Source organism: Tateyamaria sp. syn59, assembly GCF_007995245.1.
Taxonomy (GTDB): domain Bacteria; phylum Pseudomonadota; class Alphaproteobacteria; order Rhodobacterales; family Rhodobacteraceae; genus Tateyamaria.
In genome coordinates this window covers 113,439-169,274 of sequence record NZ_VCBA01000007.1, presented here as the reverse complement: position 1 = coordinate 169,274, position 55,836 = coordinate 113,439, and the positions used below count along the sequence as shown (strand labels likewise).

The following is a 55,836-nucleotide window of genomic DNA, read 5'->3' as shown; positions in this document are numbered from 1 at the left end:
ACGTGACCGAAGACAGCCGGTCATCATCCTGCGCCCGGTTGAACAGCACAATGGGAATGCCCGCCGCCTCGCAGCGCTGGGTCAGGTCGTTCGACATGCCGACGCTGGCGGCGATGATCCCATCCACCTGATAATCCAACAGCTCCCGCATCACCTCATCCGCATCGTCCGCTGAGTTCGACGAGATAAAGACCAGCACGTGATAGCCCTGCTCCTGCAGCTTTCGGCTCAACCGTTCGATGGCCTCGGGGTAAAAGTGGTTCTCCAGATAGGCGACAAGCAGCCCGACAATACGGCTCCGTCCAGTGATAAGCGACCGCGCCAGCACATTGGGTCGATACCCCAGATCATCCGCCGCCTGCCGCACCTTATCGGCGGTGCGCTTCGACACCGACGCACCGGGGGTGAAGACACGACTGACGGCCGAGCGGGACACACCCGCCCGCTCCGCCACATCGAGTGCTGTCACCTTGTCGGGCATCAGTCTGCCGTCCACCCGCCGTCGATCAGCATCGAGGTGCCCGTGACCATAGCTGACGCATCCGAGGCCAGAAACAGCACCGCCCCCATGATGTCCTCGACCTCCGCCACGCGGGGCAGCTTGATCTTGTCCATGATCCAGGCATAGCGCTCCGGATCTTCAAACGACTTCTCGGTAAAGGCCGTGCGCACGAAGGTCGGGCACACCGTGTTGATGCGGATATTCGCCTTACCCCACTCGATGGCCATGGCCTTCACCATGCCCTCAACCCCGTGTTTCGTGGCACAATAGACAGCCCGGTCGATGCCGCCCACATGACCCATCTGCGATGAGATATGGATGATCGAACCACCCTTGCCCGCCTCAGTCAGCGCACGGGCTGCGGCGGTGGACAGGAAGTATGCGCCCTTCAAATTGATGCCGACAACCGCGTCGAAATCCTCCGGCTGTGTCTCCATCGAAGGTCCATGCCGCGCCAGACCAGCCGAGTTCAAAACGATATCGTATGGCTGATCAAAAGCGGCCTCGACTGCGCCCATGTCCGACTGATCAAACTGCAGCGCCTCCGCGCTCCACCCCTGTTCAGTCATAGCCCCAACCACGTCCGCCAAAGCATCAGCCCGCCGCGCCGCACAGACCACATGCGCGCCCGCCTCCGCAAGCGCGACGGCACAACCCAAGCCGATCCCGGACGACGCACCCGTCACCAACGCCCGCTTGCCCGACAGATCAAACGAAGGTGTCTTCGGCAAGCTCATGCCGCTCTCCCCGTCTCCGGGTCAAACCCCGCACTCACCTTGTTGAACTCACGCATCCGCGCCAGCACATCGACGCCCATCTGGTCATACATCTGCAGCATGTCCACCATCACCCAATTCTCCCGTATCAACCCGTTCTCCAACCGCCAGAAATCAAGCGACCGCATCTCGATCCGCTTACCCGTCGGCGGCAGACCCAGCCATCCGCCATGCGTCACCGTTTGGTACATGTTCGGCCAGCCCGTGACCGCAGCATAGGGCCCGTCGCCAAAGAAATGATAGACAATCTCATCCACATACTGTCCCCGGTCCGGCATCCCGTTCAGAAACGGGATCTGGTGCCAGTTGCGAAACCCCGCAATCCCGCGCCCCGACCCGATACCGCTGGGCCCGTACCACATCATCTTCGGATGCCAGAACCGCTCCATCTCCATCACCTCCGGCCCGCCCTCGCCGGGGTGCTTTTTCATATGCGTCAGCATGTCGATGATGTGCTGGCAGGACGCCGCACTCGCCTCCGCGTCATAAGGCCCCGGCACCAGCCCATCGCAAGACGCAGGCCCCGGCACATGCCACTCACGTCCCAAGGACGGTACCATCGGCCACGCCCCCGCCTGCATCATGACTTCGGGGATGTCCCAAAGCGCCTGCATCTCGACGATCTGGCCGTCTTCGAAGCTATAGAACTCATGGAACCGCATATGCACGATGTGACCGGTCGGCGGGATGTCGAGCCACGGCGCAACATACGTACCCGTATAATACCCACCACACCCAACCCAATCCGCGCCCTCGGGCGTAGGTCCGGCCATCACAATATGGTCCCGCCGTTCCAGATCCGGGATCGCCGCCGCCAGCGGCGCAAACGCCGCGTCAACAAACGCATCCACGCCCACGATACTCTCGAACGGAAAGGCGAGCCGAAACACCACATCCGGCGCGCACAACTCATGCAGAACCGCGCGCAGCTCGCCCTCGTCGTAGTCATAAAGCGCCGCCCGCAGCGGCGCGATCAGCGCTTTGTGATGGGTATGCCGGTCCGTCATGCGTGCACCTGCATCCGCGCAAACAGATCCACGCCCATCTGCTGGAACAGATGGACCATATCCACGAACACCCAATTCTCGGTGAACTGCTCACCCGTTCTCAGCCAGAAATCGAGACCCGACACCTCGATCGGCGCACCCGTCGCCGCGTGGCCGAGATAGGTCCCACCATGAGTGCCCACCACGCCCTTCGGGCCAGAGGCGGCCACCATCCGGTCTTCGGCGAACAGGCTCTCCAAATGCATCACCTTGCGGTCGGGAAAGGCCGTCAGCCACGGCTGCTGGTGCCGCGTCTCGAACTCCGCCAGCGACAGGCAGGCGCCAATGCCGCCCGGCCCGTACCACTTGACATTGGGATGAAAGAACCGCGCCATGCCCATGCTGGTCAGGTCATTCTCGTCAAAACTGTTGAGCCCGCCAAATATTAACGCGCGCCCCAAAGTCATTGATTTCATAGAATCAGCTTCCAGTTGCACGGCTGTCAAAACACCGTCATATGCGGTCGGTGCCGGGTACACATGCGCAGCCCCGCGCGGGCGCGGCAGAGCGGGAAATCCAATCTGGTCGAACCAATCGACAAAGTCCCAGATCGTCTGGGCATAGGTGATGTTCCCGGCCTCATCAAACCGCAGAAACTCGCCCCAGCGAATGCGCAAATCATGGCCCGTAGCGGGGATGCCAAACACGCCCCCCGTGGCGCGCCCGGTATAGTATCCGGTGCCCGCCACCCAATGCGCCCCGTCGCCCTCGTCACTCTCATGGGCCGAGGACGCGCCACCCATGAAGATATGCGTCTGTCGCCGCAGATCCGGGATGGCCGCCCGCAAGGGCGCGAAGAGCGCACCGATGATCCCGTCAGCAGTCCCCTGCATCCCCACAGGCGCTGGCCCATGCCACCCCTCAAGCGCGGGCAGCAGCGCCACAGCACTCTCAGGGTCGCGATCCAAGGCTGCCCACAGCGTCAGCGCCGTGGCCTTGTTGCGTTGGTTCTGGTCGGTCACGGCTATTCCGCTGCGTCGCGCGCAGGGGCCCCCTCACCATAAGGCACGTTGATCCCGCCATAGCGGCGGACGCGCAGGTTGCACTGCTCGGCATGGCCCACGAACCCTTCCAGCATACACAGACGCGAGCCATAGGCCCCGATCTCTGCCGCTGCCTCGTCCGTGGTGACCTTCTGGTAACTGTGGGTCTTGAGATACTTGCCGACCCAGAGACCCCCTGTATACCGCCCGGCCTTTTTCGTGGGCAGCGTATGGTTGGTCCCGATCACCTTGTCCCCGTTGGCGACATTGGTGCGCGGCCCAAGGAACAGCGCGCCGTAGCAGGTCATGTGTTCAAGGAACCAGTCGTCGCGGTCGGTCATGACCTGCACGTGCTCACTTGCCACGTCATCAGCCACCTGCAACATCTCGTCATAGGTGTCGCAGAGGATGATCTCGCCATAATCCTCCCAGCTTTTGCGGGCGGTGTCAGCGGTGGGCAGGATGCCCAGAATGCGCTCGATCTCTGCCGCTGTTTCATCCGCCAGCTTGCGCGAGTTCGTCAGCAGAACGGCAGGCGAGTTGTAGCCATGCTCCGCCTGCCCAAGCAGGTCGGTGGCACACATCTCCGCATCCACGGTTTCGTCCGCAATCACCATCGTCTCGGTCGGGCCAGCAAAGAGGTCGATGCCCACGCGGCCAAAAAGCTGGCGCTTGGCCTCGGCCACGAAGGCGTTGCCTGGGCCGACAAGCATGTGGACCGGATCAATCGTCTCGGTCCCGATGGCCATGGCACCGACAGCCTGAATGCCGCCCATGACATAGATCTCATGCGCGCCGCCCAGGTGCATGGCGGCAATCACCGCCGGGTTCGGCTTGCCCTGCCACGGCGGGGTGCAAGCGATGATGCGGGGCACACCTGCGACGCTGGCCGTGGCGACCGACATGTGTGCCGAGGCCACCATGGGGAACTTGCCGCCCGGCACGTAGCAGCCCACGGACTGCACGGGGATATTCTTGTGGCCCAGGATCACGCCGGGCATCGTCTCGACCTCGATGTCCAGCATCGAGTCCCGCTGCGCCTGGGCGAAGTCCCGGACCTGCTGCTGGGCGAACTGGATGTCGGCCAGCTCGCGCGGGGTCAGTTCGGCGATCAGCGCGTCGATCTCGGCTTGGCTCAGGCGGAAGCTATCGGGGCTGTAGCCATCGAACTTCTCCGACAACTCGCGCACAGCGGCATCCCCGCGCTTTTCAATGTCGGCCAAAGTCGCCTCGACAATGGCGCGGGTCTTGGCGTCGTCCTCGGCCCGCTCTGCCTCGGGCTTGCCGCGTTTCAGATATTCGATTGTCATGTCCTCACCTCATGCATCGGGGCGCGGCGGGGTCTTGTCGCCGCGGTCGAAGGCTTCCCAGCCTTCACCATCAAAAACGTCCCGCCCCAGCTGGGCGAGCACGTGGGGAAAATCGACCATCACGTAGTTGTCGGTGATGCGGCCCTCTTCGACTTTCCAGAAATCCATGTAGCGGATCTCGATCCGCTTACCGGTGGGGGCGATGCCCATGAACTCACCGGCATGGGTGGCCTCCTGTCGGCCAAAGGCGGCGGCCCACTCGCCCATGTAAAGCCGCGCCTCGTCGACGCAGACCTTGTCGGCAAAGGCTGCCTGGAACGGGCGCTGCCAATTGTCCTGAAATTCCTGCAGCCCCGTCTTGGTCCCACAACCGGTGTTGCCCATCCAGCGGAAGCTTTCGGCAAAGAACTGGCCGATGTCGTCAATGCGGTGGTCATTCAGACCATCCACCATGCCCTCGATCACGGCGCGCGTTGCGTCGGTCTTGGTCATGTCAGTGTCGCGGGTCAGGACCGCTTGTTCGGGGCGGGATCCCTTCATTGGATCATCCTTTCATTTGTGCTGTGTCACGCGTCGCTTGGGAAACGACGCGTGCACAAATGAAATCCCGTGGCATCCGGTTGAGGGCCGGATGCGCTTGCATCCGGCAGGTGCGCGACGAACTGCTCATCAGCCCTTCACCGCCCCCGCTGTCAGGCCCGACACGATCTGGCGTTGGAACACCATAACCAGAAGGAACAAGGGTGCCGTGATGGACACGGCGGCGGCGACCGCCTCGACCTGGTCGGTCGTGGTGGTTTCGCGATTGAAGTAGCCCGCGATGGCCGGGACCATCGTCTGGTTCTGCGCATCCAGCAGCAGGGCCGTGACGAGAAAGTCGTTGTAGCCCAGCAGGAAGCTGAAGAGGCCCGTGGTGATCACCCCCGGCCACATGACCGGCATGATCACGCGGCGGAAGGCCTGGAAGTGGGAACAACCGTCGACCCGCGCGGCCTCGTCCAGCTCGGCCGGGATGTTCTGGAAGAAGGATCGCAGCATCCAGATGGTGAAGGGCTGGTTGATCGCCACAAGCACCGCGATGATCGCTAGTGGTTGGCCGTAGAGCGTGGGCGCCAGGTCACCCAGGATCGGGCGCAGGATTTCGGCGGAGTTGATGAACCACGGCAGGTAGCCTGCCACGAGCACCGAGTGCGGCAGCGCGCGGAAGACAAGCGCGATGATCAGAAGCCAGAAGGCGAGGTTCGAGCCGGAGCGCGCAAGGCCATAGCCCGCGAGCGTACCGACGGTGAGAGAGACGGTGACGACGCCAGCCGTCACGATCATCGAGTTCATGAAGTTGCGGTAGAACTGGTTTTCGCCCCAGACCGCCACGTAGTGTTCCGTCGTCAGGCCGAGGATCGGCGTGCCCAGCGGCCCCGCGATGCTGTTGAGTGCGCCGAAGATGACCGGCAGGGCGCCGAAGAAGATCAATACGAACAGCAGACCGTAGACGGCTGCGCCCACAAGCCAGCCCAGCACGATGAAGCCGGGGGGCGAGAACTGCTCGACCAACCGGGGCAGCTTTGTGAAGGCCCAGCGGATCGCGAAGTACAGCACGATCAGGCCCAGCAGAATGTCGAGGAAGCTGAGCCCGTTGCCCGCCGCCCGCGTGGCGGGTCCGGTGATCACGTTCCACGCGCTGGCATCGAAGGCATCGCGCGGGGACTTCACGCTCATCACCGCGATCCAGGCAATGGGAAAGGCTGCGATCAGGCACCAGAAGGCGAGGAAGGCGCCGGATGCAAGCTTGAGCGACAGCGGCTGTGCGGTGGCTTTGGACATTAATGTGCCCCCCCTTTGTGGTCGCGCCAGGTGCGGCGCAGCGGCAGGATCAGCAGGATCACAATGCCCACCATGGTCAGCATGGCGCTGGCGGCGGCCCGGCTGATCGCCCGGTTGCCTGCGTCATCCGGTGTGAGGAAATCGAAGGTCAGCCATTGCAGCGAGATGACATGCGCCTGGCTGCGGAAGCCGATGATCTCGTCGAAGACACGGTAGCAGTCCATCAGGTGGATGAGCGCGATGAAGATAATCAGCGGCATGAGGTGTGGCACGATCACGTAGCGCAGCCGTTCGAAGCGGCTGGCGCCGTCGATGATGGCCGACTCCAGCGTATCCATGTTCACCGTTTGCAGTCCTGCATAGAAGATGACGAAGGCGAAGGGGGCCACGTGCCAAACGCGGTAGAAGTACATCAGCAGCTCAATCGTCCACGCCTGCGCGAACATGGCAATGTCCTGGCCTGTCCAGCGTTCGAGGGTGGCGGTCAGAATGCCATCGCCGACGAAGAGCCAATAGATCGACAGCGAGCCGATGACGGGCGTGATGATGAAGGGCAGCAGCGACACGAAGATCACCGGGCCGCGCAGGGACTTGGCGGCGTTGTTCACAGCCAGCGCGATCATGAGACCCACGCCGATGACCAAAGGCAGCGTCACGAGCGTGAACATCAGGGTGAAGCGCAGCGCTTTCCAGAAGTCGATCTGCAGGATCTCGCCCCAGTTGCCAGACCCGATGGCGGACCAGAATTTGTCCATTTGCAGCACGTTCTGGTAGCTTTGGAAGCCGACCCAGGCGGTGGTGGTTTCGGTGCGCCCCGTCTCTTCGTTGATGACGGGGACCGTTTTGGTTTCTGTCACGCAGGTCTGGGTGAGGAAGCCGGGGGTGCAGGTCTCGACCTCGATCTGCTGCATCACGGGCTGGGTGATCTGGAAGGACTGGATGAAGACCGAGATCAGCGGGGCCGCGATGAACAAGAGCATCATGAAGACCGAGGGGGCCACGAACCAGAAGAAGGTTTTGAACTTCATGTGTCAGTCCTCAAGTAGCTATGCGGTAGGACATGGAAGGGGTCCTTTCTGCGGTGGCCGCGACGTGGCCCCCGATCTGCCAGCCGATCATCATGGATGGGGCGTTGGTGTTGGCGGATGTGATGCGCGGCATGACCGAGGCGTCCGCGACCCAGAGGTTGTCCACGCCTTTGACCGCGCCCTGCGCATCGAGCGGGCCACCGAGAGCGACCGTGCCGACGGGGTGGTAGGCGGTGCCTGCGCGCGTTCGGATCACTTCGCGGAGCGCGTCGCCGGTGATATGGGTGCCGGGAAAGCCTTCGGGCGCGCGGCGGTGTTCGAGGGGGGCCGCATCAAGCAGCGCGCGTAGGCGGTCGACGCCACGCACCATCATGTCGAGGTCCCAGTCGTCGCCGAAGAGGTTGAGGTCGATGAGCGGTTGGAAGCGGTCCTTGCCGATCCGCAAGCGCCCACGTGAGCGAGGCTGGCACAGGCAGACATCGGCGAAGTAACCCGATCCCCAGATGATCGCGCGGCCTTGCCAGCCCATTAGGAAGGGCAGGAAATGGGTTTGGATGTCGGGCACGTCGCTGTCCGTGACGCTGTAGAATGCGCCCGCCTCGACGGTGTTGGAACTAAGCCGCCCGGAACGTGTCAGGAGCCATTGGAAGGGCGACAGCGCCCAAGCGGGAAGCTGACCGAGCGTGAGGCCGTAACCCGAGCCCTGCCCTTTAAAATGCAGGCCGAAACCGGGGTGGTCGTGTAGGTTTGCGCCCACGCCCGGCGCGTCGATGCGCACGTCGATGCCTGCGGCTTTTAGGTCAGCCCCCGGACCGATGCCGGAGCGCATGAGGATCATTGGGCTTTCGATGCTGCCTGCCGACAGGACAACGCCCGCGCGCGCCGTCAGGGTGCGACCGTCGCGCAGAACGACGCCCGTAGCGCGGGTGTTATCGAAGGTGACATGGTCCACCTCGGCATCCGTTACGACATCGGCTCCAGAGGGGCGCAAGAATCCATCAGCCGCCGACCAGCGGGCGCCGCCCCTCATGTTTGTGTGGAACACCCCCGCGCTTTGCCGTTCCGGTGTGGGCGGGGCGTGGGGGTCGTTGGCGGGAAAGACGCGGCCAAAGGCTTCGGACAGGGGGTGCGGGTGCGGCAAGCGCTCGGGAGTCATCCGCGCCTCGACCACGTCGAAGGCCCGCCAGACTGTCGCGCTGTCCCATCCGGGCAGGCCCCAGACGTCGAAGTCAGCGCGGGTGCCCCGGAACCAGACCATGGAATTGATCGAGCCCGACCCGCCCAGCATCTTGCCGCGCGGGACGGACACTTGTCGGTTGCCTGCCGATGCCATGGGTACCGTTTGCCGCTTCCAGTTGCGACGGTCGGAGGCCAGAAGGTTCACGAGAGCAAAGGGCACTCGGACCCGGATATCCCGATCCGAAGGCCCCGCCTCGACCACGCACACCTTTGCGCCCGGTCGTTCGGCAAGACGCGCGGCCACCGCGCATCCAGCAGAGCCACCGCCCACAACGATATGATCGTAGTCTCGTGTCATCTGTCCCCCAAGGTGAGTGGCTGGCCGAGGGAACCCCGGCCAGCCGAGTGGTGACTTATTCGAGCACACCGGCCTCTTTGGCCGACGTGGTGTAGGCTTCTTCGATGGCGACCAGCGTCGCCTCTGCCCCGCGCTCACCGGTCAGGAAGGCAGGCAGTTCATTGCCCAGCGCCGTGTGCAGCAGACCCATCTGTGTGGTCGACGGGTACGCGGGCGGCGCCGGGTTGGCGGTTGCGGTCGCGATGGCACCTTCGGCCAGCGGGCCGGGCTCATAGCCCTGCACCAGCCAGATGGCGGCCTCATTTGCGCTTTGCACCATGTCGGCATCCATGCCTTCCATCGCCAGACGGAAAGCGGCGTCTGCTTCCTCATCTGTGATGTTGGCTGCGATCACGATACCGTCCCACCAGAGCGTGGTGGCGGGCGCGCCGCCGTCCATCGCCATGGGGGCAGCAGCCATCGAGACCTTGCCCACAACGGTGCTTTCGTTTTCGTCATTCATGGCACCGGCGCGGCTGGACCACAGGTTCGCCATGGCGATCTTGCCCTGCTGGAACTGCTGCTGGACATAGGTCGAGTCGCTGACCAGAACCTCCGGGTCGGTGAACTCCAGCGTGCGCTTCATGGTGTCGAGCGCCTTCATCCCCGCCTCGGAATTCACGGCGGTGGTGTTGTCGGCGTTGAAGAACGCACCACCAAAGCCGGGATACATGTTCACGAATTCCTGGGCGAGGTTCCAACCGGACTTCATCGTCGCGCCGATGGCGTGGTCAACGACGCCCGCCTCTTCGATCTTCTCGGCGGCGGCGAACACCTCGTCCCATGTGCTGGGCGTTTCGATGCCCAGATCGGCGAGGATGTCGCTGCGGTACATCAGGTGCTGGGTGTTCACCATCATGGCGACGGCCATGATCTGACCGTCCACGCGGATCAACTGGTTGGGCGACAGGTTCTGGCCGTATTTCTCGACCAGATCATCCAGCGGGCGGATTGTGCCCGCGTTCAGCAGAGGTGTGATGGTGCCGTTCGACACGCCGCCAATGTGGTAGAGCGACGGGTTCGCCTCGAACGCGGCGGGCTGCTTGGTGCGGAATTCCTGGTCCAGCTCGGCCTGGAAATTGCCGCACTCGGCCATGGCGTCGGTGACGGCCTTCCAGGCTTCAAAGCCTGCGGTCAGCGACTTCAACGGCACCTCGTTTTGGTAGGAACACGCGGCAAAGGCCGTGCTGCCCAAAAGCGAGACGGCGCCCGCAAGTGCCAGTTTCTTCAGATACATGTGCAAACTCCCTGTTGCGTTTTGCGCCAGTGCATCTTGCAAGTCTGCACTGGCCGGTGTTGGGCCGTACGGGGTGCCCCCCGCACAGCCGGGTTCCTCAGGCCAGACGTTCGCCGGAAGAGGAATCGAATGCGTGGCAGATCTCTGCCGGGACCGAGAAGGACACGGTATCGCCGATCTCGGCCCTGAACTCCTTGTGCGCCTTGATCGACACAAGCTGCCCGCCCGCGCGGACGGTGAGCATGGTGGCGTCGCCCAAAAGCTCGATGGTGTAGATGGGGGCGGTGATCTGGCCGTCTGCTTCGGCCAACGCGGCATCTTCGGCGCGGAAGCCCAGCGTGGCAGGGCCGTCGGGGGCGGTGAGGCCGCTGATCGAGACGTTGTCGCCGGTGAAGGTGCCGCCCGCCATCGTCCCTTCCATCAGGTTCATGGCAGGCGAGCCGATGAAGCTGGCGACGAATGTGTTGGCGGGCCGGTCGTAGATTTCCGTCGGCGTGCCCACCTGCTGCACCTTGCCCTGCTTCATCACCACCACGCGGTCGGCGAGCGTCATCGCCTCGATCTGGTCATGGGTCACGTAGACGGTCGTGACCTTCAACTCGTGGCTGAGGTTCTTGATCTGGGCGCGGGTCGAGACGCGCAGCTTGGCGTCGAGGTTCGACAGCGGCTCGTCCATCAGGAACACGTTGGGTTCGCGCACGATGGCGCGGGCAAGCGCCACGCGCTGGCGCTGGCCGCCGGACAATTCGGCGGGCTTTCGGTGCAGGAAATCGTCGAGCTCCACCATGGCCGAGGCGCGGCGCACGCGGTCGTCATGGGTGGCGGGATCCACCTTACGGACCTTCAGCGGGAAGCGGATGTTTTCGTAGACATTCAGGTGCGGGTAGAGGCCGTAGGACTGGAACACCATCGCCACGTCGCGGTCCTTTGGGTCCAGATCATTGACGCGCTTGCCGTCGATCATGATATCGCCTTCAGTCGCATCCTCAAGCCCCGCGATCATGCGCATCGTCGTGGTCTTGCCACACCCCGAGGGGCCGAGCAGCACCAGGAATTCCTCATCCGCGATCGTCAGGTCGAAATTGTCGACGCCCACGAACGTGCCCCACCGTTTGTTGATGTTGCGCAGTTGGATTTCTGCCATGTGGACCCCCGACCCATAGGTTGATGAATAAGGCTAGACATCCGGGCTTTGACTTGGCAACTGTTTTTTGCACACGTGTGCAAAACCATCTTTGGACAGCCACCATGACCTCCGATATTCCTGCTTTGCGCGCGACATTGCACGCGCTTTGGGCAGATGATGATGCTGCAGCGCGGCAGGCCTTCGAGACCTGTTTTTCGGCCGATTGCGCCTTTTATTTCTCGCATCCCGCGAATGTGCCGGGCGATGCCTGGGCCGAAGTATACGCCCCTTTGCGTGCTGCGCTGCCGCATGCCCGGCGGCGCGATGAAATTTTCATCGCGGGGGCCAACAGGCGCGAGGTCGGCGGTCAGTGGATTGCCGCATTCACGCACTATGCGGGCACGTTTGCTGCGCCTTTGTGGAACATTGCGCCGTCGAATCGCCTCGCCTTTCTGCGGTCGGGCGAGTTTTACCGGGTCGAGAATGGCCAGATCATCGAGGCGCGGATCATCCTCGACCTACCGGACCTGATGCGGCAGGCGGGGCGCGATCCGTTTGGCGGATTGCTCGGCACCGAAATGCTGTTTCCCGGGCCTGCGACCCATGACGGGATCCTGCCTGCGGGCGACGGTACGGCCAGCCTCGACCTGATTGAAGCGATGTTGGGCGATCTGCATATCTACGATCCCGAAACCGGCACCTCCAAGGGTCAGACCGGAGAGGGCGGATACTGGGCCGATGACATGCTGTGGTACGGGCCCGGCGGCATCGGGTCGAACCACCGCTGGGCGGGGTTTGTGAAAGATCACCGTGCGCCCTTCCTCGCCGCGTTTCCCGACCGCAAGGGGGGCAATCACTATGCTAGGATTGGACAAGGCAACTACGCCGCCATCTCGGGCTGGCCGTCGATGACGATGACGCATCAAGGGCCTTACCTGGGTGTGGAACCTACGGGCAAAGACCTCACGCTGCGGGTGATGGATTTCTACCGATGCGCAAACGGGCAGATTGCCGAAAACTGGGTCATGCTCGACTACATGGACCTGTTTCACCAGATGGGCGTGGACCTTATCGCGAAGTCAAACGCCCAAGCCGTTTCTTCTGACTGAAAATACGATCGGGGGTCCGGGGGCAGACAGCCCCCGGTCCTGGCTTCAGAAAAACGCCTGCAGTCCGGTCTGTGCACGACCCAGGATCAGGGCGTGCACGTCATGGGTGCCTTCATAGGTATTCACCGTCTCCAGGTTCACCATATGGCGCATCACCTGGAATTCGCCTGAAATGCCGTTGCCACCGTGCATGTCGCGGGCAGCTCGGGCGATGTCGAGCGCCTTGCCGCAATTGTTGCGCTTTACGATGGAGATCATCTCAGGCGCGGCCTGGGCGGCGTCCATCAAGCGGCCGACCTGAAGGGATGCTTGCAGACCCAGCGTGATTTCCGTCTGCATGTCGGCCAGTTTTTTCTGGAAGAGCTGGGTTTGGGCCAAGGGCTTGCCGAACTGCTTGCGGTCGAGCCCGTATTGGCGGGCGGCGTGCCAGCAGAACTCGGCGGCACCCATGGCGCCCCAGGAGATGCCGTAGCGGGCGCGGTTGAGGCAGCCGAACGGACCCTTCAGACCCTGCACGTCGGGCAGAAGCGCGTCTTCGCCCACCTCGACGCCGTCCATCACGATCTCGCCCGTGATGGAGGCGCGAAGAGAAAGCTTGTTCTCGATCTTCGGGGCGGACAGACCCGCCATCCCCTTCTCCAATACGAAGCCGCGGATTTTGCCACCATGCGCTTCGGACTTGGCCCAGACCACGAAGACGTCCGCGATGGGGGCGTTGGAAATCCACATCTTCGATCCGTTCAGGACGTAGCCGCTGTCGGTTTTCTTCGCCGAGGTCTTCATGCCCGCAGGGTCGGAGCCTGCGTCGGGCTCGGTCAGGCCGAAACAGCCGATCCATTCGCCCGAGGCGAGCTTGGGCAGGTATTTCTGGCGCTGTTCTTCCGAGCCATAGGCGTAGATCGGGTAGATGACGAGCGACGATTGCACGGACATCATCGACCGGTAGCCGCTGTCGATCCGCTCAACCTCGCGCGCGACGAGGCCGTAGGAGACGTAGGAGCCACCCAAGCCGCCGTATTCTTCGGGCAGAGTCACACCGAGCAGGCCCATATCCCCCATCTCGCGGAAGATATCGGGGTCCGTCGCCTCGTCCGCGAAGGCGGAGACCACGCGCGGCGCCAGTTTTTCCTGGGCATAGGCATGGGCGGAAGCCTGGATCATGCGTTCGTCTTCGGACAGCTGGTCAGACAGGCGCAGGGGGTCGGCCCAGTCGAACGACCCGAGGTCGGGGGCATCCTTGGCTTTGAGGATCTTCGTCTCGATGTTCATATGCGTCTCCCTTGGCCGATGCGCCGCACTGGCGCCTGATTTGACCCTTATGTAATGCGCACGGCACCGCAAGACCATGCGTCATCGCCGCTGCGGGTCGGGGGCATCCATGTCGTTCGCCGCCGCCCGGCCCTGCCGCTGCCTCAATTCAGCCGCAATCGGCGTCCATGAACAGCATATACGATTCTGTCTTCCGGGTGGGGCCGAAGCAAAAGGAGTGCTGGCATGCAGCGCATGATGCAAATTGGGGCCGTCCTGGCCACGCTGACCACGGCGACCGCCGTGTCCGCAGCCGAACACGAGATCCTGATCCTGCCGGATGCCTATTTCCCGTCCATCCTTTACATTGATGACGGCGACACCGTGAACTTCGTCAACCTGACCGAAACCGATCACAACATCGTTGCCAAGAATGGCAAATGGGCTGTCGGTCCGATCGGCCCCAATTCCACCTATTCGATGGTTGTCGAAAAGGGCACGCAGACCACCTTTTACGACGCGGACGCGGTGTCGGAAGAGGACGGCTCGTTCCTCGTCGAGGGTAAGATGAGCTTTGGCGAGGCGCCGCTCGACTAATCGTCAATCGGTTCGATCAGGTCCGGGCCGGATGCCCGGTTTGAGTTGACCGCCACAGGCACGCGATGCCACTGCAAGGCATCCTCAGGGGCGGCCCGCATCAGCGTGGCGGCCCCTTTGCCTTTTTCTCCCAGCCAGAGCCCGATGTCGTCCGGTTCGAGGATGACCGGCATGCGGTGGTGGATGGCGGACATGGGCTTGTTGGCTGCCGTTGTGACGATGGCCGCAGTGCGTTGCCGCGTCTCTGGCGCAGCGGGGATATGCCAGTCCTGCCAGACAGCTGCAAAGGCCAGCGGGGCGCCATCGCTGCGGGTGATGTACCAGGGCAGTCGCGTATCGCCGTCTCGCGTCCATTCATAGAAACCCGTTGCCACGATCACTGCCCGCCGTTCGCGACAGGCCATGCGAAAGGCGGGTTTGTCGGCAATCGTCTCGGCCCGCGCGTTGATCAGCAGCGGACCGTCGTTCGGCTTTTTGTACCAGTGCGGGATAAACCCCCAGCGCATGGGCGCAAGCCACCGTTGGCCGTCCTGATGCGTGACCGTGTGGACCGCATTGGTCGGGCAGACGTTGTAGTTTGGTACGTCGGGCAAGTCATTTGCTGGTACGGCATTGAAGAGTTGCGCCATGGCATCGGGCGGCAGGGTTACGGCAAATCGTCCACACATCTCCATACGGTAGCGCAGTGTGTGCCGAACCGTAAGTCGGAAGACACTTCCGCCTTGCCGGAGTGACAAAGAAAAAGGCGGGGACCGGCCCCCGCCTTTTCCTGAAATCGTAAGGCGCAGGTATCCTGCGCCGACCGGCCCTTACTTCGCGGTGATCCGACCGTCGGTATAGGGTGTGAACGGCCCCTGCTCGGCCAGATACTCCGCCGTCACATCGGCCAAGTCGGGACCGAAGTCGTAGGCGTTTTCCGCATCCACGAACATCGAATACCCATCGCCGCCGTTGCGCACATAGTTGTTGCTGACAACGCCATAGAGCTTGTCCATCTCGATGGGCGCGCCGCCCACCATGACGTCGCTGACACGCTCACCTGCGGGTTTTGCGGCATCGAAGGCATAGGACATGCCCGCCACTTGCGGGAAGCGGCCTGCGCCATCCTCGATCTGGCCCACACCATTCTCAAGCGCAGCCACGATGGCCGAGCCCGGTACCTGGAAGGTGGACAGCGTGTTCTGGAACGGCAGCACGGTCAGCACTTCGCCCATGGTGATCTCGCCCGCGTCGATGGAGGCACGGATGCCGCCGCCGTTCTGGATGGCGATCTCGATCCCCTGGTCGGCCACGCGCGCGAGCATCGCGTCAGCGATGAGCGAGCCCATGGGGCATTCTTGCGCCCGGCAGACCGACCGGTCGCCTTCGATGGCTTCCGCCGCTTCAGCGACGACGCGGTTTTTCATCTCTTCGATGGGCGCGCCCATTTCCGCGATGCGGGCGATGAAGTCGGCATCGGGTTCGACCGACGCATCCAGCAGCATCGGATCGCCCGAGGCCGCTGTCACGTTGCCCGCGTCATCGAAGGTCACCGTCAGGTGGCCGAGATACTTGGTGTAGGCATAGGCCTGCGCCACCGCCGCGTCGCCCACCATGGTCGGATAGGCTGGCGTTTCGGCGTCGTCGTTGGACATCAGCGTGTGGCTGTGCCCGCCGATCACCACGTCGATGCCATCGACCGCTTCGGCAATGGCGAGGTCCTTGTTCAGACCCACGTGGTTAAGCGCAATGATGATATCGACCCCTTCGCCCTGCAGCGTGGCGACGTCAGCCTGCAGCGCCTCAATCTCGTCCTGGAAGACGACGTTGGGACCGGGCGAAGAAGTTTCGACCGTGTCAACAGCGAGCGCAGAGACGATACCGATCTTCTTGCCGCCCACTTCCAGCACAACGTGGTTTTCGACCTTGCCGTTCAGCGTCTCTTCGGCAGACAGATCGAGGTTGCCTGAGATGACGGGGAAGCTCACTGCGTCAATGAACTCGGCCAGCTTGGGCGGGCCATCGTCGAACTCGTGGTTGCCGACGGCCATGGCGTCATAGCCGATCTTTTCCATGAACTCGGCCTCGGCCGCACCCTTGTAGGTGGTGTAGAACAGCGAGCCCTGGAACGGGTCACCCGCGTCCAGCACGATCACGTTCTGGTTGTCGAGTGCAGCCTTCTTGGCGTCGATGGCGGATTTGACCCGCGCCACGCCGCCAAAGCATTCGCCTTCGGCCTCGCCCTCGGCGTTGCAGGTCGAATCGAAGCGGTTGATCGATTCAATGCGGCTGTGCATGTCGTTGGTGTGCAGGATGTGCAGCGTGTAGTCGGCGGATGCCATGCCGGCGCTGAGCGCCAGGGCGGCCGTGCCCATCAATAGTCGGGTCATGCGGTGTCTCCCTTGTTGAATATGACGGTTACGTGACAGCAATCCGAGCCACGAGTCAAAGCGGTTCCTTAGGGAAGCCGTGCTACAATTCGGTGACAGCGCGCATTTGACCAGCACTTGACCAAAGCCGGGGCAATCGGCATCACGCGCCCATGCTGATTTACAAGATTTTCCGTGCCCCGGAATGGGCGGCCTTGCGCGAAAACGGCACGACGCCGGGCGCGCCGATTGATGTGCAGGACGGGTTTGTCCACTTTTCGACCGCCAGCCAGGCGGCGGAGACGGCAGGCAAGCATTTTGCGGGTGAGGAAGACCTGTTCCTAATCGCGGTCGAAGCGGCCGCTTTGGGCGATGATCTGAAGTGGGAGGTGTCGCGCGGCGGGGCCGAGTTTCCGCATCTTTACCGCGAAATACGGCTGGCGGATGTCCACTGGGCGCAACCCTTGCCGCTGGAGGCTGGCGTGCATCAATTCCCCGCAGGCGCCGGGTTCGACGCATGAGCCACGTCGATCCGACCCGCGACCAGTTCGAGGCGTTCAAGAACCTGCCGCGGGATACGCCCATCGAGATGCTCAACCTCGTGGCCTTTCGCGATCTGGCGAATTACCCCGGCGATCACGAATTGGCGCGAGATGGGCTGACGGGCGCGCAGGCCTATGCGCTTTACGGCAAGCAGTCCGGCCCGGTTCTGGCGAAGGTGGGCGGCAGCATCGCGTGGCGCGGCGGGTTTGAAACGACGCTGATCGGCCCGGCGGAGGAGGCTTGGGATGCCATGTTCATCGCGCGCTACCCGAATGCGGGCGCGTTTCTCGCCATGGTGACCGACCCGGACTACAAGCGCGCGGTGGTGCACCGGCAGGCAGCAGTGAAAACGTCGCGCCTGATCCGCTGCGCCCCGGCAGACGGGGGCGCGACCTTCGGATGAAACAGGCCATCGAACGCATCGGAACGCGGGCGCTGCGCAAGCTTGACCCCGAAACCGCACACGGGCTGGCGCTGAAGGCGTTGCACACGCCGCTTGCCGCCCTGCCCGGCCCCGTAACCAGCCCGCGCTTGCGCACGACGCTTGCGGGCATGGACCTGCCCAACCCGCTTGGCCTTGCCGCTGGGTTCGACAAGAATGCGACGGCCATCGCACCGCTCAGCCGCGCGGGCTTTGGCTGGATTGAGGTGGGCGCGGCCACCCCCCTGCCCCAGCCCGGCAACCCTAAACCGCGGCTCTTTCGGCTGACCGAAGATGCTGCTGCCATCAACCGCTTTGGCTTCAACAATGACGGGATGGAGGCGATTGCGGCGCGGTTGTCGAAGCGCCCTAAGGGTGTGCCGGTGGGCCTGAACCTTGGCGCCAACAAGGACAGTGCAAACCGGGCCGAGGACTTTGCAAAGGTGCTGCAGCACTGCGCGCCGCATATCGACTTTGCTACGGTGAATGTCTCCAGCCCCAACACCGAAAAGCTGCGCGATTTGCAGGGGCCTATGGCGCTTGCGGCGTTGCTGGACGGGGTGATGCAGGTGCGCGGTGACATCCCGGTTTTCCTGAAGATCGCGCCGGACCTCACCGATCAGGACCTCGCCGATATCGCCAAAGTGGCAGAGGATGCGCGCGTCGCGGCGATCATCGCCACGAACACCACGCTCGACCGCGACGGTCTGCGCAGTGCACATGCAAATGAAAAAGGGGGGCTCTCCGGTGCACCGCTCTTTGAAAAATCCACGCGCGTGCTGGCGAAGCTGCACACACTGACCAAGACCCCCCTCATCGGCGTCGGCGGCATCTCGAACGCGCGCGATGCCTATGCCAAAATTCGGGCGGGGGCTTCTGCCGTGCAGCTTTACACAGGCCTCGTCTATGGCGGCCTCAGCCTTGCCAAACGCATTGCCGAGGGCCTCGACGTTCAGCTGCAACAGGACGGCTTCCAGTCGGTCTCCGAAGCGATCGGCACAGAAACAAAAGACTGGCTCTAGTCTTCTTCTGACCAGAAATACGACGGGGTCTGGGGCAGCGCCCCAGTCCCTCAGGCCGCCGCGCGTTCCAACGCCGGATACCGCGCACCCAGTGTCACCCCGCGCGCGACGAATGAAATGAGGATCGCGACCCAGAGCCCGTGATTGCCCAGCACCGGCAACAGTGTCAGCACCGCGAGCCAATACAGCACAAACGAAATCGCCATCATGTTGCGCATGTCCCGACCGCGACCTGCGCCAATGAAAATGCCGTCGAGCATCCATGCCGCACAGCCCAAGAGCGGGGCGGCGACCATGTAGAGCAGGTAGTCCCGCGCCTCCGCCTGCACCTGCCCGTCCTTGGCCATCACGTCGATCAGCCACGGACCAGCGAGCAGGAACGCGCCCGCCGTGACACAACACACGGCCATACCCCACATGCTGGTCATCACCGCCGAGCGGCGCACGCGGGCCGGGTCGCGGCGGCCATAGGCGCGGGCGATCAGCGTCTCAGCCGCAAAGGCAAAGCCGTCCATGGCGTAGGCGGTGATGTACATGAACTGGATCAACACCTCGTTCGCGGCCAGCGTCACGTCGCCAAAGCGCGCGCCGAGGAAGACGAAGCTGGAAAAGATGATCATCAGCATGAGCGAGCGCAGCAGGATGTCGGTGTTCAAAAGCGCCATGCGGATCAGTTGCGCGCGGCGCAGAACGCGGGGCCAGTCGCGCCATGCCGGGCGCACAAAGGCCGCGCGGCAGAACCACAGGCCGAGGGCCGCGCCGATCACCTCGGCGATCACGGTGGCGATGGCGACGCCTGCGACGCCCCAGCCGAAGCCGAGCACGAACACGAAGTTCAGGATGATGTTGATCCCGTTCATCACGAGTTGCACCCAGAAGACCCCGCCCGTGCGCTCCATGGCCACCAGCCAGCCGGTAAGGGCATAGACAGCAATGGCGGCGGGCGCGGTCCAGATGCGGATGAAGAGATAGTCGCGGGTCAGGCTTTCGACCTCGTCACTCGCCGGAGAGAGTTCGAACGCCGCCCAGAAGATCGGGATTTGCAGCAGGATCAGGCCCGCGCCGCCCACTGCGGCGACCAGAAGCGCGCGGGTGAGCCAGGCGGAGACTTCATCGTCATCCCCTGCCCCCGCCGCTTGGCCCACAAGGCTGACCGTGCCCATGCGCAGGAAGCCGAAGATCCAGTAGATCGTGGTCAGGATGATGGCGCCCATGGCGACGGCGCCGATGGGCGCGGCCTCACCCATTTGGCCCACGACGCCCACATCCACGGCCCCTAGGATCGGCACGGTGGCGTTGGACAGAACGATGGGCAGCGCGATCTTGAGCACCCGCTTGTGGGTCAGCGGCGTGGGTGCGGCCTTGGGGTCGTCGGCGTCCAAGCTAGCGCCGTTGCGGCATGACGAAATGCCCAGTGGCTTGGGCGAACAGCCGGTCGCGATTGTCTTGCCAGCCTTCGACATGGACAGACGCATAGCGCCGCCCGGAACGGTTGATGCGCGCCCGCGAATAGGCGTCGCGCGGCAGGCCCGAACGCAGGTAGTCGACCGAGAAATCCACCGTCTTGGGCAGGCGGGGCATCCGCGTGCCGCCGCTGGGGTCGAAGTCGAGGCTGCCGCTTTCGATGTCTTCCCAAAGGTACGACCATGACAGGGTGATGACCGCCGTCATCTCCATGAACGCCGCTGTCACACCGCCATGGAGCGCAGGCAAGAGCGGGTTGCCGATCAGCTTCTCATCAAAGGGCAGCACACCTGTCAGCTCATCCCCGCGCCGGTCGAAGGTGACACCGAGATACTGGATGTAGGGCACACCATCGACCAGCGCGCGCAGGGCGGCGTCCCGGCGTTGCTTGACGACCTGCACCGGTTCGGGCCGTTTCATGCGCTGCCCTCCACCGTGAAGGCGCCAGTGGCGGTCGCAACAGGGTTCTCAGCATCTTCGTCATACGCCGTGGCGCGGACAAAAGCGACCGAGCGGGTGACGTGGTAACACGTGGCGCGTGTAGTGATCTGTTGGCCGGGCTTGGCGGCCCGCATGTAGTCGATGCGCAAGTCCAATGTCGCCGTGCCTGCGAGGTTCTTGGGGTGGCTCATCACCGCCGCCCCGCAGCACGTGTCCATCAGGGCCGAGACCGCCCCGCCGCTGATCACGCCCGTCTCCGGATCACCAATCAGCTTTTCGTCGTAGGGCATGGTGATCACGGCGACGCCGTCGTTCATTTCCGTCAGCTGCATGCCGAGGTCGCGGGAATGTGGAATGGCCTCAATGAATTGGCGGGCCAACTTCAGCTTATCGGGGTCTGTCATCGGATCTTGGTCCACGGTCTTTGAGGCCAGTTATGGGTGCTGCAGCGCGCGCGGGCAAGGCGCCTGTTGCGCGGCCCGCCCCTGCGGCTTAGGTTGAAGTCAAGGGATGGAGACAAGGCAAGCCATGGCAGACGACCGCTTGAGCTTTAAGCAGATGTGCGCGGAGTTCGACGTGACCCCACGCACGTTGCGCTACTACGAGTATATCGAGCTTCTGCAACCGGACCGGGAAGGGCGATCCCGGTTCTATGGCCCCCGCGAATGCGCCCGCATGAAACTGATCCTGCGCGGGCGCAAGTTCGGTTTCCAGTTGGAAGACATCCGACAGTGGCTGCTGATCTACGAGAACGAGGGCACCGAGGCGCAGATGCGCGCCTGGGTCGAGTTGGCGGACGGGCAGCTCAAGGAGCTGGACGATCAGCGCAGGCAGTTGGACGAAGCGCGCGATGAGTTGCAGGGGCTGCGCGACAGTGTGGCCAATGGGCTGAAGGGCTAGGCCTTAGTCCCGGTTCGGGCCGGGGCCCGCCAGAAACTGCCCCATCGGTTTCAGCGCGTCGATATGCTTGCACAGCACCGACATCGTGACCAGCAGCGGCACCGCCATGATCATGCCCATGATCGACCAGAGCCAGGCCCAGAACGCGACGGCGATCAGGATGACAACCGTGTTCAGGCGCAGCTTGCGGCCCACCATCCAGGGCGTGATCACCTGCCCTTCGATCGACGTGAGCATGAAATAGACCCCCGCCACGACGAAGGCGTCAAAGAGGCTTGGCAGGTTCACCAGCGCGACGGCAAAAGACAGGACCAGCCCCACCAGCGCCCCGACGAAGGGCACGAAATTCATCACGAAGGCCAAAAGGCCGAAGGCCATCGGGTTCGGCATACCCAGCGCGCCCAGTGCCATGCCCACCGCGATGCCCAGACCCGCGTTGATCAGCGTGATGTGCAGCAAGTAGCGCGAGACCTCACGCTCCACATCATAGGCGATGTTGATGGCGCGGCGCTTGTCGGAAAAGCTTGGCATCACTGCGACCAGCCGTTCGTGGAAGAGGCTGCCCGATGCAAGGATGAAGAAGGTTAGGATCAGCACGAACACGGTCTGTGCGACAATCAGCGGTGCGCCCAGCGCCACCTCGGTTAGCGGACCGCGCTCTTCGACCACGACCTCTAGTGGACCGCCACCAGCGTCGGCGTCGGCTGCGGCCGCTGTCGCGGCCGCTTCGGTGATCTGCTCTTCGGCTTCGACCACTGCGGCAGCCATGCCGGAGAGGTTGCGCAGCTTCCATTCGACCTCTTGCGCCATGCGGGGCGCGTCCTCGATCCAGCCTGCCACGGGGATGGCAAGGGCGGCGGCGAAGAAGGCGACACCCGACAGGAGCGACAGAACGATGGCAGCGGCGCTGACGGGCTGGGGAATGCCGCGCCGCTTGAGCCACCGGCAGGGCCCGCTGAACACGAGCGCCAGGAGGATCGACAGGATCACCGGCACCACAAAGACGCTGGCGACGGACAACGCTGTCAAAACGGCGAGGACGGCCAGAACGATGACCGCGGCCCGGACGGGCTTGTCGAGCGCTATGTTCCGCGGTGCTGGCTCTTCGATGTCGGGATGCAATGGGACGGGCGCGTGCTGCCCGCCGATGTCAGAGGACAAAGTTCACAATCGCCAGGACGATGACAACCAATCCGACCAGATAGATAATGCGGTTCATCGCGGCTTCTCCTTTTCCACAGATAAGACGTGCAGGGTAAACCGCGCCCGGGCCGGTTATGTTCCGACGCGGGCCAAATCAGTGCGTATGTTGCTGACGCGTGGCCTGTCAGATCACCGACAGGGTGGCGCATTTGGCGAGGTGGTTGACCTGCTGGCTGGTGCTGCCCTGCACGAGCGAGCCGATGCTGCCGAGGCCCCGCCGTCCGGTGACAATCAGGTCAGCGCCCACCTTCTGCGCAAAGCCGGTGATTTCGGTGCCGGGATCGCCCTGTTCGATTTGCGTGCTGACAACGGCGTTGCCGCATGTCTTGGCCACCTCGGTGGCGCCATCGACGATCTTCTGCGCCGCTTTGACCACCTCGTCATGGCTGGGCATGGTCGTGACCGCGTGGTAGCCCGCCACCGCCCCCAGCGCGAAGGCCACGGTTTGCGGTTGCGGCGTGTGCACGATGTGGATTTCGCTGCCGTATTTTCCGGCGAGGTCGCAGGCGATCCGCACCGCATTGTCAGATGTCTCGGACCCGTCGACGCCAACCACGATTTTACTGAACATGCTTCATCCTCCGTTCGCTTGTCTGTTCAGGCTATGGGATCGCGGTGCGGCCATCCTTGACCTGAATCAACGGATGATGCGGGGCAGAACTATGCGGCAAGACAGGCGAAAGACTGCACGTTCGGGGGCCGGGAGGAGGGAAATAATGCTTGACGCACCTCGCGATCACGTCAACCTGAGAAATGACGCAACGTAGAACTTACGTCAACGTAAGCAATCTGTTGCATCGCACCCGGACCTGTCCCATGTCGTTTCCGTAACACGAGATACGAGTGATCTGATGACAGAGAAAACGATGACCATCCGCGAGATGTGCGACGCCTTCGACGTCACGCCGCGGACACTGCGCTTTTACGAAGCCAAGGAATTGCTGTTTCCGCAGCGTGTCGGTCAAAAGCGCCTGTTCAACAAGCGTGACCGCGCGCGGCTCAAGCTGATCCTGCGCGGCAAGCGCTTTGGCTTCAGCCTCGAGGAAATCCGCCAGCTTCTGGACCTCTATGACATGGGCGACCAGCAGCAGACGCAGCTGGCCCGCACCTATGACATCGCCCGCGAGCGTCTGGCCGACATGGAGCGTCAGCGCGATGAGCTGACCGAAGCCATCGACGAGCTGAAGGACCAGTTGAAATGGGGTGAGAAAATGCTCGCCTCGATGAATACCGCAAAAAAGGCCGCTGAATAAGCGTCGACGACTAGGGAGAGACTTATGCCAAGCTACACGCCCCCCACCAAAGACATGCAATTCATCCTGCACGACGTGCTGAACGTCACAGGGTCCGACATTCCCGGCTATGACGAGCTGGAAGCAGACTTTACCTCCGCCATCCTTGATGAGGCGGGCAAGCTGACATCGGAAGTGCTGGCGCCGCTGAACGTGGTTGGCGACAAGGAAGGCTGCCGGTTGGAAAATGGCGTCGTTTACACCCCCACCGGCTTCAAGGACGCCTTCGAGCAGGTTAAAGAGGGTGGCTGGCCCGGTCTGGACATGCCCGAGGAGTTTGGCGGCCAGAACATGCCTTACGTCATGGGCACCGCCGTGGGCGAGATGTTCTCCTCCGCCAACATGGCCTTCACCATGTACCAGGGCCTGACTCACGGTGCGGCCTCGGCCATTCTGGCGCACGGCTCGCAACAGCAGAAAGAGACCTACCTGCCCAAGATGGTGTCCTGCGAATGGACCGGCACCATGAACCTGACCGAGCCGCATTGCGGCACCGATCTGGGCCTGATGCGCACAAAGGCAGAACCGCAGGACGACGGCACCTACAAGATCTCCGGTCAGAAGATTTTCATCTCTGCCGGTGAACACGACATGGCCGACAACATCATCCACCTCGTGCTGGCGAAAATCGTTGGCGGGCCTGAGGGGATCAAGGGCGTGTCGCTTTTCATCGTGCCCAAGTTCCTGGTGAACGAAGATGGTTCGCTGGGTGCCCGCAATGGCGTCGCCGTCGGCAACATCGAAGAGAAGATGGGCATCCACGGCAACTCCACCTGCGTGATGAACTATGACGGGGCCGTGGGCTACCTGATTGGCGAAGAGCACAAAGGCATGCGCGCCATGTTCACCATGATGAACGAAGCGCGTCTGGGCGTGGGCATGCAGGGCCTGTCCCAAGCCGAGGTCGCCTATCAGAACGCCCTCGAATACGCCAAGGACCGCCTTCAAGGCCGCGACGTGACCGGCGCGAAAGCCCCGGAAAAGCCCGCTGACCCACTGATCGTGCACCCCGACATCCGCCGCTCGCTGATGGACCAGAAGTCGTTCGCCGAAGGCGCGCGCGCCTTCATCCTCTGGGGTGCGACCATGATCGACGCTGCCCACCGCAAGGGTGACAAGGACGCAGACGGCCTCGTTTCGCTGCTAACCCCGATCATTAAGGGTTTCCTGACGGATGTGGGGTACGACAACACCATCAAGGCCCAGCAGGTCTATGGCGGTCACGGCTACATCGAGGAATGGGGCATGTCGCAATACACCCGCGACGCCCGGATCGCGATGATTTACGAAGGGGCCAACGGCGTGCAAGCGCTGGACCTCGTGGGCCGCAAGCTGGCGCAGGACGGTGGCAAGCACGTGATGGCGTTCTTTGAGCTGGTGAAGTCCTTCATCAAGGACAATGCCGGTCAGGACGAGGCGTTCGACAAGGAATTCCTGGAGCCGCTGAAAGCTGCGTCCAAGGACCTGCAAGCGGCTGGCATGTACTTCATGCAGAACGGCATGACCAACCCGAACAACGCGCTGAGCGGAAGCTATGACTTCATGCACATGTTCGGCCATGTTTGCCTGGGCCTGATGTGGGCCAAGATGGGCAAAGCGTCGCGCGAAGCCTTGGCGAATGGGACGTCCGACACGGACTTCCACGAGACCAAGCTGGCAACGGGCCGCTACTACATGGCGCGCCAATTGCCTGCCACGGCGCTGCACCTGACGCGCATCCAGTCCGGCGCCGATCCTGTGATGGCACTGGAAGCGGCAAACTTCTAAAGTGTGTGAGGCGGGGGACACCCCCGCCTTACTTTTTTGAAGGACCGCTATGCCCAAACGCTTTCGCCTGACCCGCCGCTTTCCCGTCGCCATGACCGAGGACGGCTATCGCCGCCTCAAGCGGTTTGCCGCCGATGCGGGTCTGGACGAGGGCGAGGCCCTGTCGTTCCTGTTCGAGAATTTCGATAGCGTGATGAACGAGGAAAACCTGACAGCCCGGTTGCGGTTGTTCAATTCCGAGTTGGAAGCGCGCAAACGTTAAAGCATGTCGCAGAAAAGTGGTTTGTACTTTTCTCTTTGCGGCATGCGCTATCAAAAAGACTGATTGTCCTGGGGAGGAGAAATCATGAAAGACATGGCTGCACCGGCATCCGGTTGGATGACCGAAGAACATCAGATGATCGCCGACATGACGGCGCAATTCATCACCAACGAATGGGCACCGCATTTCGAACGCTGGCGCAAACAGGGCGAAATGGACCGCGAAACCTGGGCCCAAGCGGGCGAACTGGGCCTGCTCTGCCCGTCGATCCCCGAAGAATACGGCGGCGCAGGTGGCGATTTCGGCCATGAGGCCGCGATCCTGATCGAAGCGGCGCGCGCCAACCTCGCGGCGTGGGGCCACGGTATACACTCCGGTATTGTGGCGCATTACGTACTTGCCTACGGCACCGACGACCAGAAACAGCGCTGGTTGCCCAAACTGGTCACCGGCGAGTTGGTGGGCGCGCTCGCAATGACCGAACCATCGACCGGCTCGGATGTGCAAGCGATCAAGACCCGCGCCATCAGGGACGGCAATGCCTACCGATTGACGGGCTCAAAGACCTTCATCACCAACGGTCAGCACGCGAACTTGATCATCGTCGCGGCCAAGACCGATCCCACGCAAGGGTCCAAAGGCGTGTCGCTGGTTGTTGTTGAAACCGACGGCGCGGCGGGCTTCGCCCGTGGCCGCAACCTCGACAAGATCGGGATGCACGCCTCGGACACATCGGAGCTGTTCTTCGACAATGTCGAGATCGCCCCCGAGAACATCCTCGGCGGCACCGAGGGCCTGGGGTTTTACCAACTCATGCAGCAACTGCCGCAGGAGCGGCTGGTCATTGCCTGTTCCGCCGTGGGCGCCATGGAAGGCGCGGTGGAGCGTACCCTGGCCTACTGCAAAGAGCGCGAAGCCTTTGGCGGCAACCTCCTGCAATTCCAGAACACCCGGTTCAAACTGGCGGAAGCCAAGACCAAGACCATGGTCAGCCGGTCGTTCTTTGATGAATGCATGGCCGAACATATCCGTGGCGAGCTGTCGGTTGATAAGGCCGCCATGTGCAAATACTGGGCGACGGACACGCAAGCCTGGGTACTGGACGAGTGCCTGCAACTGCACGGCGGTTACGGGTTCACCAACGACTACGACATCGGTGGCATGTGGACCGACGCGCGCGTGCAACGCATCTACGGCGGCACGAACGAGATCATGAAAGAGCTGATTGCGAGGGCGTTTTAGTGCGCCGGGCCACGCAGCTTGTGGCGGATCGGCCCTCCGGGGGCGGTTTATTTGGCGAAATGAAGACTGGATCCACCCTGCTTTCCCCGGGCGGTGTCCACCGAGGCCGGGAAAGCAGGGCTTCACTTCGCACATGGCTCAGCTCCGCAGCCTGCCATGCCCTCTTACCATCAGGGCATTAACCTTAATGTGGCGTAAACGGGATCATCTTCATTTCGCCAGATAAACCGCACGGGGGGGTCCGGGGGGTGTGAAACCCACCGGTCCTGCCATTTCAAAACTCAAGACCGGAAAGGCCTGCGCTCATGACCCTCAAACTGCACTGCTTTGGTGAAAGCGGGAACTCCTACAAGGCGGCGTTGGCCTTGCAATTGTCAGGGCTCGACTGGGAACCAGTCTTTGTTGATTTCTTCGGCGGGGCCGCCAGGACAGATGAGTATCGCGCCCTCAACACGATGGGTGAGGCACCCTTGCTGCAAGACGGGGATCGCTGCATCAGCCAGTCGGGTGTGATCCAGCAGTACATCACCGACACGACCGGCAAGTTTGGCGGCGAAGGGGATGATCGGTATGAAGTACTGCGCTGGGTGTTATGGGACAATCATAAACTCAGCTCGATGTGCGGCGTGACGCGCTTCCTGATGAACTTTCTGCCCGAAGATAAACGGCCTCAAGAGGTCATTGCCTTCAACCAGGGGCGTCTCAAGGCCGCCTATGCCGTGCTAAACAGCCATCTTGAGGGGCGCGACTGGATCGTTGGAGAAGGGATCACCAACGCGGACATCTCTTGCTGCGGATACCTCTACTACCCCGAGCCCTTCGGCTTTGACCGCGCAGACTGGCCCAATATCGACCGCTGGCTCACCAACATCTCGGACACCCCCGGCTGGAAGGCGCCCTATGACCTCATGCCCGGCTCTCCCGCCGACCGTGCGTAGTTTACCTAAACCGCCGCAACGTCACCCTTGATTAGACCATCTGGTCTACCCCATCTGACACCAAAGACACGCCACTTGGCAGGAGGACCAACCCGATGACCGAAGCCTATATCTACGACGCGATCCGCACGCCGCGCGGCAAGGGCCGCAAGGACGGTGCGCTGCACGAGGTGACCTCGCTGCGCCTGTCGACCCTGACCCTGAACGCGCTGAAAGAGCGCAACAACATTGAAGGCCACGTGGTCGAGGATGTGATCTGGGGCAACGTCACGCAGGTGATGGAACAGGGCGGCAACCTCGCGCGGACTGCTGTTCTGGCGTCGGACCTGGATGAAGCCATCCCCGGTATTGCCATCAACCGCTTTTGCGCCTCCGGTCTGGAAGCCGTCAACATCGCCGCCAACCAGGTGCGCGGCGGGGCCGGTGACGGCTACATCGCGGGCGGCGTCGAGATGATGGGCCGGGTTCCCATGGGTTCCGACGGCGCTGCGATTGCTGCCGATCCTTCGATTGCGATGGAGAGCTACTTTGCGCCCCAAGGCATCGGCGCTGACCTGATCGCAACGGAATATGGGTTCTCCCGCGATGACGTCGACCAGTATTCGGTCGAAAGCCAGCGACGCGCAAAAGAGGCGTGGGACGACAAGCGGTTTGAAAAGTCGGTCATCACCGTCAAGGACCAGAACGGCCTGCCGATCCTCGATCACGACGAGTACATGCGCCCGCAGACGGACATGCAGTCGCTGGGCAGCCTGAACCCCGCATTCGAAGCGATGGGCAAGGTCATGCCCGGTTTCGACAAGGTGGCGCTGATGAAATACCCACACCTTGAGCGGATCAACCACGTGCACCATGCGGGCAACTCGTCCGGTATCGTGGACGGCGCCGCCGCCCTGCTGATCGGCAACAAGGAACTGGGTGAGAAGCTGGGCCTCAAGCCCCGCGCCCGCATCAAGTCCACCGCCAAGATCGGCACCGATCCCACCATCAACCTGACAGGTCCCGTGCCCGTCACCGAAAAGATCCTGCGCGACAACGGCATGAACATCGGTGACATAGACCTGTTCGAAGTCAACGAAGCCTTTGCCGCAGTCGTCCTTCGCTTCCTGCAGGCCTTTGACGTCGACCACGGCAAGGTGAACGTGAACGGCGGTGCCATCGCCATGGGTCACCCGCTGGGTGCCACGGGGGCCATGATCCTCGGCACGCTGCTGGACGAGATGGAGCGGACGGACAAGGAAACCGGTCTCGCCACCCTCTGCGTCGCCTCCGGCATGGGTGCCGCCACAATCATCGAACGCGTGTAAGGGGAGAACACGACTATGGCTGACTTTACACTCACCAAAGACGCCGAAGGCATCGCCACCATCACGTGGGACGTGCCCGGCAAGACCATGAACGTCATGTCCTTCGAAGGGCTGGAACTGCTGAACGACATGATCGACGACGTGCTGGCTGACGAGGCCGTCAAGGGCGTGGTCATCACCTCCGGCAAGGACACCTTCGCCGGTGGCATGGACCTGAACCTGCTCGCCAAGATGAAGGAAGAGGCAGGCGACAACCCAGCCAAGGGCCTCTTCGAAGGCACCATGAAAATGCACGGCCTTCTGCGCAAGATCGAACGCGCGGGCATGGACCCCAAGACCAACAAGGGCGGCAAACCGATTGCCGCCGCCCTGCCCGGCACCGCCGCTGGCATCGGTCTGGAACTGCCGTTGGCGACCCACCGCACCTTCATCGCGGACAACCCCAAGGCCAAGGTTGGCCTGCCCGAAATCCTCGTCGGCATCTTCCCCGGCGCGGGTGGCACAACCCGCCTGGCGCGCAAGCTGGGCGCGATGGAGGCCTCGCCTTTCCTGCTGGAAGGCAAGATGGTCCCGCCCGCCAAGGCAAAGGGTAAGCTGGTCGATGAGGTTGTAGCAGACCCCGTTGCAGCCGCCCGCGAATGGGTGCTGAACGCGACGGACGCGGACCTTGTGAAACCGTGGGACCAGAAGGGCTACAAGATGCCCGGCGGTGCCCCTTATCACCCTGCAGGCTTCATGACCTTCGTCGGTGCGGCCGCCATGGTCAACGGCAAGACCCAAGGCGTCTATCCTGCTGCCAAGGCACTGCTGAGCGCTGTCTATGAAGGAGCGCTTGTGCCCTTCGACACCGCCCTCAAAATCGAAGCGCGCTGGTTCACCAACGTGCTGCTGAACCCTTCGTCGGGTGCCATGATCCGCTCGCTCTTTCTCAACAAGGAAGCACTGGAAAAAGGCGCTGTGCGTCCGCAGGGCATCGAAGACCAGCGAGTCAAGAAACTTGGCGTCCTGGGTGCGGGTCTTATGGGCGCTGGCATCGCGCTGGTGTCGGCCCAAGCCGGTATCGAGGTGGTGCTAATCGACCGCGATCAGGAAAGCGCGGATCGGGGCAAGAACTACTCCGAGAAATATGTCGAGGGCGGCATCAAGCGCGGCAAGACCACTCAGGAAAAGGGCGAAGTGCTCCTGTCCCGCATCACCGCCACGCCTGATCTTGAGCAACTCAAGGGCTGCGACCTCATCATCGAAGCCGTGTTCGAAGACCCCAAGGTCAAGGCCGAGATCACGCAAAAGGTCGAGGCAATTATCCCCGACGACTGCATCTTTGCCTCCAACACCTCGACCCTGCCGATCTCCGAACTGGCGAAGGCCTCGAAGAACCAGGAACAGTTCATCGGCATCCACTTCTTCTCGCCGGTCGAAAAGATGCTGCTGGTCGAGATCATCAAGGGTGCGGAGACCGGCGACCGGGCCGTGGCCAAGGCGCTTGACTACGTGCGCCAGATCCGCAAGACGCCCATCGTGGTCAACGACGCGCGCTTCTTCTACGCCAACCGCTGCATCATCCCCTACATCAACGAAGGGACGCGGATGGTCACCGAAGGGGTCGAACCCGCGCTGATCGAAAACGCCGCCAAGATGGTCGGTATGCCGCTGGGCCCGCTGCAATTGACGGATGAGACAGCCATCGACCTCGGTGCCAAAATCGCCCGCGCGACGAAGGCCGCCATGGGCGACGCCTATCCCGACAGCCCGTCCGACGACCTGATCTTCTGGATGGAAGAGCTGGGTCGCATGGGCCGCAAGGCCAACGCGGGCTTCTACGACTATGACGACAAGGGCAAACGCCAGGGCATCTGGCGCGGCGTGCACGACAAGTACCCGCTGATGGACGACCAGCCAGAGCTGGGCGAAGTCCAGCACCGCCTGCTGTTCTCCCAAGTGCTGGAAGCCGTCCGTGCGCTGGAAGAAGGTGTGTTGATGGACATCCGCGAAGGCGACGTGGGTGCGATCCTCGGCTGGGGCTTTGCCCCATGGTCCGGTGGTCCGCTGTCCTGGCTCGACATCATCGGTGCGCCTTACGCTGCCGAACGCTGCGACCAACTGGAAGCGAAGTATGGCGAGCGGTTCAAGTGCCCTGCCCTGCTGCGCGAGATGGCCGAGAAGAACCAGACGTTCTACGGTCGCTTCGGCCCGGACGCCGCCAAGGCCGCTTAAACGTAGGGTGCGCAGGGACTGCGCACCGCACCGGAAAGACCAACAAGGGGCCGTGCATCGCGCGGCCCCTCTTTGCTTTCAAGCCAGCCCGGTCAGTTGACCCAGCGCAGATACAAAAGCTCACATTCCGGCACGCCCCCCTCACGGATCGCATCCGGGCGCACCCCGTATTTCTGAAACCCCTGACGCTTGTAAAACGCAATGGCCCGCGCATTGTCAGGTGCCACTGTCAGCTCAATCTGCGCAACGCCACCCGCGCGCGCCTCCTCCAGAATGCCCTTCATCATGACCTGCGCGGCGCCGGATCCCTGCTGTGAGGGTGTCACGTAAAACGGCCCCAATTCCGCACGGTGCCGGATGCGCTGCAACTGCTGGGGGCGGTAACCGCAGAACCCCACGAGCGTCTCGTCCTCGAACACGCCGCGCATGCCGCCGAACTCAAGCGCCTTCTGCGCGCCCGCCTCGTCCATCTTACGTACTTCGTCCAGCGTCACCAGAAAGCCCTTTGGGGCAACGCGCGCGCCTTCCTTCCGCAGTGCAAGCCAAGCGGATGCGTCTGTGGCGATGAGTGTGCGATATGAAAACATGGCGGTCAGCCCCGACGTCGTGCGATCCGCCCTGTTTAGCGACCAGCAAGACGCGTTTGAACATCCGTTCCCGGCAGCAGCAAAGACCAGCCGACGACCCTTAGGGGGCGCAGTCCCTGCGCACCGTCACCGCGACTTGCGCGTAAACACCATCTTCTGCTGAGCCAGCTTCTCCGGCGCGCCCTCCCACGCATAGAACAGCAGCGCAGGCACATGGTCGGCGACGGTGATCCGGTGCAACTGCTCCGGCGGGTTGAAGATCAGCGAGCCGGGGCCGTAGACGCCCTGATCGTTCTCGGACACGGCACCGGACAGGCAGATATAGCTTTCCGTGATCCCGTCATGGGCATGGGCCGGATAGGTGCAGGCGGGCGCAAACAGCACAAGGCCCAGGATCACCTCATTGGTGATCACAGGCCCGCTCGGCCCCACCAGTTCGGCATAGGCAAACTTGCGCTCCAACCCGCGCGGCACCTTTTCATAGCCGTATTGCCAGGTCAGCCGGTGGCGGATCGCGTCCAGCGACCGGATGAACGGCGCGTGCCGCTCCATCCGCCCGTTGTCGAGTGCCCGGCGCAGATGCTTGGTGACGGGCTTGTCCGCAGGTTCGGGAAAGCGCACCTCGGCATTGGCCTTGATCACGCGGTTGATGCGCTCGCGCACACTGCGCTGGTGGGTCCGGATCTTGGCGCTGCCGCCAGCCGACTGGCGGCGGTAAAAATCGTAGCTGTCGCGCAGCACGTAGGTCCAGTCCGGGTGGTCCTTGAGGGTAGAGCGGTCAGACATGGGCGTGCCGTCACCTGTTTGAGTTGTTGCCGACGGCACTGATGGCGGCAAATAAGAGGCTGCGCAATGCACAGACTGCAGGGCTGTTGGGGAAAGCGGCCTTGCGGGTGTACCGGCACAAAAGATGACCTGACAACGACGCTGATTTAGGCGCGCGAGAAACCGGCAAGCCCTGGCTTGTTTATGGTGGGGGCCACCCGGCTACGGGCCGCCCCCCAATCTACACCTAGGCGGCAAAGCCAAGTTTCGACACGTGAATTTCGAATGTCGGGTGCATTTCGGCTCCGACGATTTCGGGCTTGTGGTGGCGATAGATCGACCGCCAATAGGGCTGAACCACCACGCCTTCGTCCTGCATGATCTGTTGCAGCTTGGCCATCACCTCGCGCCGCTGGTCTGCATCCGCGATGGCCAGCGCGTCGGACAGCAGGCTGTCGAACTCTTCATTGGCAAAGGCGCTTTCGTTCCACGGCTCGCCCGACCGGTAGGCCAGGGCCAGCACCTGAACACCCAGCGGGCGCTGTGCCCAGTCGGTGGCCGACAGCGGGTACTTCGCCCAATCGTTCCAGAAGGTCGAACCCGGCAGGATCGTGCGGCGCACCGGAATACCGGCATCGCGCAACTGGCCTGCCGCCGCGTCCGAAGTGTTCTTGCGCCAAGTGTCGTCGATCGAGATCAGCTCGTGCTCAAAATCCGCCATCCCCGCCTCGGCCATCAAGGCCGCAGCGCCTTCGGGATCATGCACAGGGGCAGGCAGTTCGGCGTATTCCGGGTGGATGGGCGACACGTGATGGTTTTCGCCCACGCGTCCATTGTTGTTGAACCCCAGTTCCAGCAGCACGTTGTTGTCGATTGCCATCGCGAGCGCACGGCGGACGCGCACGTCGGCATAGGGCGTCTGCCCTTCGACCTCTGCCGCCTGGTTGGCGCGAATGACGACCGTATTTGCGGTCACGGCCTCGGACTTGGTCCATTCCAGCGTATCGAACAGCTCGATGAACTCGCCCAGGCTTTCGTAGATCATGTCAACCTCGTCGGCATCGACAGCGGCAAAGATCGCCGCCTGATCGGTGCCGAAGTCGATATATTCGATCCGGTCCAGATAGGCGCCCTCGCCCCACCAGGTGTGATCGGGGTTCTTTTCCAGCACAGCGCGAATGCCGACCTCAAACTCGCCCGGCATATACGGCCCGGTACCGATTGGGTTCTCCAACGGGTCGCCCGTAAAGCTCTGATGTACCACCGCCGCCGGATAATCGGAAAAGCCCGCGATCAGCGTGATGTCGGGCTGGCCAAGGGTCAAGCGTACGGTGCGGTCATCCACCACCTCAATGGCGCCCTCGCGCGCCACGCCCGTGTCGGCATCGACCAGCGACGCCATGCGGGATGCCATCGAGTTGCCCTCGACCTCCCGTTCGCACCAGCGCGCGATGTTAAAGGCGACGTCAGCGGCGGTGAACGGGTCGCCATTGGACCAGGTCACGCCCTCGCGTACGGTCAACAGGTATTCGGTGGCGTCCGCATTGACCTCCCACCCCGACAGCAGCATCGGTTCAAAGCTGCCGTCGATATGGTATTCGACAAGGTATTCAAGATATCCGCGTGTGTAGTTCGACATCTGCGGCCAGTCATAGGTCCGTGGGTCTTTCAGGGCCTTCACCGTGGATTCGATGCGCAGTGTGCCGCCCGCCTGCGCGTGGCCTGCTGCCTGTGCGGGCCGGGCCATGCCAAGCAGACCATAAGCGGCTGTGGCAGTGACACCCAGTGACGTGGAACGGGTCAGGAATTCGCGCCGCGACAGGGTCCCCGCCGTAACCTCTTGGGCATAGGCGTGCGCTGCAGGATGAACATATGATGGATGATCCATGAAACTCTCGTCTGTTGGAAAAGAGATGGGGCAGCGGCATCTGTGAGGGCTGCCAGGCGCGCGCTCATCGCGGCCGTTACAGCTAGGAAATAGGTCAAATACGACGCAATCAATCCAAAACCGCACATTCGCCGCAGATCAGCACGGCCTTGCCTTGCAATTTTGCAAGCCCCCCTGCAGCGCGGGCGGATCGCACTTGCGCACCGGTGCGGTAGGTTGGCCGCCGCAGCACCGCGCAGGGGGGGAAAACATGACCGAGATGAGCAACACAACGATGCACAGAAACGTCCTGGGCCATGGCGGCCTGATTGTGTCGCGCATGGGGCTGGGCACCATGACATTCGGAGTGGAGACGGAGGCGGCAGAGGCGCACCGCCAGTTGGATCTGTTCGTGGACCGCGGCGGGACCATGATCGACACCGCCGACGGTTACGGTGCGGGCGCGTCCGAGAAGATCATCGGCGACTGGGCCCGCGCACGGGGCGGGATGGACGACCTGATCCTCGCCACCAAGGGCCGCTTTGCCCCGCCGCCAGGCAGTCATGGTGCGGCGCGCCGCAGCCTTGTGCGGTCCATCGACGCCAGCCTCAAGCGGCTGGGGGTCGAGGCCATCGACCTCTACTATGTCCACGGCTGGGACATTCACACCGACATTGCCGAGACGCTGGGCACGCTGGGCGACCTGCGTGCGGCGGGCAAGCTGCACCATGTCGGCTGGTCGAACCTGAGCGCGTGGCAGTTGCAGAAGCTGCTGGCGGTGGCGGAGCGGCACAACCTGCCCAAGCCCATCGCCGTGCAACCGCAATACAATCTTCTGGAACGCGGGATCGAGCTGGAACTGATGCCGTGTTGTCTTGAGGCGGGCATCTCCCTTGTCCCGTGGTCCCCGTTGGGTGGCGGTTGGCTGACTGGCAAATACAGCGCCGATGCCCGGCCCGAGGGCGCATCCCGACTGGGCGAAAACCCCGCGCGCGGGGTCGAGGCCTATGACCTGCGCAACACGGCCAAGACCCATGCCGTCCTGAAGGCGGTGTCGGAGGTCGCCACCCAAATCGGGCGACCCGCAGCGCATGTGGCCTTGGCCTGGCTTGCAGCGCGGCCCGGTGTGGCGTCGATCCTGCTGGGCGCGCGGACCCTCGCGCAGCTGACGGACAACCTGGCCGCAGAGGGTCTGACGCTTGCCGATGAACATATGCACATGCTGACGGCAGCATCGGCCCTGCCTGCCCTGCCCTATCCCTACAATATGCTCAGCGACTTCTGCGGCATGGATGTCTGGAACGGGCTCGGGACAGCGCGACCTTAGGCGGCGCGCACGTAAAGCTCATCCTCGACCTTCATGCACTCCACGAGGAAGGCCGCATCGCGGGCAGGCAGTACGTCATAATCGGCATGTGCCGCGCCCACTGCGTCGATGGGGCGAAGCGCGGGCGGGCAATGCACCAGCGCGCCTCCTTCGGCATAGACAACCTGCTCATCGGCGAACACGAGGGTCACAACCTCGATCTGCGGGCGGGGAGCCATGCGGCGGATGCCGCGAAACCCGTCGAGCGACTTGGCCGACAGCACGGCAAAGGGATCGCCAAACGCATCGCAGGCCGCATCGCTTTCGACCAGCACGCCCTGATCGGGCAGCAACTCCAGATCGGCGGAATTGCCCAACGCCCCCGCGGGGACAAAGACGCAATGATAGGCCGGTGGCACCGGCGCGTCGGCCGTCCAGAAGATGTCGCGACGGACCTCGACCACGGGCTGCAGGCCCGCATCGAAGGTCAGCACCAGATCACCAACCGCCAGCGCGTCCACCGCGCGCCAGCCCATCGCGGTCGCCACGCGTGTCCCACCCAGCAGCCCCCGCGTTGTCATGACACCACCGTCCCAGGCGGCCGACATATCAGCCATGCGATGCGCCGTGCCTGTGTTGTTCCATCCAAACATCTTATCCATCCCCATGGTGCGGCGCTGGCAGCGCGCCGGTTTGCGTTCGATAGGGACAATTGAAGTGATTCCCGCGGCCAAGACGGGCCACGAACAGGGCGGAAGTTTGGCATTGTGGACCGTCTCTGCTCCAATCGCCCTGAGCACGTGACATTGGCCCGTGATTGCGAACAATTTTCGTCAAATGCGAGAGAATGCGGCGCCTCAGTCGAAGCAGTAGCCGAATCTTTCAATGTCTTCAGCGCAGGCTTCTGCGACAGCGGCGCGCGCGGCATCCGTGTAATAGCCCGTGTAGTCCGGATCGCGCCTGGACCGGTTGACGTGCGGCAGCGTCAGCGCGAAGCCGAGGTGGTCCCAGAGCGGTGCCGCGTCCTCTTCGAAATGCTCGAGCCGGATGTAGAGGTCACAACGCTCGCGCCCCTGCGCGTCTGTCATGTAGTAGCGCGCCGGGCTGGCGCGCATCGACGACCGCGTGTGCTGCGCGCAGGCGAACGCGACAAACTCCATCTGCTGCGCCAACGCCACGGCCGGGTGATCAAAGTCCTGTTCCCGCAGCCAGTGGTAGTAGCTGACTATCCGGTCCCACGGGTTGCGCACAAGCGTGAAGGCGAAGAGCCCGTCAAGGCTGGGCACCAGCCCGTCGATGTCGGCCAGTGTTGAGTGCTTCCACAGCCGCCCGCGCGTTTGGACACCCTTCACGCGGCGGCGGCGTTTCATGGCCTTGGGCGTATCGCCGAGCATGATATCGTCCTTCATGGCCCGGTCTTCCAACGCCAGTGCCATGGCCGTGCCACCGGTTTTTGGGGCGTGGATGAAGATGTATTTGCGTCCGGTGCTGAGGATCATGCGTCCAGATTATCCGCACCTGCGGCCGCGTCCACCGGTGCATGCATATTTGGGGAACAATGAAGCATCAGGCTTGCGCGCTGCGAATAGCGATGATGATCCCGGCGCTGGCAATCAGCGCGATGCCAAGCCCCTGCATCCACGTGACCGGCTGGCCCAGCAGCCACCAGCCAAAGAAGGGGCCGAAGATCATCACTGAATACTCGAACACCGCCACGTGGCTGGCCTCACCCAATTGGTAGGCGCGGTTCAGAAGGCTCACGCCCAGCACGGAACCAAAGACTTGAAGGAGGAGGTAGGGCCACGCCTCGTCCATCGGCCAGACCCAGCCGCGGGTGAGGAAGGCCATGCCGCCCGCGCCGACCTCGGGTTGCAGGGCTGTGATGGTGACGAGGGCCACCGTGCCCAGCGCGCCCTGGGCCACGAAGATGCCAAGGAGCAGGGTCAGCGTGCTTTCGCCTTCACAGAGCGCCCGTGTCGCCACGACACCCGAGGCATAGAGCATCCCGCCCAGCACCGGCAGGACGATCACCCAGCCCAGGCTGCCGCCTGAGGGACCGAGGACCACGAGGATACCCAGGAATCCGACGGCCACCGCAATGATCCGCCACGCCCCGATCCGTTGACGCAGGACAAAGGCGGTGAGCAGCAGCACGAAGATGGGCGAGGTGAAGAGCCCCGCCAGCGCCATGGCGATGGGCATGAAGGCAAGCGCGCCGAAATAGCAGAACATGCCTGTCGCGATCAGGGTGGAGCGAAAGGCCACCGCGCCGATCCTGCGGGGACGCACCGTGCCGAAGCCCATGGCCGACAGCGCCAGTACGAGGGGAGCCGCCAGCACAAGCCGCATGATCAGGAACTGCCAGAGCGAGATTGTCTGCGCGATAACGGCCACGTAGATGTCGATGGCCCCGATCACCGCCATGGCGCCCACCATGTTCAGCGCAGCCGCTGTGGGGCGGTGGGATGCGGTGGGCGTCATCGGGTCTTTCCATTGGTTGCGCCACTCGCCATAACGGCGCAACATCACTGCGCGCTGCGTCATGGGGAGGACAGATATGGGTTGGATGGCAGATGAAACGGGCCTGGGCAAGACGCCTGCGAACTATGTTCCTCTGACGCCTCTGTCACACCTGCAACGGGCGGCCTCGGTCTTTGCCGAGCGGACGGCGGTGATCTACGGCGCGCATCGCGTCACCTATGCCGAGTATCACGCGCGCTGTTCGCGTCTGGCCTCTGGTCTGGTGGGCTTGGGCGTTGCGCCCGGCGATGTTGTGGCGACCCTGCTGCCCAACCTGCCCGCGCAGGCCGAGGCACATTTCGGCGTGCCTGCCTGCGGGGCGGTGCTGAATACGATCAACACGCGGCTGGATGTGGATACGGTCACCTACATCTTCGACCACGGCGGGGCGAAGGTGGTGCTGGTCGATCCGCAGTTTCTGGAGTTGGCGGAAGCCGCCGCCGAGGCGATGGAAGGCGTTGCGCCGAAATTGATCGAGTGCCCGGACCCCCATGCGGGTTTCCCCGCGTCGGGGCGGCATCAAACCTATGATGATCTGTTGGCGTCGGGCGATCCATCCTTTGACTGGATCATGCCCGAGGACGAGTGGGAGAGCCTGTCGCTCAACTATACATCCGGCACGACGGGGCGGCCAAAGGGCGTCGTCTATCACCACCGTGGGGCCTATCTGATGACGATGGGCACGGTGGTGTCGTGGCGCATGGTGCTGCACCCGGTGTTCATGGCAATTGTGCCGCTGTTTCACTGCAATGGCTGGAACCACACGTGGATGATGCCCCTGGTTGGCGGCACGCTGGTGTGCTGCCGGGACGTGACGGCGACAGCCATCTACAATGCCATCCACTACGATGGCGTCACCCATTTCGGCGGCGCGCCTATCGTGCTGAACATGATCGTGAACGCGCTGGACGAGGACCGGCGCACCTTTGACCACCGGGTCGAAGTGTTCACCGCTGGCGCCCCCCCTGCCCCTGCGACGCTGGCGAAGATCGAGGCGCTCGGCTTCAACGTTACGCAGGTCTACGGGCTGACCGAGACCTATGGCCACGTGACCGAGTGTTTGTGGAAGAGCGCGTGGGACGGGGCCGAAGATACGGCGGCGATCAAGGCGCGGCAGGGCGTGGCGTTTCCCATGATGGAGCATATCACCGTCATGGACGCCGACATGGCGCAGGTGCCGATGGACAGTGCGACGCAGGGCGAGATCATGATCCGCGGGAACTCGGTTATGAAAGGGTATCTGAAGAACCCGGATGCGACGGAAGAGGCGTTTGCGGGCGGGTACTTTCATTCCGGCGACATCGCGATCCAGCATCCGGACGGGTACATCCAGATCGCGGACCGGGCCAAGGACATCATCATTTCGGGGGGCGAGAATATTTCCTCCGTCGAGGTGGAGGGCGTGCTGATGGGGCACCCGGACGTGAACCTGGCGGCTGTCGTGGCGAAACCGGATGAGAAATGGGGCGAGGTGCCTTGCGCCTTTGTCGAGCTTAAGCCGGGGGCAAGCCCGAGTGAGGCAGATCTGATTGCGTTTTCCCGCGAGACACTGGCCGGGTTCAAGGCGCCGAAGAAGGTCGTCTTTCAGGAACTACCCAAAACCTCGACCGGGAAGATCCAGAAATTCGAGTTACGAAAGACGGCCGCTGATCTGTGATTTCAGGGAACGGGAATGGCCTTTTGGCGTTGGGTCAGTGAACCGCACACGCACAGGAGACCGACCATGAACTGGGACACGATCAAAGGAAACTGGAAGCAGATGACAGGCTCCATGAAGGAGAAATGGGGCGAGCTGACCGACGACGATCTGCAAGAGGCCGAGGGCAACCGCGAACAGCTGGCGGGCAAGATCCAGGAACGGTACGGCGTCGCAAAAGACGAGGCGGAGAGCCAGATCGACGCCTTTATTGCCGAGAGTAAATCCAAATTTTGAGGCGTGAGCGCTGTCTCCGCGGGATTTGTCCCCGCGGGGACAAGCCCTTCGGGGCATTTTCCAGATCTTTACCCTTCTGTGATTTGCACTCCCTTTCAATGACTTGCGCCAATGCGCGGTGCGTTTACCGAAACTCCATGAAAAATTAACATGCTGACGGCCAAGGGCCTGCGGTTGTCCGGTATGCGTCTGGCGCCCTTGGTGGTTCCGCGTCTTGCGTCCATATTGAAGGGCATAGAAAGGGATCGCTGATGAGCCTTGATGACGCCCCTGCCCAGCCGGGCTACCGCATTGACGTGGTGCCGCTGCCGCATCCGGTGCGCATCTTCCACAATGACATACTGCTTGCCGAAACGACGCGCGCCCGCGCCATGTACGAAACCCGGCTGCCGGTCGCGATCTATGTTCCACGCGAGGATATTCGCGTGCCGCTGGGGCCGAAGACGGATCTTCAAACCTTTTGCCCGTTCAAGGGGACGGCCAGCTATCACGACGTGATGCTGGACAGCGGAACCATCGAAAACGGGGTGTGGAGCTATGTCTCGGCCCTGCCTGAGAGCAAGGACATTCAGGGATTCGTCGGCTTCATGCCGCAGGCTGCAACCCGCGTCGATCTGGGGCGGAACGCGGTGGAGACGGGGCGCGATGGCAGCATCACGGGGCCGCTGGTCGATTGGCTGATGCGCGAGGCGGGCGCGGTACCGGACCCCGAGACGTTCACCCGCGCGCTGGCCGCCAAGATGCGGGAGAACGGGATCGCGGTGTCGCGCCTGTCGATCCTGATCTGGTCGCTGCATCCGATGATTGCGGGCAAGAATTACATCTGGCGGGCTAAGGGTGACGAGCTGCGGACCTTTAGCCCATCCTACGACATTCACCAGTTTCCGGGCTTTGTGAACAGCCCGCTCCAGCATGTGTCGAACGGCTTGGGCGGGGTGCGGCAGCGGTTGGCGGACACGGATGAGGCGTCCCGCTTTCCAATCATGGACGATCTGCGGGCCGAAGGGGCGACGGATTATGTGGCCATGCCCCTGCCCTTTTCCGATGGGCGGACGAATGTGCTGACGCTGACCTCCGACCACCCGGACGGGTTTACAACCGAGAATCTCGGGCTGGTCTTTGAATGTGCGACCGTGATCAGCCGCTACTACGAAGTGTTTATGCAGCGCGAGAATGCGCAGGCGCTCCTGGAGACCTATGTGGGCAAGCGGTCGGGCGCGCGCGTGCTGGGCGGCGAGATACGGCGCGGCGATGGGGACGAGATTGATGCCGCGATCATGTTCTGTGATCTGCGCGGCTCCACCCGGTTGGAGCAGGAATTGCCGCGGGATGAATATATCGCGCTGTTGAATGCGTTTCTGGAGATCACGTCGAACATCGTCGATCAGCGCGGCGGCGAGGTGTTGAAGTTTATCGGGGATGCGGTGCTGGCCGTGTTTCCCGCTGGTGAAGATGCGGCGGCAGCCTGTGCGGCAGCCCTGGATGCGGCACGGGCGGTTGTCGACCAGGTGTCGGCGGACGATGCCACGGCGCGGACATCCTGTGCCATCGGCATCGCCTTCGGTCGGGTGACCTATGGCAATATCGGGTCGAGCACGCGGCTGGATTTCACCGTCATCGGGCTGGCTGCGAATGTAGCGGCGCGGTTGTGCGAGGCAGGCAAGGGCCATGACCGCGCGATCATGGTCACGGATGAGGTGGCAGAGGGCCAGAACGGATTGACCGATCTGGGCCCAGTAGAGTTGCGCGGGCTGAGTGCGCCCGTGCATGTGTTTGGGGATGCCTCGTAAGGCGGATCCTGATCCGCCTAGCCCTTGGCGTAGCCGATGGTTTGCAGCGCGTCCTTGATCTCGTCCAGGATGGCCGGGTCATCTATGGTGGCTGGCATCTTGAATGTCTCGCTGTCTGCAATTTTCACGACGGTGCCGCGCAGGATCTTGCCGGAGCGTGTCTTGGGCAGGCGGTCCACCACAACCGCCTGTTTGAAGGCGGCAACCGGCCCGATCTGATCGCGGACGCGTTTGACGCATTCTGCGACGATCTCGTCATGGGCGCGGTTCACGCCGGTGGTCAGGCAGAGAAGGCCCACGGGGCTTTGCCCCTTGAGCTGGTCGGTGACGCCGACGACCGCGCATTCGGCAACATCCGGGTGACCTGCGAGAACTTCCTCCATCGCGCCGGTGGACAGCCGGTGGCCTGCCACGTTGATGACGTCATCGGTGCGCGCCATGATGTAGAGGTAGCCGTCCTCGTCCATCATGCCCGCATCGCCCGTCTCGTAATAGCCGGGGAAGGTGTGGAGGTAGGATTTGATGAAGCGATCTTCGGCATTCCACAGCGTCGGCAGCGTGCCCGGCGGCAGCGGCAGTTTGACCGCGATGGCGCCCAACTCGCCGGGGGCAACGGGGTGGCCCGCATCATCGAGGATTTGGACGTCATAGCCGGGCATCGCAACGGTGGGGGAGCCGACTTTTACCGGCAGCGCTTCGAGCCCTGCGGGGTTGCCCGCGATGGTGTAGCCCGTTTCGGTCTGCCACCAGTGGTCATAGACCGGCACGCCGAGCATGTCCTGCGCCCATTCGATGGTGTCGGGGTCGGCGCGTTCGCCCGCGAGGTAGAGCGCGCGCAGGCCCGACAGGTCGTATTTGGCGCGGTATTCGCCTTTGGGGTCTTCGCGCTTTACGGCACGGATCGCGGTGGGCGCGGTGAAGAAGGATTTGACGTCGTGCTCTTCGATCACGCGCCAGAAGGTGCCCGCGTCGGGGGTGCCGACCGGTTTGCCTTCGAACACGATGGTTGTGTTGCCGTGAATGAGCGGCGCGTAGCAAATGTAGGAGTGGCCGACGACCCAGCCGACGTCGGAGGCGGCCCAGAACACCTCGCCCGGGTTCATCTGGTAGATGTTTTTCATCGTCCAGTTCAGCGCCACAAGGTGGCCTGCGGTGGCCCGCACGACGCCCTTTGGCGCGCCGGTGGTGCCGGAGGTGTAGAGGATGTAGGCTGGGTGGTTGCCCGGAACGGGGACGCAGTCGGCAGGGGTGACGCCCTCTTGAGCGGCGTTCCAGTCCACGTCGCGGGGGCCGAGGTCGCAGGGGCATTGGTCGCGCTGAAGGATCACGCAAACATCGGGTGTGTGGGAGGCCAGGTCGATGGCGCCGTCGAGGAGCGGCTTGTATTCGACCGTGCGCCCCGGTTCGAGACCGCAGGACGCGGCGATGATCGCCTTGGGCGTGCAATCGTCGATGCGCACAGCCAGTTCATTTGCCGCAAAGCCACCAAACACGACCGAATGGATCGCCCCGATGCGGGCGCAGGCGAGCATGGCGACGAGCGCTTCGGGCACCATGGGCATATAGATGATGACCCGGTCACCCATAGTGACGCCCTGGGCGACGAGCGCCCCCGCGAGGGACGCGACCTGGGTCTGCAGCTCCGCATAGGAGGTTTTGGATTTTGCGCCGGTGATCGGGCTGTCGTAGATGATGGCGGTCTGGTCGCCCCGGCCCGCCTTGACATGACGGTCGACGGCGTTCCAGCACGTGTTCACCTCGGCATCGGCAAACCATTCATAGAGGTTCTCGCCCCGCTGGCTGAGCGCCTCGGACGGTGCCTTGGACCAGTCGATGGCCTGCGCTGCCTGCATCCACCATCCTTCGGGGTCCGCTTTCCAGCTGTCATATTCCGCGCGATAGCCCATGGCCCATACTCCCTTTGCGTCTTGGGACAAAGGGTTACGCGGGGATCGGGGCAAGGGGCAAGTCCCTTGCGACCCGATAGCGCCATCAGACCCCGCTGTCGGTCCGGTTGCGGCGTTCGCGGATGGCCTGAACGCAATCGCGGTCATCGGTGGCGGAGCATGTGACGCGTGTCGCCCCCACGACGATCGTGCGCCGCGAGAAGGTGTTGTCGCCGGTTTGCAGGACACGGGTGGTCGCGGGGAACGTCCGGTTGTCGAAGTTGAACGTGCCGCGTTCTTCGGACACGACCTGCGCGCATGCGGAAAGTGCCATGAGTGCGGCCGACGACAGAAGGAGGATTTTCATGTGAGCGCTTCCTTTGAGTTGGAGGGGTGTGCGTGAACCGCAGGCCAAAAATAGGACTGCGCCGCCGCTCCTCCAACTCACAGGTCGATCACATTATCCGTAGTGCGCCACCGGCGTGCCCGCCACAGCCGACATGTTCAGAAGGCCGCGCGCCGTGATGGAGGGGGATACGATATGGGCGCGGTTGCCCATGCCCATGAGGATCGGGCCCACTTCCAGCCCACCGCCCTTCATCTTGAGAATGTTGCGTACGCCCGAGGCTGCGTCGGCATGGGCGAAGACCAGAACGTTCGCTGCCCCCTCCATCCGGTTGCCTGGAAAGAGGCGGTTGCGCAGCTCGGGATCAAGTGCGGTGTCGATGTTCATCTCGCCCTCGTAGCAGAAGTCGTGGCCTTGCGCGTCGAGCATGCGGATCGCTTCGCGCAGGCGCCAGCCGGAGCCGTCGCCCTGGTTGCCGAACTGGCTTTGCGAGCAGAATGCGATCTGCGGTTCGATCCCGAAACGGCGCACGTGGCGGGCAGCACCCACTGCGATCTCGGCGATCTGGTCGGGCTCCGGGTGCAGGTGCACCTGGGTGTCAGCCACAAAGAGCGGTCCGTCTTCGAGGATCATCATGCTGAGCGCGCCGACCGGATTATAGCTATCGCGACCAAGGACTTGAGTGACGTAGTTCAGGTGCCACCTGAACTCTCCAAACGTGCCGCAAATCAGGCTGTCCGCTTCCTCGCGGTGGACCATTACGGCACCGATGGCGGTGGAATTGGTGCGCATGATCGCGCGCGCGATGTCGGGCGAAACACCGCGACGGCACATCAATTCGTGATAGGTGCCCCAGTAGTCGCGATAGCGCGGGTCGTTTTCCGGGTTCACCAGATCGACCGTATCGCCGATCCGGATGGTCAACCCGGCGCGGGCGATACGCGCCTCGATCACCTCGGGCCGTCCGATCAGGATGGGGCGTTCGGTGGTTTCCTCGACCATGGCCTGGGCGGCGCGCAGCACGCGTTCGTCCTCGCCCTCGGCAAAGACGATGCGCCGGGCTTTGGCGCGTGCAGCTTCGAAGACGGGGCGCATCAGGAGCGCGGACTTGAAGACCGAGCCATCGAGCGAGGTTTTGTAGGCGTCGAGGTCAGCGATGGGGCGCTGTGCGACGCCCGTCTCCATCGCAGCCTTGGCCACCGCAGAACTGACCACACCCACAAGGCGCGGATCGAAGGGTTTGGGGATCAGGTATTCGGGACCGAAATTCAGCTGCTCGCCTTGGTAGGCGGCGGCCGCTTCGGCGCTCGTCGTGGCACGGGCAAGTGCTGCGATCCCGTCGATACAGGCCAGTTGCATCGCGTCGTTGATGGTCGTGGCGCCCACGTCGAGCGCGCCGCGGAAGATGAAGGGGAAGCACAGGACGTTGTTGACCTGGTTGGGAAAGTCGCTGCGACCCGTGGCGATGATCGCGTCCGGGGCCACGCTGCGTGCATCGTCGGGCAGGATTTCGGGCGTGGGGTTGGCGAGGGCAAAGATTATGGGCTGTTCGGACATCTTGGCCACGTGATCGGGTGTCAGGACGCCGGGTCCGGAGAGGCCGAGGAACAGATCCGCGCCGTCAATCACATCGTCGAGCGTGCGTTTGTCCGTGGTTTGGGCGAAGGCGGCCTTGGCCGGGTTCATGTCTTCGGCCCGACCCTCGTAGACGAGGCCGTGGATGTCGCAAAGCCAGATGTTTTCGCGTTTGACCCCCAGTTTCAGCAGCATATTCAGGCAGGCGATGCCCGCCGCGCCGCCGCCTGTGCTGACGATCTTGATATCTTCGAAGCTCTTGCCCGCCACGTGCAGCGCGTTCTTGGCCGCCGCCCCTACGACGATGGCAGTGCCGTGCTGGTCGTCGTGGAAAACGGGGATGTTCATACGCTCGCGGCACAATTTTTCGACGACAAAGCAATCGGGGGCCTTGATGTCTTCGAGGTTGATGGCGCCGAAGGTGGGTTCGAGCGCGCAGACGATGTCGGCCAGTCGTTCGGGATCGCTTTCGTTCACTTCGATGTCGAAACAGTCGATGGAGGCGAATTTCTTGAAGAGCACCGCCTTGCCTTCCATCACCGGCTTTGACGCCAGCGCACCGATGTTGCCGAGGCCAAGGACGGCTGAGCCGTTGGAGACCACCGCCACAAGGTTGCCGCGCGCGGTGTAACGAGCAGCGTTGGCGGGGTCGTCCTTGATCTCGAGGCAGGCTTCGGCCACGCCGGGGGAGTAGGCGCGCGCGAGGTCGCGGCCGTTGGCCATGGGTTTCGTTGCGCGGATTTCGAGTTTTCCAGGCTTGGGGAATTCGTGGTAAGCGAGTGCTGCGTCCCGCAGGTTCGGTGTGTCGGACATGGTTCCCCCCAAAGGTGTTCGGAATTTGGTTTAGCGTTAAACTATTTCTGCGCGTCCGCCAATTGACGTTTGGTCACATGGACAACCTTGATCCAAAGGCGCGCGCGGCGCACGACATTTATCAGGGGGCTCTGCCCCCGTTGCATTCGCAACGCCCCTGGAGTTTATTTGGCAAAGTGAAGGGGATCGGCATGGCTGACATTCAGGCTGAAATACGGTTGCCAACGCAGGATCTGCGCGACGACATTCCGTTTTTCACCAATGTGTTGGGGATGCGAATGGATATGATCTATCCGGCGGATGATCCGTCTGTTGCGGTTTTCTCAGGCCATGGAGTACGGGTGCGGATCGAGGCCGGCGCCAGTGAGCCGCCGGGGACGTTGCGCATATTGACGGACGATCCGGATGAGTTTGCGGACGGGGCGCGGGAGTTGGTTGCGCCCAATGGGACGCGGGTTGAGATTGACATGCTCAATCCGCCGATGGTCATGCCGGAAACGGTACACAGCTTTGTAATGCGGCGCTTGGCCGATCAGGCGCCCTGGATCATTGGCCGGGCGGGAATGCACTACCGTGACCTGATCCCTGACCGCCTGGGCGGGTCCATTATTGCCAGCCACATTCGTATTCCCGATGGCGGGCCCGTGCCCGACATGGTGCATTATCATACGGTCGGGTTTCAGCTGATCTTCTGTTATCGGGGCTGGGTCGATCTGGTCTACGAGGATCAGGGGGAGCCCTTTCGGCTGGAGGCCGGGTGCTGCGTGATCCAGCCGCCCGAGATCCGGCACCGGGTTCTTTATGCCAGCGACAATATCGAGGTGATCGAGATTGGGGTGCCTGCAGAGCATGTAACCACCATTGATCATGAGATGGAGCTGCCCAATGGCCCTGCGCGTCCCGAGCGGCGGTTTCAGGGGCAGCGCTTTGTCCATCACAAGGTGGATGAGGCCGTTTGGGGGCCGTTTCGTGTGCCGGGGTTTGCGGCGCGGGACACCGGAGTTTCTGAAGGAACGCAGGGTGTTGCTGGCGTGACCGTCGCGCGTCGGGCCGCAGGTGAGCCGGTCTGGTCCGTGCATGACAGTGACATTCTGTTCACTTTTGTCATGGAGGGGTCGATGACCCTTGAGGGTGAGGGCCGCGCGCCCTTTGCTCTGGTCGCGGGCGATGCGTTCGTGGTGCCGCCGGGGATGGCGACGCGCTATGCCGATCTGTCGGATGACATTGAGCTGCTGGAGGTGTCCTTGCCCGGTGTTTTTGCCACCGAGATGCGGTAGCCAGGCTGTTTATGCAGTGGTCAAGCTGTACCCCTTTGGCTAGGGTCGAGGTCCGGAATCGAGGGTGGTTATGGACGAGCTCAAAGCAGCGGCGCTGAAGGTGCGGGACAACGCGCACGCGCCCTATTCGAATTTCAAGGTGGGGGCTGCGCTGCGCGCGGGCGACGGCACTGTGTTTGTCGGTTGCAACGTCGAAAACGTGGCCTACCCAGAAGGCACCTGTGCGGAAGCCGGGGCGATTGCGGCCATGGTGGCGGCGGGACAGGACCGAATTCTTGAGGCCTATGTGGTGGCGGGCAGTCCGATGCCCGTGACGCCCTGCGGTGGCTGCCGTCAGAAGCTGGCCGAATTCGGCGCGGGCGATGTGCGTGTCACCATGGCGACAACCGGGGGCGTGGAGCAGGTGATGACCCTGGCCGAACTGCTGCCCGGTGCGTTTGGTGCGGCCCATATGGACGGCGATACATGAACGACGCACGGTCGATTATCGCCAAGCTGCGCCAGCGGCAGACGCCGCCGCGTGATGCCTTGGCGTGGTTTGCCCAAGGCCTGGCGGATGGGTCTGTGACGGACGCACAGGCCGGTGCCTTTGCCATGGCAGTGTGCCTGAACGGATTGGGCGACGTGGGCCGGGTGGCCCTGACCATTGCCATGCGCGACAGTGGTCAGGTGCTGGAATGGGATGTTGATGGGCCTGTTCTGGACAAGCATTCGACGGGCGGTGTGGGGGATTGCGTGAGCCTGATCCTGGCCCCTGCCCTCGCGGCCTGCGGTGCCTATGTGCCGATGATTTCAGGGCGCGGGCTGGGCCATACGGGCGGCACGCTGGACAAGCTGGACGCTATTCCGGGCGTGTCCACGCAATTGAGCGAGCGGCGGCTGAGGGACGTGATGGCACGGGCGGGCTGCGCCATTGTCGGTGCCACGGCGACCGTGGCCCCGGCCGACAAGCGGCTCTACGCGATCCGCGATGTCACGGCGACGGTCGAGAGCATGGACCTGATCACGGCGTCCATCCTGTCCAAGAAGCTCGCCGCCGGGCTCGACGGGCTGGTGCTGGATGTGAAGGTGGGCTCGGGCGCGTTTATGAAGGACGCGGGCGATGCGCGCGCGCTGGCCGATGCGCTGGTCAAGACCGCCAACGCCGCAGGGTGCAAGACCACGGCCCTGATCACCGACATGTCGCAACCGCTGGCCCCTGCCTTGGGCAACGCGTTGGAGGTGGCGGAGGTGATGCAGGTGCTGACCGGCGCGGTGAAAGGGCCGCTGGTCGACATCTCTGCCGCTTTGGGCGGTGTGCTTTTGGCGAACGGCGGGCTGGCCAAGGATGTGCAGAGCGGCGCCGACGCGATCGTTGCGGCCATCGCCGACGGACGTGCGGCAGAGCGGTTTGCAACAATGATCACGGCCATGGGCGGGCCAATGCAGTTTACCCAGAACTGGTCACGCTTTTTGCCCGAAGCCACTGTCATTCGCGAGATCACGGCGCGGGAGCCGGGCTATGTCAGCGCGATTGATGGTGAGGCGCTGGGTCTGGCCGTCGTGGACCTTGGCGGCGGTCGGAAGGTCGAAAGTGATGTGATCAATCCCTCTGTCGGCCTGTCAGATGTTCAGCGACTGGGGACCAAATTGTCGAAAGGAGAACCGCTCTGCGTTGTGCATGCCGCGCGACCCGTCGATGCAGACCGGGCGGAAGCGGCTGTGCGCGCTGCCATCACCATTGACGCAAAGCCGCCCGCGGTGCCGGACCTGATTGCGGAACGGATCGGCTGATGGCGCGCGCGTTCTTTGTCGTCATGGATTCCGTCGGAATCGGCGGCGCGCCGGATGCGGGGGAGTACTTCAATGGCGATGTGCCGGATACCGGCGCCAATACGCTGGGTCACATCGCGGAGGCCTGTGCCGCTGGTCAGGCGGAGGATGGGCGCAGCGGGCCGCTGGCCGTGCCGCATCTTGAGGCGCTGGGGCTGTTCGATGCGATGGCTCTTGCCAACAGTGAGCATGTGACGCCGGGTCCTTGGGGTGCAGCAACAGAAGTGTCTCGGGGCAAGGATACGCCGTCCGGGCACTGGGAATTGGCCGGTGTGCCGGTGCCGTGGGACTGGCACTATTTCCCGGATGAGACACCCGCATTCCCCGACCACGTGGTCGAGGCGGTGTGCGCGGCGGCGGGCAGCGATGGAATCCTCGGCAATTGCCATGCTTCAGGCACGACGATCATCAGCGCGTTGGGGGCCGAACATGTCCGGAGCGGGCAGCCCATCTGCTATACATCCGCCGACAGTGTGTTTCAGATCGCGGCACATGAGGTGCATTTCGGGCTGCAGCGGCTTTTGGACCTGTGCCAAGCCGTGGCGCCAATACTGCACGAGATGCGCGTGGGTCGGGTGATCGCGCGGCCTTTTGTCGGCGAAGACTGCGCGTTCGAGCGGACCGGGAACCGCCGTGACTTTGCCATCACGCCCCCCGCACCCATCCTGACGAATTGGGTGCAGGATGGGGGACACCGCGTCTACGGCGTGGGCAAGGTGGGCGACATCTTTTCCATGCAAGGCTTTGACGAGGTGCGCAAAGGGCCGGATGCCGACCTGATGGCGCATCTGTCGGATCTGGTGGATGAGGCGGAGGATGGCAGCCTGACCTTTGCGAATTTCGTGGAATTCGACAGTCTGTACGGCCATCGTCGGGATGTGTCGGGCTATGCCCGCCATCTGGAATGGTTCGATGCTCAGATCGGTCGTTTGATACCGCGGCTGCGGGAGGGCGACCTGCTGGTTTTGACCGCAGATCATGGCAATGACCCGATCTGGGTCGGCACCGACCACACCCGCGAAAGGGTGCCGGTGCTCGTCCATGGCGGAGATGGCGCGCCGCTGGGGTTGATCGGGTTTCAGGATGTGGCCCATCTGGTGGCGCGGCATTTGGGCGTGTCACCAGAATGAGCGCCTGACGGCGCACGCGACTTTTTTGCGCTACCGCGCGTTTGGGCGCTGCCCCAAACCCCGAAGTGTTTTCAGCCAGAAGAAACGGGGATTGTTCCCAGGCGCGCCGCATTGCAGAAGTGGGGGGCGTTTGAAGGAGCCTCTGCCATGTCCGATCATCTGACCGTCGTTGACCACCCGCTTGTCCAGCACAAGCTGACCATCATGCGTGACAAGGATACGCCGACTGCGGTGTTCCGGCAGCTCTTGCGCGAAATTTCGCAACTGCTGGCCTATGAGGTGACGCGCGGTTTGCCTATGACGACCAAGCGGATTGACACCCCCATGCAGGCGATGGATGCGCCGACGCTGGATGGCAAGAAGCTGGCGCTGATTTCAATCCTGCGGGCAGGCAACGGGCTGCTGGACGGGGTCCTGGAGCTGATCCCCTCGGCACGGGTCGGGTTTGTCGGGCTGTACCGGGATGAAAAGACGCTCCAGCCGGTCGAGTATTACTTCAAGGTGCCTGAAGCGCTTGAGGATCGGTTGGTGATCGCCGTTGATCCGATGCTGGCCACTGGCAACTCCTCCGCCGCGGCCATCGACAAGTTGAAGCAGGCGGGGGCCACCAATATTCGGTTCCTGTGCCTTTTGGCGGCGCCCGAGGGAATCGCGCGGATGAAGGAGGCGCATCCGGACGTGCCCATCGTCACAGCTGCGGTGGACGACAAGCTGAACGATATCGGCTACATCGTTCCGGGCCTCGGGGATGCCGGGGATCGGATGTTTGGCACCAAATAGCGGGGATCGCCGCTTTACTCAGGGTCGGGGTTGAGGCATCGTGCCTCCCATATCTTGTGGGGGATATGATGAGTTTTACCAGAATTGCAGCTGTGGCTGCGTGTGTTGCGTCCCTTTCCGTTGGCATGGGTGAGGCACAATCCTTGCGGAATGCGCAGGCCCCGGCGGAGTTTCCGCCCGCCTCGTTCAACGGAACCCAATATGTCGACAGCCGGGGCTGTGTATTCATCCGAGCAGGCATTGACGGCAATGTCACCTGGGTGCCGCGCGTTAACCGGCAGCGCCAGTTGATTTGCGGCCAGACGCCAAGCCTGTCTGCCAACGCCGCCGCTGCGGCCCGCGCGACCCCGACCCAGACGACGCAAGGCACGCCAGAGCTGATCACGGTCACGCCGCCGGCCAACGCGACACAAACGGCTGATGCCGCACCTGACCCGCAACCCACCGTTCGGACGACCCGACCGGCGGCAACCGCAGCGCCGGCGCCGCAGCCCGCACCGCGCGTGGTTGTGCGCCGTCCCGCGACTGCGGCACCTGCGCCAGTTGTGCGCCGCGTCACGACGCCGCCTGCGCCCGCGCGGCCAGCGGCTTCGCAAAGCGCACCTCGTACGGTGATCGCGCAGCGTGCGGCACCCTCCTGCGAGGGGGCGTCGCCCGTCAGCTCGCGCTATATCAATTCCGGTCAGCACGGGCCTGTGCGCTGCGGTCCTCAGCAGGTTGCGCGGCAAGGATCTGCGGCGATTGGGCCAGAAACACGGGTTGTGCCACGACATGTTTACGAACAGCGCACTTTGCAGCGTGCGGCGCGCGTGCCCGAAGGATATGTGCCCGTGTGGAAGGATGACCGCCTGAACCCGCGCCGGGCCGAACAGTCGCTGAACGGGATTGCGCAGACGCGCCTGGTCTGGACCCAAACGGTTCCTCGCCGTCTGATCGAGCGGAGCACAGGGCGCGATGTGACGGCCACGGTGCCGTTGGTCTACCCCTATACCGATGTCGCGACGCAAGAGCGCAATCTGGGCACCGTCACCTTGGTTCGCCGCAACGGGCAGGTGATGAAGCGCGTGCAGCGCAAGCCATCAGCAGCGGCCCGGACACCCGTCGTTTCGACCCGGTCGGCACCGGCCCCAGTGGTCCAAGCACCGACACGGGCAGCGCCACAGACCGCGGTCCAAGCACCAAGCACCGCGGCGCAAGGCAGCTATGTTCAGGTCGGGACATTTGGCGTGCGCGCGAACGCCCAAGCGGCGGCGCAACGGATTGCCAATGCCGGTCTGCCGGCCCGGATCGGGCGGGTGACGCGCGGTGGCAAGTCCTATCAGGTTGTGCTGGCGGGGCCGTTCGCCTCGTCCGCGGATCTGTCGCGCGGGCTGCAGCGCAGCCGTGCTATGGGCTTTTCGGACGCGTTTGTGCGCAAATAGCAGCTAGCTTTCGCAGACGGCCTGAAGCTGTAGCCAATCCCGGTCTGGCATGATCGGGGCTGGCGTTTGACCGGCCATCGGATCGGCTTCGATCAGGGCCAGCGTTGCCTCGCCAGAAATATCGCGCGCGCGCGCGTAAGGCGTGCTGCGAATGCCTGCCGCCTCGAAGAGAGGAAGAAGCGTATCGACGGGCACCTCGGTCGCGAGACGCGAAAGCTGGTCCTCGGCATAGTCCTCAAGCGCGTGGGTGGGCAATGATCCCGTGGTGAGCAGCGTGCCCGTGGCGCGCGGACCTGCATGTTCGAGCACTTTTCGCAGGGGCCTCGTGTCCATGCTGCGCGCTTGCTCGACAAGGATGTATCCGGCAGCGACATCCGGCTCTTCGTAATCCTCGACCAGCGCGCGGTTCAGCAACACGGTGCCGCCCGGCAGCGACAGCGCCTCGCGCACGCCTCCGGGCAGGATGACGACGCGGGCCGCCCCGGTCCGCCCGGCCAGCGCGACAAGGCCCGGCCGCGCTTCGATGCTGCTGCAGGGTTGGCCCGACACCCGTTCGATATGGGCAAGAAGCGCTGTCCCGATCTCGGCCTCCTTGACCGCGGGCACAACGCGGATGGCGTGATCCACCAACGCCCCCGGCAGCCAGAAGATGGCCAGGGCCGCGACGGCGGAGATAGAAATAGCGGCCCCCAGCCATCGCAGGCGGCCGGGTTTCGGGCGGGACCGCGCAACAGCCCGCCGCAGCGTGTCGATGGCGTCGATCATCGCCGCCTCGTCCGGGCCAAACTCCAGGACCTCATCGGGATCACCATCAGGATGATACGCCGCGCCGCCCTTGTCCGGAGCCTCGCCCTTTTCGACGGCTGCCAGCGACCAATGAGTGATCGCGCGATCGTTCAGGTCGGAAATCACGAGGGTTGCATCACCGACAGACACGATCACCTCACGTCGCTGCGCATCGCTTGATGCGCGCCAGAGGCCCGTCGCTTCGAGCCGGTCATATTTGCTGAGTGCGGTCATACCTGTGGGTCTGCGGGCTTTGGTTGTGCCTCTTTCGTGGGCAGAACGGTATCAGACCCGCACGCCCGCGCCAAGCGATCACAAAAGTGCTTACGGGAAAAGCGTGATTTGACCCAAGCGCATGCTGCGTGTCAGCGTCAGGTGAAAGGCGTTTTGGAAAGGCTGCATGATGCGATCATTCATTTTTGGCGCGCTGGCTGCGCTCGCCCTGCCCGTGGCAGGTCAGGCGGCAGAGGGCACGCGCATTCAGGTAACCGGCGAAATCATTGACACGTGGTGCTATTTCTCAGGCGTCATGGGCAGCCCGGATGCCGTTGTGGGATCAGCGCATCACACCTGCGCGCTGTGGTGCAGCGCAGGGGGTATTCCCGTGGGCCTGCTGGCCGAGGACGGCACGGTCTACATGGTGCTGAAGGTTGGCGAGGACGATCAGACCGCAGGCGGCGACGGCATTCTGAAGCTGGCGGCCCATACGGTTGAAGCCGACGGCACGCTTTATGAACGTGACGGGTTGAACTACATCGTTGTGAACGCGGTCGTTTCTGATCTGGATATCACCAATCAGAACCACGACGACTATGGCAATGTACCCCCATTCTCGATCCCCGCTTCCGCGAAGCCGCAAGGAGACTGAGCATGCTGAAGCATTTGACAGCGATCTGCGCATTGGTTGCCACACCTTTGATGGCGCAGGACTTTTCAGAAGGGTCGGAGGCGCGCAGCTGGAACCTTTATGCCGAGGTGCCCGCCACATTCGAAGCGACGGTCGTCGACCTGATCTGTGAGTTCACAGGCGATTGCCCCGACGATTGCGGTGCTGGCAAACGGCAGCTTGGTCTGATCCGCACCGCTGATGACGTATTGATCTTGCCGATGAAAAACAGCCAGCCCGCCTTTACCGGTGCCGCAGTCGAGTTGCAGCCGTTTTGCAACCAGACGATCACCGTTGACGGACTGATGCTGGAGGATCCGGAACTGGGCGCCAACAACGTCTATCTGGTGCAGACCATCGTGCCGCCGGGCGGTGGCGAAAAGATCAAGGCAAACCAGTGGACCAAGACCTGGGCCAAAGAACATCCGGAGGCCGAGGGAAAAGGCCCGTGGTTCCGCCGCGACCCGAGTGTCACCGCGATCATCGAAGAGGAAGGCTATCTGGGATTGGGCCAGGAGCTGGACAAAGCCTGGATTGCGGAGAATTTCTGAGATGTGGCGCGCTCTTGTGACCGCGTTCTCGGTGGTGGTTGGGATGCCTGCCGCAGGCCAAAGCCCGTTCCCTGTAGATATC

Annotated in this window: 55 protein-coding genes (2 of these 55 running past the window's edge); 26 read left to right on the top strand and 29 right to left on the bottom strand. The window is 63.1% G+C overall.

Annotation, left to right across the window (positions count from 1 at the left end; genetic code table 11):
• From FD715_RS14980 to FD715_RS14930, 11 genes are all read right to left on the bottom strand, one after another.
• On the bottom strand, positions 1-481 hold the start of the coding sequence (locus tag FD715_RS14980; RefSeq protein ID WP_147111351.1) for a LacI family DNA-binding transcriptional regulator. 539 nt of this gene lie to the left of the window's left edge; only the first 481 of its 1,020 coding nucleotides appear in the window; it begins with the start codon at positions 479-481; the stop codon falls past the left edge of the window.
• The gene (locus FD715_RS14975) at positions 481-1,239 is read right to left on the bottom strand and encodes an SDR family NAD(P)-dependent oxidoreductase (RefSeq protein ID WP_147111348.1); all 759 of its coding nucleotides are present in this window, start codon (positions 1,237-1,239) and stop codon (positions 481-483) included. Before FD715_RS14975 ends, FD715_RS14980 begins: the two co-directional genes overlap by 1 nt.
• Complete coding sequence (locus FD715_RS14970; protein WP_147111345.1) at positions 1,236-2,285, bottom strand: ester cyclase; 1,050 nt, start codon at positions 2,283-2,285, stop codon at positions 1,236-1,238. Before FD715_RS14970 ends, FD715_RS14975 begins: the two co-directional genes overlap by 4 nt.
• On the bottom strand, positions 2,282-3,286 hold the full coding sequence (locus FD715_RS14965) for an ester cyclase (RefSeq protein WP_147111342.1): 1,005 nt from the start codon (positions 3,284-3,286) through the stop codon (positions 2,282-2,284). Before FD715_RS14965 ends, FD715_RS14970 begins: the two co-directional genes overlap by 4 nt.
• Before the next feature lie 2 nt (positions 3,287-3,288).
• Positions 3,289-4,617, bottom strand: coding sequence for a histidinol dehydrogenase (gene hisD / locus FD715_RS14960; RefSeq protein ID WP_147111339.1), 1,329 nt, complete (start codon positions 4,615-4,617; stop codon positions 3,289-3,291).
• A 9-nt stretch (positions 4,618-4,626) separates the two neighbouring features.
• Entirely contained in the window at positions 4,627-5,157 is a 531-nt protein-coding gene (locus FD715_RS14955) for an ester cyclase (protein ID WP_147111336.1), read from the bottom strand.
• Between the two features lie 129 nt (positions 5,158-5,286).
• On the bottom strand, positions 5,287-6,438 hold the full coding sequence (locus FD715_RS14950) for a carbohydrate ABC transporter permease (RefSeq protein WP_147111333.1): 1,152 nt from the start codon (positions 6,436-6,438) through the stop codon (positions 5,287-5,289).
• Entirely contained in the window at positions 6,438-7,466 is a 1,029-nt protein-coding gene (locus FD715_RS14945) for a carbohydrate ABC transporter permease (protein WP_147111330.1), read from the bottom strand. The genes FD715_RS14950 and FD715_RS14945 overlap by 1 nt, the downstream gene beginning before the upstream one ends.
• Positions 7,467-7,476: 10 nt before the next feature.
• Positions 7,477-9,003 carry a GMC family oxidoreductase gene (locus tag FD715_RS14940; protein WP_147111326.1) on the bottom strand — a complete coding sequence of 509 codons (1,527 nt, stop codon included), beginning with the start codon at positions 9,001-9,003 and terminating at the stop codon, positions 7,477-7,479.
• Between the two features lie 55 nt (positions 9,004-9,058).
• Entirely contained in the window at positions 9,059-10,279 is a 1,221-nt protein-coding gene (locus tag FD715_RS14935) for an ABC transporter substrate-binding protein (RefSeq protein WP_147111323.1), read from the bottom strand.
• A gap of 97 nt (positions 10,280-10,376) precedes the next feature.
• Positions 10,377-11,423, bottom strand: coding sequence for an ABC transporter ATP-binding protein (locus FD715_RS14930; RefSeq protein ID WP_147111318.1), 1,047 nt, complete (start codon positions 11,421-11,423; stop codon positions 10,377-10,379).
• Between the two features lie 104 nt (positions 11,424-11,527).
• Here FD715_RS14930 and FD715_RS14925 point away from each other — a divergent pair, with 104 nt between their 5' ends.
• On the top strand, positions 11,528-12,514 hold the full coding sequence (locus tag FD715_RS14925) for an ester cyclase (protein WP_147111315.1): 987 nt from the start codon (positions 11,528-11,530) through the stop codon (positions 12,512-12,514).
• A gap of 45 nt (positions 12,515-12,559) precedes the next feature.
• On the opposite strand, the gene FD715_RS14920 is transcribed toward FD715_RS14925, so the two are convergent.
• Complete coding sequence (locus tag FD715_RS14920) at positions 12,560-13,783, bottom strand: acyl-CoA dehydrogenase (protein ID WP_147111312.1); 1,224 nt, start codon at positions 13,781-13,783, stop codon at positions 12,560-12,562.
• A 225-nt stretch (positions 13,784-14,008) separates the two neighbouring features.
• On the opposite strand from FD715_RS14920, the gene FD715_RS14915 reads away from it, so the two are divergent.
• Complete coding sequence (locus FD715_RS14915; RefSeq protein ID WP_147111308.1) at positions 14,009-14,359, top strand: hypothetical protein; 351 nt, start codon at positions 14,009-14,011, stop codon at positions 14,357-14,359.
• Here FD715_RS14915 and FD715_RS14910 read toward each other — a convergent pair.
• A complete protein-coding gene (locus FD715_RS14910; protein ID WP_147111305.1) occupies positions 14,356-15,027 on the bottom strand; it encodes an SOS response-associated peptidase in 672 nt (223 codons plus the stop codon). The genes FD715_RS14915 and FD715_RS14910 overlap by 4 nt on opposite strands.
• Before the next feature lie 141 nt (positions 15,028-15,168).
• Positions 15,169-16,728: a bifunctional UDP-sugar hydrolase/5'-nucleotidase gene (locus FD715_RS14905; protein ID WP_147111302.1), complete on the bottom strand. Its 1,560-nt coding sequence runs from the start codon at positions 16,726-16,728 to the stop codon at positions 15,169-15,171.
• A gap of 152 nt (positions 16,729-16,880) precedes the next feature.
• Here FD715_RS14905 and FD715_RS14900 point away from each other — a divergent pair, with 152 nt between their 5' ends.
• Genes FD715_RS14900 through FD715_RS14890 form a run of 3 tightly spaced genes read left to right on the top strand, consistent with a single transcriptional unit; the run spans position 16,881 to position 18,693 of the window.
• On the top strand, positions 16,881-17,228 hold the full coding sequence (locus FD715_RS14900) for a DUF952 domain-containing protein (RefSeq protein WP_147111299.1): 348 nt from the start codon (positions 16,881-16,883) through the stop codon (positions 17,226-17,228).
• Entirely contained in the window at positions 17,225-17,653 is a 429-nt protein-coding gene (locus FD715_RS14895; protein WP_147111296.1) for a DUF1330 domain-containing protein, read from the top strand. The genes FD715_RS14900 and FD715_RS14895 overlap by 4 nt, the downstream gene beginning before the upstream one ends.
• Positions 17,650-18,693, top strand: a complete 1,044-nt coding sequence (locus FD715_RS14890) for a quinone-dependent dihydroorotate dehydrogenase (RefSeq protein WP_147111293.1) — start codon at positions 17,650-17,652, stop codon at positions 18,691-18,693. Before FD715_RS14895 ends, FD715_RS14890 begins: the two co-directional genes overlap by 4 nt.
• Positions 18,694-18,743: 50 nt before the next feature.
• Here FD715_RS14890 and FD715_RS14885 read toward each other — a convergent pair whose 3' ends face one another.
• The 3 genes from FD715_RS14885 to FD715_RS14875 are packed head-to-tail and all read right to left on the bottom strand — an operon-like array spanning position 18,744 to position 21,002.
• Positions 18,744-20,075 (bottom strand): MATE family efflux transporter, encoded by a 1,332-nt coding sequence (locus tag FD715_RS14885; RefSeq protein WP_223274902.1) that lies wholly within the window; start codon positions 20,073-20,075, stop codon positions 18,744-18,746.
• A gap of 1 nt (position 20,076) precedes the next feature.
• Positions 20,077-20,577: a PaaI family thioesterase gene (locus tag FD715_RS14880; RefSeq protein WP_147111287.1), complete on the bottom strand. Its 501-nt coding sequence runs from the start codon at positions 20,575-20,577 to the stop codon at positions 20,077-20,079.
• On the bottom strand, positions 20,574-21,002 hold the full coding sequence (locus tag FD715_RS14875) for a PaaI family thioesterase (protein WP_147111284.1): 429 nt from the start codon (positions 21,000-21,002) through the stop codon (positions 20,574-20,576). The genes FD715_RS14880 and FD715_RS14875 overlap by 4 nt, the downstream gene beginning before the upstream one ends.
• A 124-nt stretch (positions 21,003-21,126) precedes the next feature.
• Here FD715_RS14875 and FD715_RS14870 point away from each other — a divergent pair, with 124 nt between their 5' ends.
• Complete coding sequence (locus tag FD715_RS14870) at positions 21,127-21,498, top strand: MerR family DNA-binding transcriptional regulator (RefSeq protein ID WP_147111281.1); 372 nt, start codon at positions 21,127-21,129, stop codon at positions 21,496-21,498.
• A gap of 3 nt (positions 21,499-21,501) precedes the next feature.
• Here FD715_RS14870 and FD715_RS14865 read toward each other — a convergent pair whose 3' ends face one another.
• Positions 21,502-22,659: an AI-2E family transporter gene (locus FD715_RS14865; protein WP_147111278.1), complete on the bottom strand. Its 1,158-nt coding sequence runs from the start codon at positions 22,657-22,659 to the stop codon at positions 21,502-21,504.
• Between the two features lie 166 nt (positions 22,660-22,825).
• Positions 22,826-23,272: a universal stress protein gene (locus FD715_RS14860; protein ID WP_147111275.1), complete on the bottom strand. Its 447-nt coding sequence runs from the start codon at positions 23,270-23,272 to the stop codon at positions 22,826-22,828.
• A 280-nt stretch (positions 23,273-23,552) separates the two neighbouring features.
• Between FD715_RS14860 and FD715_RS14855 the strand changes: the two genes are divergently transcribed.
• The 7 genes from FD715_RS14855 (at position 23,553) to FD715_RS14825 (ending at position 31,723) form a co-directional block, all read left to right on the top strand.
• Positions 23,553-23,954 (top strand): MerR family DNA-binding transcriptional regulator, encoded by a 402-nt coding sequence (locus tag FD715_RS14855; RefSeq protein WP_147111272.1) that lies wholly within the window; start codon positions 23,553-23,555, stop codon positions 23,952-23,954.
• Between the two features lie 24 nt (positions 23,955-23,978).
• Positions 23,979-25,760 (top strand): acyl-CoA dehydrogenase C-terminal domain-containing protein, encoded by a 1,782-nt coding sequence (locus FD715_RS14850; protein ID WP_147111269.1) that lies wholly within the window; start codon positions 23,979-23,981, stop codon positions 25,758-25,760.
• A 49-nt stretch (positions 25,761-25,809) separates the two neighbouring features.
• A complete protein-coding gene (locus FD715_RS14845) occupies positions 25,810-26,022 on the top strand; it encodes a hypothetical protein (protein WP_076626669.1) in 213 nt (70 codons plus the stop codon).
• Between the two features lie 93 nt (positions 26,023-26,115).
• Positions 26,116-27,264 (top strand): acyl-CoA dehydrogenase family protein, encoded by a 1,149-nt coding sequence (locus tag FD715_RS14840; protein WP_147111586.1) that lies wholly within the window; start codon positions 26,116-26,118, stop codon positions 27,262-27,264.
• Between the two features lie 305 nt (positions 27,265-27,569).
• Entirely contained in the window at positions 27,570-28,202 is a 633-nt protein-coding gene (locus FD715_RS14835) for a glutathione S-transferase family protein (protein ID WP_147111266.1), read from the top strand.
• A gap of 95 nt (positions 28,203-28,297) precedes the next feature.
• Positions 28,298-29,509, top strand: a complete 1,212-nt coding sequence (locus FD715_RS14830) for an acetyl-CoA C-acetyltransferase (RefSeq protein ID WP_147111264.1) — start codon at positions 28,298-28,300, stop codon at positions 29,507-29,509.
• 15 nt (positions 29,510-29,524) lie between these two features.
• Entirely contained in the window at positions 29,525-31,723 is a 2,199-nt protein-coding gene (locus tag FD715_RS14825; RefSeq protein ID WP_147111259.1) for a 3-hydroxyacyl-CoA dehydrogenase NAD-binding domain-containing protein, read from the top strand.
• 92 nt (positions 31,724-31,815) lie between these two features.
• Here FD715_RS14825 and FD715_RS14820 read toward each other — a convergent pair whose 3' ends face one another.
• From FD715_RS14820 to FD715_RS14810, 3 genes are all read right to left on the bottom strand, one after another.
• Complete coding sequence (locus FD715_RS14820; RefSeq protein WP_147111256.1) at positions 31,816-32,310, bottom strand: GNAT family N-acetyltransferase; 495 nt, start codon at positions 32,308-32,310, stop codon at positions 31,816-31,818.
• A gap of 126 nt (positions 32,311-32,436) precedes the next feature.
• Positions 32,437-33,096 (bottom strand): dimethylsulfonioproprionate lyase family protein, encoded by a 660-nt coding sequence (locus FD715_RS14815; protein WP_147111253.1) that lies wholly within the window; start codon positions 33,094-33,096, stop codon positions 32,437-32,439.
• Positions 33,097-33,322: 226 nt separating this feature from the next.
• Positions 33,323-34,963: an ABC transporter substrate-binding protein gene (locus FD715_RS14810; RefSeq protein WP_147111250.1), complete on the bottom strand. Its 1,641-nt coding sequence runs from the start codon at positions 34,961-34,963 to the stop codon at positions 33,323-33,325.
• 250 nt (positions 34,964-35,213) lie between these two features.
• On the opposite strand from FD715_RS14810, the gene FD715_RS14805 reads away from it, so the two are divergent.
• Positions 35,214-36,269, top strand: a complete 1,056-nt coding sequence (locus FD715_RS14805; RefSeq protein ID WP_223274900.1) for an aldo/keto reductase — start codon at positions 35,214-35,216, stop codon at positions 36,267-36,269.
• Here FD715_RS14805 and FD715_RS14800 read toward each other — a convergent pair.
• From FD715_RS14800 to FD715_RS14790, 3 genes are all read right to left on the bottom strand, one after another.
• Entirely contained in the window at positions 36,266-36,901 is a 636-nt protein-coding gene (locus FD715_RS14800) for a Hint domain-containing protein (RefSeq protein ID WP_189799504.1), read from the bottom strand. The two genes, FD715_RS14805 and FD715_RS14800, sit on opposite strands and share 4 nt — an antisense overlap.
• Before the next feature lie 204 nt (positions 36,902-37,105).
• Positions 37,106-37,747, bottom strand: a complete 642-nt coding sequence (locus FD715_RS14795) for a sulfotransferase family 2 domain-containing protein (protein ID WP_147111245.1) — start codon at positions 37,745-37,747, stop codon at positions 37,106-37,108.
• A gap of 67 nt (positions 37,748-37,814) precedes the next feature.
• Positions 37,815-38,792: a DMT family transporter gene (locus FD715_RS14790; RefSeq protein ID WP_223274898.1), complete on the bottom strand. Its 978-nt coding sequence runs from the start codon at positions 38,790-38,792 to the stop codon at positions 37,815-37,817.
• A gap of 13 nt (positions 38,793-38,805) precedes the next feature.
• Between FD715_RS14790 and FD715_RS14785 the strand changes: the two genes are divergently transcribed.
• The 3 genes from FD715_RS14785 to FD715_RS14775 all read left to right on the top strand — a co-directional run bounded on the left by FD715_RS14785 (position 38,806) and on the right by FD715_RS14775 (position 42,491).
• On the top strand, positions 38,806-40,425 hold the full coding sequence (locus FD715_RS14785) for an AMP-binding protein (protein ID WP_147111242.1): 1,620 nt from the start codon (positions 38,806-38,808) through the stop codon (positions 40,423-40,425).
• 66 nt (positions 40,426-40,491) lie between these two features.
• Positions 40,492-40,701: a CsbD family protein gene (locus tag FD715_RS14780; protein ID WP_147111239.1), complete on the top strand. Its 210-nt coding sequence runs from the start codon at positions 40,492-40,494 to the stop codon at positions 40,699-40,701.
• A 251-nt stretch (positions 40,702-40,952) separates the two neighbouring features.
• Positions 40,953-42,491, top strand: a complete 1,539-nt coding sequence (locus FD715_RS14775; protein WP_147111236.1) for a DUF427 domain-containing protein — start codon at positions 40,953-40,955, stop codon at positions 42,489-42,491.
• A 17-nt stretch (positions 42,492-42,508) separates the two neighbouring features.
• Here FD715_RS14775 and FD715_RS14770 read toward each other — a convergent pair whose 3' ends face one another.
• The 3 genes from FD715_RS14770 to FD715_RS14760 form a co-directional block, all read right to left on the bottom strand.
• Positions 42,509-44,398 carry an AMP-binding protein gene (locus FD715_RS14770; protein ID WP_147111233.1) on the bottom strand — a complete coding sequence of 630 codons (1,890 nt, stop codon included), beginning with the start codon at positions 44,396-44,398 and terminating at the stop codon, positions 42,509-42,511.
• Between the two features lie 85 nt (positions 44,399-44,483).
• Entirely contained in the window at positions 44,484-44,744 is a 261-nt protein-coding gene (locus FD715_RS14765; protein ID WP_147111230.1) for a hypothetical protein, read from the bottom strand.
• A 93-nt stretch (positions 44,745-44,837) separates the two neighbouring features.
• On the bottom strand, positions 44,838-47,111 hold the full coding sequence (locus FD715_RS14760) for an NADP-dependent malic enzyme (protein ID WP_147111228.1): 2,274 nt from the start codon (positions 47,109-47,111) through the stop codon (positions 44,838-44,840).
• Positions 47,112-47,302: 191 nt separating this feature from the next.
• On the opposite strand from FD715_RS14760, the gene FD715_RS14755 reads away from it, so the two are divergent.
• The 6 genes from FD715_RS14755 to FD715_RS14730 all read left to right on the top strand — a co-directional run bounded on the left by FD715_RS14755 (position 47,303) and on the right by FD715_RS14730 (position 53,531).
• On the top strand, positions 47,303-48,388 hold the full coding sequence (locus tag FD715_RS14755) for a cupin domain-containing protein (protein ID WP_147111225.1): 1,086 nt from the start codon (positions 47,303-47,305) through the stop codon (positions 48,386-48,388).
• A 70-nt stretch (positions 48,389-48,458) separates the two neighbouring features.
• On the top strand, positions 48,459-48,857 hold the full coding sequence (locus FD715_RS14750) for a cytidine deaminase (RefSeq protein WP_147111222.1): 399 nt from the start codon (positions 48,459-48,461) through the stop codon (positions 48,855-48,857).
• Positions 48,854-50,161: a thymidine phosphorylase gene (locus FD715_RS14745; protein WP_147111219.1), complete on the top strand. Its 1,308-nt coding sequence runs from the start codon at positions 48,854-48,856 to the stop codon at positions 50,159-50,161. The genes FD715_RS14750 and FD715_RS14745 overlap by 4 nt, the downstream gene beginning before the upstream one ends.
• Positions 50,161-51,330 carry a phosphopentomutase gene (locus FD715_RS14740; protein WP_147111215.1) on the top strand — a complete coding sequence of 390 codons (1,170 nt, stop codon included), beginning with the start codon at positions 50,161-50,163 and terminating at the stop codon, positions 51,328-51,330. The genes FD715_RS14745 and FD715_RS14740 overlap by 1 nt, the downstream gene beginning before the upstream one ends.
• 147 nt (positions 51,331-51,477) lie before the next feature.
• On the top strand, positions 51,478-52,110 hold the full coding sequence (upp, locus tag FD715_RS14735; protein WP_147111212.1) for a uracil phosphoribosyltransferase: 633 nt from the start codon (positions 51,478-51,480) through the stop codon (positions 52,108-52,110).
• A gap of 125 nt (positions 52,111-52,235) precedes the next feature.
• Positions 52,236-53,531, top strand: coding sequence for an SPOR domain-containing protein (locus FD715_RS14730; protein WP_223274896.1), 1,296 nt, complete (start codon positions 52,236-52,238; stop codon positions 53,529-53,531).
• Positions 53,532-53,534: 3 nt separating this feature from the next.
• Here the strand turns inward: FD715_RS14730 and FD715_RS14725 are convergent, their stop codons facing one another.
• Entirely contained in the window at positions 53,535-54,551 is a 1,017-nt protein-coding gene (locus FD715_RS14725) for a hypothetical protein (protein WP_147111209.1), read from the bottom strand.
• 166 nt (positions 54,552-54,717) lie between these two features.
• Here FD715_RS14725 and FD715_RS14720 point away from each other — a divergent pair, with 166 nt between their 5' ends.
• The 3 genes in view from FD715_RS14720 to FD715_RS14710 are tightly spaced (at most 2 nt apart) and all read left to right on the top strand, a layout consistent with a single transcriptional unit that may run on beyond the window.
• A complete protein-coding gene (locus tag FD715_RS14720; protein ID WP_147111206.1) occupies positions 54,718-55,185 on the top strand; it encodes a hypothetical protein in 468 nt (155 codons plus the stop codon).
• 2 nt (positions 55,186-55,187) lie between these two features.
• Complete coding sequence (locus FD715_RS14715; RefSeq protein WP_147111203.1) at positions 55,188-55,754, top strand: hypothetical protein; 567 nt, start codon at positions 55,188-55,190, stop codon at positions 55,752-55,754.
• A gap of 1 nt (position 55,755) precedes the next feature.
• Positions 55,756-55,836, top strand: partial view of an SCO family protein gene (locus tag FD715_RS14710; protein WP_147111200.1) — the start only. 483 nt of this gene lie beyond the right edge of the window; only the first 81 of its 564 coding nucleotides appear in the window; its start codon is at positions 55,756-55,758; its stop codon lies beyond the right edge, outside the window.

Excerpts from the sequence above, each read along its gene's own strand:
- FD715_RS14870 (WP_147111281.1), top strand. The coding sequence starts at position 21,127 with ATGGCAGACGACCGCTTGAGCTTTAAGCAGATGTGCGCGGAGTTCGAC.
- FD715_RS14970 (WP_147111345.1), bottom strand. The coding sequence starts at position 2,285 with ATGACGGACCGGCATACCCATCACAAAGCGCTGATCGCGCCGCTGCGG.
- upp (WP_147111212.1), top strand. The coding sequence starts at position 51,478 with ATGTCCGATCATCTGACCGTCGTTGACCACCCGCTTGTCCAGCACAAG.
- FD715_RS14935 (WP_147111323.1), bottom strand. The coding sequence starts at position 10,279 with ATGTATCTGAAGAAACTGGCACTTGCGGGCGCCGTCTCGCTTTTGGGC.
- FD715_RS14800 (WP_189799504.1), bottom strand. The coding sequence starts at position 36,901 with ATGTTTGGATGGAACAACACAGGCACGGCGCATCGCATGGCTGATATG.
- FD715_RS14810 (WP_147111250.1), bottom strand. The coding sequence starts at position 34,963 with ATGGATCATCCATCATATGTTCATCCTGCAGCGCACGCCTATGCCCAA.
- FD715_RS14775 (WP_147111236.1), top strand. The coding sequence starts at position 40,953 with ATGAGCCTTGATGACGCCCCTGCCCAGCCGGGCTACCGCATTGACGTG.
- FD715_RS14835 (WP_147111266.1), top strand. The coding sequence starts at position 27,570 with ATGACCCTCAAACTGCACTGCTTTGGTGAAAGCGGGAACTCCTACAAG.
- FD715_RS14900 (WP_147111299.1), top strand. The coding sequence starts at position 16,881 with ATGCTGATTTACAAGATTTTCCGTGCCCCGGAATGGGCGGCCTTGCGC.
- FD715_RS14815 (WP_147111253.1), bottom strand. The coding sequence starts at position 33,096 with ATGTCTGACCGCTCTACCCTCAAGGACCACCCGGACTGGACCTACGTG.
- FD715_RS14790 (WP_223274898.1), bottom strand. The coding sequence starts at position 38,792 with ATGACGCAGCGCGCAGTGATGTTGCGCCGTTATGGCGAGTGGCGCAAC.
- FD715_RS14895 (WP_147111296.1), top strand. The coding sequence starts at position 17,225 with ATGAGCCACGTCGATCCGACCCGCGACCAGTTCGAGGCGTTCAAGAAC.
- FD715_RS14955 (WP_147111336.1), bottom strand. The coding sequence starts at position 5,157 with ATGAAGGGATCCCGCCCCGAACAAGCGGTCCTGACCCGCGACACTGAC.
- FD715_RS14950 (WP_147111333.1), bottom strand. The coding sequence starts at position 6,438 with ATGTCCAAAGCCACCGCACAGCCGCTGTCGCTCAAGCTTGCATCCGGC.
- hisD (WP_147111339.1), bottom strand. The coding sequence starts at position 4,617 with ATGACAATCGAATATCTGAAACGCGGCAAGCCCGAGGCAGAGCGGGCC.
- FD715_RS14780 (WP_147111239.1), top strand. The coding sequence starts at position 40,492 with ATGAACTGGGACACGATCAAAGGAAACTGGAAGCAGATGACAGGCTCC.
- FD715_RS14765 (WP_147111230.1), bottom strand. The coding sequence starts at position 44,744 with ATGAAAATCCTCCTTCTGTCGTCGGCCGCACTCATGGCACTTTCCGCA.
- FD715_RS14770 (WP_147111233.1), bottom strand. The coding sequence starts at position 44,398 with ATGGGCTATCGCGCGGAATATGACAGCTGGAAAGCGGACCCCGAAGGA.
- FD715_RS14975 (WP_147111348.1), bottom strand. The coding sequence starts at position 1,239 with ATGAGCTTGCCGAAGACACCTTCGTTTGATCTGTCGGGCAAGCGGGCG.
- FD715_RS14905 (WP_147111302.1), bottom strand. The coding sequence starts at position 16,728 with ATGACCCGACTATTGATGGGCACGGCCGCCCTGGCGCTCAGCGCCGGC.
- FD715_RS14820 (WP_147111256.1), bottom strand. The coding sequence starts at position 32,310 with ATGTTTTCATATCGCACACTCATCGCCACAGACGCATCCGCTTGGCTT.
- FD715_RS14890 (WP_147111293.1), top strand. The coding sequence starts at position 17,650 with ATGAAACAGGCCATCGAACGCATCGGAACGCGGGCGCTGCGCAAGCTT.
- FD715_RS14945 (WP_147111330.1), bottom strand. The coding sequence starts at position 7,466 with ATGAAGTTCAAAACCTTCTTCTGGTTCGTGGCCCCCTCGGTCTTCATG.
- FD715_RS14855 (WP_147111272.1), top strand. The coding sequence starts at position 23,553 with ATGACAGAGAAAACGATGACCATCCGCGAGATGTGCGACGCCTTCGAC.
- FD715_RS14730 (WP_223274896.1), top strand. The coding sequence starts at position 52,236 with ATGGGTGAGGCACAATCCTTGCGGAATGCGCAGGCCCCGGCGGAGTTT.
- FD715_RS14830 (WP_147111264.1), top strand. The coding sequence starts at position 28,298 with ATGACCGAAGCCTATATCTACGACGCGATCCGCACGCCGCGCGGCAAG.
- FD715_RS14845 (WP_076626669.1), top strand. The coding sequence starts at position 25,810 with ATGCCCAAACGCTTTCGCCTGACCCGCCGCTTTCCCGTCGCCATGACC.
- FD715_RS14825 (WP_147111259.1), top strand. The coding sequence starts at position 29,525 with ATGGCTGACTTTACACTCACCAAAGACGCCGAAGGCATCGCCACCATC.
- FD715_RS14750 (WP_147111222.1), top strand. The coding sequence starts at position 48,459 with ATGGACGAGCTCAAAGCAGCGGCGCTGAAGGTGCGGGACAACGCGCAC.
- FD715_RS14910 (WP_147111305.1), bottom strand. The coding sequence starts at position 15,027 with ATGTGTGGACGATTTGCCGTAACCCTGCCGCCCGATGCCATGGCGCAA.
- FD715_RS14725 (WP_147111209.1), bottom strand. The coding sequence starts at position 54,551 with ATGACCGCACTCAGCAAATATGACCGGCTCGAAGCGACGGGCCTCTGG.
- FD715_RS14805 (WP_223274900.1), top strand. The coding sequence starts at position 35,214 with ATGACCGAGATGAGCAACACAACGATGCACAGAAACGTCCTGGGCCAT.
- FD715_RS14715 (WP_147111203.1), top strand. The coding sequence starts at position 55,188 with ATGCTGAAGCATTTGACAGCGATCTGCGCATTGGTTGCCACACCTTTG.
- FD715_RS14875 (WP_147111284.1), bottom strand. The coding sequence starts at position 21,002 with ATGACAGACCCCGATAAGCTGAAGTTGGCCCGCCAATTCATTGAGGCC.
- FD715_RS14795 (WP_147111245.1), bottom strand. The coding sequence starts at position 37,747 with ATGATCCTCAGCACCGGACGCAAATACATCTTCATCCACGCCCCAAAA.
- FD715_RS14720 (WP_147111206.1), top strand. The coding sequence starts at position 54,718 with ATGATGCGATCATTCATTTTTGGCGCGCTGGCTGCGCTCGCCCTGCCC.
- FD715_RS14850 (WP_147111269.1), top strand. The coding sequence starts at position 23,979 with ATGCCAAGCTACACGCCCCCCACCAAAGACATGCAATTCATCCTGCAC.
- FD715_RS14880 (WP_147111287.1), bottom strand. The coding sequence starts at position 20,577 with ATGAAACGGCCCGAACCGGTGCAGGTCGTCAAGCAACGCCGGGACGCC.
- FD715_RS14785 (WP_147111242.1), top strand. The coding sequence starts at position 38,806 with ATGGGTTGGATGGCAGATGAAACGGGCCTGGGCAAGACGCCTGCGAAC.
- FD715_RS14920 (WP_147111312.1), bottom strand. The coding sequence starts at position 13,783 with ATGAACATCGAGACGAAGATCCTCAAAGCCAAGGATGCCCCCGACCTC.
- FD715_RS14755 (WP_147111225.1), top strand. The coding sequence starts at position 47,303 with ATGGCTGACATTCAGGCTGAAATACGGTTGCCAACGCAGGATCTGCGC.
- FD715_RS14930 (WP_147111318.1), bottom strand. The coding sequence starts at position 11,423 with ATGGCAGAAATCCAACTGCGCAACATCAACAAACGGTGGGGCACGTTC.
- FD715_RS14740 (WP_147111215.1), top strand. The coding sequence starts at position 50,161 with ATGGCGCGCGCGTTCTTTGTCGTCATGGATTCCGTCGGAATCGGCGGC.
- FD715_RS14840 (WP_147111586.1), top strand. The coding sequence starts at position 26,116 with ATGGCTGCACCGGCATCCGGTTGGATGACCGAAGAACATCAGATGATC.
- FD715_RS14915 (WP_147111308.1), top strand. The coding sequence starts at position 14,009 with ATGCAGCGCATGATGCAAATTGGGGCCGTCCTGGCCACGCTGACCACG.
- FD715_RS14860 (WP_147111275.1), bottom strand. The coding sequence starts at position 23,272 with ATGTTCAGTAAAATCGTGGTTGGCGTCGACGGGTCCGAGACATCTGAC.
- FD715_RS14925 (WP_147111315.1), top strand. The coding sequence starts at position 11,528 with ATGACCTCCGATATTCCTGCTTTGCGCGCGACATTGCACGCGCTTTGG.
- FD715_RS14760 (WP_147111228.1), bottom strand. The coding sequence starts at position 47,111 with ATGTCCGACACACCGAACCTGCGGGACGCAGCACTCGCTTACCACGAA.
- FD715_RS14940 (WP_147111326.1), bottom strand. The coding sequence starts at position 9,003 with ATGACACGAGACTACGATCATATCGTTGTGGGCGGTGGCTCTGCTGGA.
- FD715_RS14745 (WP_147111219.1), top strand. The coding sequence starts at position 48,854 with ATGAACGACGCACGGTCGATTATCGCCAAGCTGCGCCAGCGGCAGACG.